The following is a 57,671-nucleotide window of genomic DNA, read 5'->3' as shown; positions in this document are numbered from 1 at the left end:
GCCCTGCCGGAGGTCCCGGTCGGGGCCTACTGCGGCTCAGGGGTGACCGCCGCCCACGAAGTGCTGGCAATGGAACTCGCGGGCGTCCACGCCGCCCTCTACGTAGGCTCCTGGTCCAACTGGATCACCGACCCCACCCGCCCCACAGCCAAATCCTGATCCCGCTTCCCCCACCCAACGCACCGGCCCCACCCAGCGCGCCCCCACCGGATGCGGCGGCCCCCGAAACCCCCGCACGGCGGAATGTGACCTGTACCAGCCGCCGTCACGGGGGTTGGGCGCCGGGGCGGTGGGGTGCGCTGCGGCGGTACAGAATCCTCCGCACGGTGAGGTGTGATCTGTACGGGCCGCTGGTCTTGGGGGTTGGGCGCCGGGGCGGTGGGGTGTGGTGCGGCGGTACAGAATCCTCCGCACGGTGAGGTGTGATCTGTACGGGCCGCTGGTCTTGGGGGTTGGGCGCCGGGGCGGTGGGGTGTGGTGCGGCGGTAGCGGCGCCGTCGTACGGCGGGTGACCCGGTGAACGCTCACGGGTGGTACCGCGCGCGACTGCGGCCCGCTGGACGTTCATGGGCGGTGCGCTCCGCGATCGCGGCTTGCCCGATGTTCATGGGCGGTGTGGTTCGTGATCGTGGAGGGGGATCGGGTGGCCCAGGGAGCCGAAGCAGGCGAATCCCTGGACGCCCGTCTTCTCGGCGGCCGTGGCGAGAGCCTGCGCCGGGGTCTGTCCTGAGACCAGTAGTGCGTGCACGAGCGTCATCAAGGTCAGGGCTTCGTCATCGCGTACCGGGATGAGTCCGGCGATCACACATGCCGTGCCCCGTTCGAGGAAGGCGCCCGCGAGCCCCAGGGTGGTCCCGTCTACAGGGGCATGGGCCATGCCGGCGTCACAGGCCGACAGCACCACGAGCCATGGCGTCCGGCCGAGCCCGAGCAGGTCGTAGGCCATCAGGCGGCCGTCGTCCAGGGTGATGCTCGACAGCAGGGGGCTCTGTGCGGAGAAGAATCCGTGGGCGGCGATGTGCACGATCTCGGCCTGCCCGAGCGCGTCGAGGACCCCGGCGGTCTCGGGGGCGATCCGTGCCGCCACCACGCCCGGCCCATCAGCGGCTCGGTCATCAGGTTCCCTCAGGGGAGCCGATTCCGGGTGAGGGAGACCTTGGGGGATGGCTTCCTGGGTCTGGGGTGTTCGGTGGGCGGACTCTTGGTGAGGGGGTGTCCGGCGGGTGGTCTTCTGGTAGGTGCGGACGACCATCGCAGCCTCGGTGCCGGCGTGTTCCAGACCGGGGCCTGCGACGGCGGCCACCAGAGGTCCCGCACGCCGCCGTGTCCCCGGGCGGAGGGCGGCGGTGGCCAGCCAGGCGCTCGCGCTCGCGGCCACGCAGATGGCGCGTCCCCTGAACGCGGGCAGCGTCCCCCACGGCAGGGTGTGGAGCGCGCCGGTCGGCCCGATCACCACCGGACGGTCACCGATGTCGGCGGCCAGCGGGTCGAGCAACCGTGTGGCGAGCGCCGCCGCTTCTCCCGCGATCCCGGAGGCAGGGGTGCCGGTGTCCCGCAGGCCCGCTCTCCGCAGGCCGTACCGCAACCGGATCGTCGCCTCGGCTGCGGCGGTGTAGGAGCCGAGCACGCGTAGGACGCAGCCGTCGGCCGTGACCACCACGGCGGCGAGCCGGTCACCGTGCCGGACCATCTCGACCAGAGCCGTACCGCCGAGCGCGGCGCGCAGGCCGTCGATCGACAAGGGCTCCCTGGAGTGTCCCCGCGCCACCGCGCGCCAATGCTCGGCCCAGCCCAGGACGGCCTCGGGCCGCCCGTCGCGCAGCGCCAGCGACAGGCCGAAGTCCGCGAGCCGCTCGCCCGCCCGTACGGCGTGAGCCCGTACGCCGGGGTCTTCAAGGCGCTCGTGTCCCGCTGTGGCCTCCTCCAGGCCCGTCCGCAGCGCCGCGAACGCCCCCGGCAGGTCTCCTCGCAGGCTTCGCCGCAGCGCTGTCGCGTGGTGGCGTACGACGCGATGCGCCCGTCCGGTGGCGGCAGGCCCTTCGATGACCAGCTCAAGATCGGCTTCCACCGCGTCACGAGTGGCCGGCACCGGCGATCCACCCCCGGCCCATCCGGACCCCGCCTCGGCTCGTCCGGGTACCGCCTCGGCATGTTCGGCGGGGATCGGCTCGGCTCGTCCGGATGCTGGCTTGGCCTGTCCGGGCACTGGCTCGGTGGTTTGGGCGGGGATGGTGAGAGCGAGTTCGGCGGCGGTCAGTCGGAGGGCGGCGGCTGGGCCGGCCCATCCGTGCGCGGCGAGACGGCCCGCGAGCATCCGTACCTCGTCGAGAAGGTGCCGCGTCGGCTCCTCGACGGCGATCCGGGCCCGGAGGGTCACCTCCTCCGCGAGTGGCACCCACGCGTGGCGTCCCTGCCCGGCCAGTTCCGCCGCCGCCCGCTCGGCGCTGGCCCGAGCCTGGTACGGGTCGCCGACGAGTAGTTCGGCCTGTGCCAGGAGCAGGCGCGACTCGGCCAGGGTGACGAGGGCGCCGGCGGCGGCCAGATCGGGGACGGCCTGCCCGAGCAGCGCCCTGGCCTCTCCGGGCAGGTACGCGGCGAGCAGGGCGCCGGCGAAGTCGGCCCGCATCGCGGCGAGCCGTTCGGGATAGCCGGCCAGGGTCTTCTCGGCGGCCTGGTATCCGGTGAATGCGGCCGGGATGTCGCCGCGTCGCGTGGCGACGAACGGCAGGTTGGCCTCAGCGAGGGTGGCGATGTGATCGAGACCGGCGTCGCGGGCGACGGTGACGCAGGCCGACAGATCGTGGGAGGCCGCGTCATAGTCTTCGAGGTAGGTGTGGGCGAGGCCCCGGTTGAGCAGGGCTCCGGCCAGGAAACGCGGGTCACCCGCGCCGGTGAGTCGTTGAACGGCCAGGTCGCAGCAGGCCACCGCCTCTTCGATCCTGCCGAGCCTGACCAGCGCGACGGACCGCTGGACGCCGAGCCGTGCCGCGTCCAGGCCCGTCAGGTGCCCTTCCGCGAGGTCGGCGACGCATAGCGCGCCCACGGGGTCGCCCAGGTCGGCGCGGACGGCGACCAGCGACAGGCGCGCCTGGGCGGCACGTTCGGGAAGGTGGCGGGCCGCGGTGACGGCCTCGTGCAGGTGGTCCGCCGCGAGTTCGAGCAGCCCGAACTCGCGCGCGGCGAGTGCCAGCGCGCGGTGGGCCACGGAGACGGCTTCCTGGCAGTCGCGTGCCCGCGCCTCGGCCAGCACGGCTCGCGCCCGCTCGCGCGCCCATCCGGGATCGACGCCGGAGGCCACCACGGCCGCCTCCGCCTCCGCCACCAGCTCGGCGATCTCCGCGGTGAGCGGAGGGACGGCCCACCCGGGAGGTGGTGCGGGGAGCGGCGGGGTGGCCTCAACGAGGGGCGGGCCGGTGGTGGTCGTGGGAGGTGGTTTTGGCGTTTCCGCTGGTGCGGTGGGCTGGTCCACGAGAGGTCAGCGCCGGATGCACTGCCAGCGGGTGGCCACCGGGGGATCGCCGACGCGGTGGCAGACGATGCTCAGCCACCCGTGGGGCAGCCCCGTGGTGGCGAACTCCCCGCTCTCGGACGGGAAGCGGATCTTGGCCACGTGCGGCGTCCTGATCTCGACCCGGGCGCCCTTGCCCGGCGCGGGATGCACCTGGCCGGCGAGGTCGAGATGGGAGTCGCACACCGTGATCTCCACGTCGATGGTCAGCCCCTCGGCGGCGAAGCGCAGCAGGCGCGGCTCAGTCCCGGCCGTGCTGCCGTTGGACCGGACGCCCGGCAGCGGCCTGGCGCCGATGGCGGTGTCCGGGGACGGCGCGACCAGGCTCGCGGTCACGGCGCCGGGGAGGCGCAGCCCGTACACGGCGTGCGCTTCGGAGGCGACCCGGGCAGGGACGGGGTCGGCGCCCGCGGCGATCCGCAGGGCCGCCAGGAGATATTCGTCGTCGTTCACCGCTCGTCCTCCATGAGGGACCGCAGGCGCTTGAGGCAGCGGCCGCGGGTGGGTCCGATGCTGCCGATGGGCATGTCGAGCCGCCGTGACAGCTGGGCGTAACTCGCCTCGGGGACCGTGACGATCAGGCGCAGCAGCATGCGGCAGGGGTGGGGAAGCCTGTCGACGGCCGCCCAGAGCCGCCGCCCGTCCTCCTCGGTGAGCATGGCCGCGGTGGGGTCGCCGTCGGGCGCCGGGATCTCGGCGGGCAGGTCGGTCAGCCGGTCGCCGGTCCGCCGCCGGCCGATGCGCGCGGCCTCGTGGCGGGTCGTGGTGACCAGCCAGGCGCCGACGCGTTCGGGGTCGCGGATCGTGTGCATGCTCTCGAGCAGGCGGAGCCACGCGGCCTGCACGGCGTCGGCGGCGTCCGCGGCGTCGAGGCCGAAGGCGCGGGCGACGGCCCACATGCGGTAGCCGTGCCGGGCGACCAGGTCGCGCCAGGCCGTCTCGTCGAGGAGGTCGAGGTCGTATGGCATGTGATGACTTCGCGTGGTGGGGGGAACGCTTTCGGTGAGCACCCTAGCGGGGTGCGGGCACGCGTACGCCGAGATCGGGAAATCGCCTGGCGCCGTCTGGGTGGAGCACGTGATGGGCCGCCTCACCAGGGGACATGTGGCGGGCGGCGGCGGCGATGGCCCCGGCCACGACGGCGGTGGCGAACGACGTGCCGCTCCACACGGCGTAGCCGTCGTACGGGTCAAAGTCCACGAAACTGCTGGTCAACGCTTCGCCACGGGCGCAGGCGTCCACCCAGGGGCCGTAGGCGGAGAACCCGGCGCGTCCGGTTTCTGGTGAATCGAGAGCTCCGACGGCGATCACGCGAGGCATCGCGGCGGGCCAGAACGGCCGTGAGGAGGTCGTGTTGCCCGCGCAGGCGACGATCACGGTGTCGGGGAAGGCGGCGAGCGCGCGTTCCAGCAGAGGGGAGGGCCGGTCGTCGTAGGTGAAGCAGCCGAAGGGCAGCACGAGCACGTCGATGCGCGCGTCGCGCAGGATGCCGAGCGCCCGCAGCACGCCTGCCTCGTCGCCGACCCCATGGCTGTCGAGCACCCGGACCACGCGCAGCCGCGCGCCGGGCGCCTGGCGCAGCAGCAGCCCCGCGATGAAGGTGCCGTGGCCGGCCTGGCCGTCGAGAAGCCCGTCGCCGTCGGCGTCGAGGATCTCCTCCGGCTGGCCGCGGAACCAGTCGGCGTCCCTGAACCACGGGTGCGGGGCCACACCGGTGTCGAGCAGCCCGACCGTCACCCGTGAGGGTTCGCCCGGGTCGTACGCGGGGGCCGACGCGGGCAGCGGGGCTCCGGACGGACCCCCGAAGAACAGCGGCTGCCCCATGACGACATGGTTGGGGCAGACCTCCTGGCCCCGCGCCACGAGCGTGGCGGCGATCTCGCAGGGGTCGGCTCCGGGCGAGAGCCGCAGCAGGAAGAGCCCGTCCATGTACTCGGCCGACTGGGTCCAGCGCGCCGCCACGCCGGGAGACCGTGCGAGCAGGACGCCGGGCCGGATGAAGGCGTGGCGGCCCGGAATGTGCTCAACTGCCTGCACGTTCACGGGCGGCTCCCTATAGGGGCGGTAAACACGGAATGCATCTTTCCCCATACGGAGAGTTGTCAAGCGTGATTAGGTATGACCCGGCTCTGGTGCCCCGCCACGACGGACGGTAGTCTCTCCCTCAGTCACTTGTGATCATCCCAGTATGAGGACGTTGGGGAAGGCGCACCTCGTACGAAACGGGAGGTCCGGTGTCTGCTCGTGGCGTGCTGTACGTCCACTCGGCTCAACCCGCGCTGTGCCCGCACATCGAATGGGCCGTCGCGGGTGTCCTTGGCATACCCGTCGACCTGTCGTGGACTCCTCAGCCGGCCCAGCCTGGCACCGTGCGGACCCAGGCCGAGTATGAGGGCCGTCCCGGCACGGCGGCGGCGATCACGTCGTCCCTCATGGGCTGGCAGCGCATCCGTTTTGAGATCACCGAGGACGCGTCCCCGGGTGTGGACGGCTCCCGGCATGCCTACACGCCGACGCTCGGCGCCTTTACGGCCGTGGTCGGCGTGTCCGGCGACATCATGATCCCCGAGGACCGGCTGCGCAATGTGATGCTGATGGCCGCGCAGGGCCGGGTCGTGCTGGAAGAGGAGTTGGACAAGCTGCTCGGCAAGCAGTGGGACGAAGAGCTCGAACCCTTCCGCTACGCCGGCGACGGCGCACCCGTCCGCTGGCTCCACGCCGCCGTCTGACCGCCGTTACGCCGCAAGAAGCGACCTTTCACGCCACGGCCGCTCCGGACCGCCCGGAGGCGGCGCCAGGGTTCGCGGGTATGGTTCCCGCGTCAGGAGCGGGACGGGCGTTCGTCTCCCGCTCCGCGGCTTCGATGACCTGGGGTATCGCTGGACGGCGCCGGAGTCCCGGCCGGCCGGAGGATGCTGGCGGCCCTCGGTCCGAAGATGCTGGAGCTGTCCCGCGACCGGTCGGCGGGCGCGCTTCCGTACCTGGCCACCGGCCGATTGAACCCGGCAGGGCTCCACGGGCGACGCCGCACCGCCGACAAGACGGCGAGGCCCCGCACCGGCGTCCGGTGCGGGGCCTCACCTGCTGAACGGATGACCTACAGCGGGATGTTGCCGTGGGCGCCGCGGGCGGGGGTGGCCTGGGCGAGGACCTTGGCGATGGCGCCGCGGGTCTCTTCGGGCTTGATGACCTCGTCGACGACGCCGAGCTGGATCGCGCGGTCGAGGCCGCCGGCGACCTTCTCGTGCTCCTCGGCCAGCCGCGACTCCAGGGCGGAACGCTCCTCCTCGGGGGCGGCGGCGATCTCGCGGCGCTTCAGGACGCGGATGGCGGCGAGCGCGCCCATGACGGCGACCTCGGCGGTCGGCCAGGCGAACACCTTGGTGGCGCCCAGGGACCGGGAGTTCATCGCGATGTACGCGCCGCCGTAGGCCTTGCGCGTCACCAGGGTGACGCGGGGCACGGAGGCCTCGGCGAAGGCGTGCAGGAGCTTGGCCCCGCGCCGGACGACGCCGTCGTGCTCCTGGCCGACGCCGGGAAGGTAGCCGGGGACGTCCACCAGGACGACCAGCGGCACCCCGAAGGCATCGCACATGCGCACGAACCGGGCGGCCTTCTCGGCGGACGTTGAGTCGAGGCAGCCGGCGAGCCGCATCGGGTTGTTGGCGATGATGCCGACCGTGCGGCCGCCGAGGCGGCCGAGCGTGGTGACGATGTTGGGCGCCCACTTGGGGTGCAGTTCGACGCCGGGCTCGTCGAGCAGCCCGTTGACCAGCGGGTGCACGGAGTACGCCCGGCGGACCTCCTCGGGGAGCAGGCCGGAGAAGTCGACGTCCTCCACCGATTCGAGGCGGACGCGCCCCTGGTGGCCGAGCAGCACGGCAAGGCGCCGGGCGTTCAGCACCGCCTCGGTGTCGGACTTGGTGACGACGTGGACCACGCCGCTGCGCTTGCTGTGCGGCTCCGGGCCGCCCAGAGCGGCCATGTCGATCTTCTCGCCGGTGACGCTGCGGACGACGTCGGGCCCGGTGACGAAGATGCGGCCCTTGTCGGAAAGGATCACCAGGTCGGTCAGGGCCGGACCGTACGCGGCTCCGCCGGCCGCCGGGCCGAGGACCACGGAGATCTGCGGGACCACGCCGGAGGCCCTGGTCATCGCCGCGAACACGCGGCCGACGGCGTGCAGGGACTCGACGCCCTCGGCCAGGCGGGCGCCGCCGGAGTGCCACAGGCCGACGATCGGGACGCGTTCGCGGACGGCGATGTCGTAGGCGTGCACGATGTGCTCGCAGCCCTCGCTGCCCATCGCGCCGCCCTGGACGCGCGCGTCGCTGGAGAAGGCCACCACCGGCACGCCCTCCACGCGGCCCATGGCGGCGAGCACGCCGCTGCGGTCTTCGGGGGAGAGCAAGTGGATGGTGCCCTCGTCGAACAGGGCGGACAGGCGTGGTCGCGGGTCGCGGGGATCAGGAGCCTCCTCTTCGGAGGCCCCGGTCACCACCCCCTTGTCGAGCACAGTCACAGGCGCTCCAAAATCAAATGCTGGCGAAGGCGACGGAGACGTTGTGGCCGCCGAAGCCGAACGAGTTGTTGATCGCGGCGATCTGGCCGTCGGGGAGCTTGCGCGGCTCGCCGCGCACGATGTCCACCTCGACCGCCGGGTCGAGGTTGTCCACGTTGATGGTGGCCGGCACGACCCGGTCGTACAGGGCCTTGATCGTGAAGACCGACTCGATGCCGCCGGCCCCGCCGAGCAGGTGACCGGTCATCGACTTGGTCGCCGTCACGAGCGGGTGGTCGCCGATGATCTCCTGGATCGCCACCGCCTCCACGACGTCCCCCGCGGGGGTGGAGGTGGCGTGCGCGTTGACGTGCCGGATGTCCTCGCCGGTCAGACCGGCGTCCGCAAGGACCCTGCGGGCGGCGCTGCGCAGGCCCGCGCCCGTCGGCTCGGGCTGGGCGATGTGGTGGGCGTCGCCGGAGTAGCCGACGCCGGCCGCCTCGGCGTAGATGCGGGCCCCGCGGGCGAGGGCGTGCTCCTCGGACTCGAGGACGATGATGCCCGCTCCCTCGCCGAGGACGAACCCGTCACGGTCGACGTCCCAGGGCCGGGAGGCCAGCTGGGGCTCGTCGTTGCGGGTGGACATCGCCCGCATCGCCGCGAAGGACCCGAGGTTCAGCGGGTGGATGGCGGCCTCGGTGCCGCCCGCCACGACGACGTCCGCCCGCCCCGACCTGATCATCTCCATGGCGTAGCCGATGGACTCGGCGCCGGTGGCGCAGGCGCTGACGGTGGCGTGGACGCCGGCCGTCGCGCCGAGTTCGATGCCGATCCATCCGGCCGAGCCGTTCGGCATCAGCATGGGGACGGTGTAGGGCGACAGCCGCTGCCAGCCCTTCTCCTTGAAGACGTCGTAGGCGGCGAGGATCGTGGTGATACCGCCGATGCCGCTGCCGACGACGACCCCCAGCCGGTCGGGGGCGACCTTCGGCGTCCCGGCGTCCTGCCAGGCCTCGCGGGCCGCGATGAGCGCGAACTGCTCGGCACGGTCCAGGCGGCGTGACTCCGGCCTGGGCAGGACCTCGGTCGGCTCGACGGCCGCCTTGGCGGCGAACTTCACCGGCAGGAGGTCGGCCCAGTCTTCGGTGAGGGTGTGGACGCCCGACTGTCCGGCGAGGAGCGCCGACCAGGTCGAGGCGACGTCTCCACCGAGGGGCGTTGTCACGCCGAGCCCGGTGACAACGACACGTACCCGATCTCTGCTCACTTGATGCGCTCCTTGTGAATCGACGCGAAGCATGGGGGGGCTCAGGCGCCCGGCCGCACCGGACGCCTGAGTCGAGCTAGTTCTGGATGAAGTTGACGACGTCCTTGACGGTCTTCAGGTGCTTGAGCTGGTCGTCGGGGATCTCGACGCCGAACTCGTCCTGGGCGGCGACGGCGATCTCGACCATGGAGAGCGAGTCGATGTCGAGGTCGTCCACGAAGTTCTTCTCCGGGGTGACCTCGGCGGCCGGGATGCCGGTGATCTCGTTGATGATCTTGCCGAGGCCCGCGAGGATCTCCTGCTCGGTCACTGCCATGTCGCGATTTCTCCTTGGATCGGGTGCTTCTCTTGGTGTGTACGGCGAGCCGTGCGGGCCGGTCGTACAGGTTCAGGGGATCTCCACCACTTGGCCGGCGTAGGTGAGGCCGGCGCCGAAGCCGAGCAGGAGGGCCAGGTCGCCCGACTGGACCTCGCCGCGCTCGATCATGCGGCTCAGCGCGAGCGGGATCGACGCGGCCGAGGTGTTGCCGGCCAGGACGATGTCCTTGGCGATGACCGCCTTGTCGGCGCCGAGCTTACGGGCGATGGACTCGATGATGCGCAGGTTGGCCTGGTGGGGGACGAAGGCGGCCAGCTCGGAGGGGTCCACCCCCGCACGGTCGCAGGCTTCCTTGGCGACCGGGTGAAGCGCGGTCGTGGCCCAGCGGAACACCGTCTGGCCTTCCTGGTGGAGGAAGGAGTCGCGGTCCTTGATGATGATCGCGTCGTACTTGTCGCCGGCGCTGCCCCACACGACCGGGCCGATGCCGGGCGTCTCGGACGGCCCGACCACGGCGGCTCCGGCGCCATCGGCGAAGATCACGCAGGTGGCCCGGTCGGTCCAGTCGACCCACTGGGAGAGCTTCTCGGTGCCGATCACCAGCACGTTGGTCGCGGACCCGGCCCGGACGGCGTCACCAGCGGCCGCCAGGGCGTAGCAGAAGCCGGCGCAGGCGGCGTTGACGTCGAAGGCGCCCGGAGCCTGGATGCCGAGCCGGTGGGCGACGCGGGCGGCGGCGTTCGGGATCTGCGCCTCGAGCGTGCAGGTGGCGACGACGACCAGGTCGATGTCGGCGGCCGACAACCCGCTCGCGGCCAGGGCCTTGCCCCCGGCCTGCACGGCGATGTCGACGTCGGACTCCTCGGGGCCGGCGATCCGGCGCTCCTTGATGCCGACGCGGCTCTGGATCCAGGCGTCGTTGGTGTCGATGGTCTTCGCCAGGTCGTCGTTGGTGACGACACCGGCGGGCTGGTAACCGCCGAACGCGAGCACCTTGGCGCCCGGGGAGCCTCGCATGATCCTCACTGGGCGGTCTCCTTGCTGATCACGGTGCCGGCGGCCGCGAGGTCGTCGGGGGTCTTGAGCGGGACCGTCTCGATGCCGGGGAGCGCCCGCTTGGCCAGGCCGGTCAGCGTGCCTCCCGGAAGCAGCTCGATCATGGCGGTGACACCGAGGCCGGCCATCGTGGCCATGCACAGATCCCACCTGACCGGGCGGGCCACCTGGGCGATCAGCCGCTCGACGAACTCGGCGCCGCTCGCGACGGCCTGGCCGTCCGCGTTGGACAGCAGGGTCACGCGCGGGTCGCCCGGGGTGACCCCGGCGGCCTCGGAACGCAGGTGCTCGACCGCGGGGGCCATGTGGTGGGTGTGGAACGCTCCCGCCACGGAGAGGGATCTCAGCCGGGCGCGAGCGGGCGGGTCGGCCGCGAAGGCGGCGAGCTGCTCGGCCGTGCCGGCCGCGACGATCTGACCGGCTCCGTTGATGTTGGCCGGGGTGAGGCCGTGACGCTCGATCGCGCCGAGCACCTCTTCCTCGTCGCCGCCGAGCACGGCCGTCATGCCGGTCTGGGTGATGGCGGCGGCCTTGGCCATGGCCTGGCCGCGCTGCCCCACGAGGGCGACGGCCTGTTCGGGGGTGAGGACGCCGGCGAGGGCGGCGGCGGTGAACTCTCCGACGCTGTGCCCGGCGACCACGCCGGGGGTGACGGCACCGCCGTCTCCGGCGGAGCCGGCGCCGGCGGGGGAGAGCAGGACCTCGGCGACGGCGAGGCCGGCGGCTACCAAGAGTGGCTGCGCGACCGCGGTGTCACGGATCTCGTCCGCGCCGGCCGTGGTCCCGTAGGAGATCAGATCGAGGCCGGCGACATCGGACCATGCCGACAGCCGGTCACGAAGACCGGGGATCTCAAGCCACGGGGACAGGAAGCCTGGAGTCTGGGCGCCTTGCCCGGGAGCGACGATGACGAGCACAAAATCCACCATGCCCTGTAGGAGTTCACCACACTGCTAATGATCCGTACGAACTTTGTCGGTGGGTCTTTGTAGGAACCCTCTAGTGGAGGTTTCCGGACCGTTACCGAACCATGGTCAGGTTACGGTTGCTCGCGACAACCTTCCGAGAATCAGGCCGACCTGCAATGTGAAGGCGGACCGGCCCTCGGTGGGCTGGTAGCCCGTCAGTTCTGTGATCTTCTTCAAACGGTAACGCACGGTGTTCGGGTGGACGAACAACAGACGCGCCGTGGCTTCCAAAGATGTGCCCTGCTCCAGGTAGGTCGCCAGTGTGTCGAGCAGCGGAGTGCCCTCCAGGGGCTCGTAGACGTTCTCGATGAGCTGCTCGCGGGCGTCCTCGTCGCCGTCGATGGCCCGCTCGGCGAGCAGGTCCTCCGCCAGCACGGGCCGGGGGGCGTCCGGCCATCCCTGTGCCGCCCGCAGGCCCGCCACGGCGGCGCGGGCCGAGTTGGCCGCCGCGTGCAGGTCGGGGACCTCGGGGCCGATGACGATCGGGCCGGGCCCGAAGCGCGGCACCACGTGCCTGGAGGCGTCCTTGATGCTGTCGGCGCCGCCCACGATGACGATCAGGCGGTCGCCCTGCACACCGGCGAGCAGGTCGTGGCCGAGACGCCGTCCCTTGTCGCGCATCCCGTCGATGACGGTCTGCGGGTCGGCGTCCGGCGCGTACCCGGCGAGCACCACGACCGGTGAGGACGTCCAGCCGAGCGCCGCCGCCCACGAGTGCAGCCCGTCGTCCACCTCGCCGCGGACCAGCGCGTCCACGATCAGGGCCTCCAGGCGCGCGTCCCACGCGCCGCGCACCTCGGCCTCGCGAGCGTAGACGTGGGCGGCGGCGAACGCCACGTCGCGGGTGTAGCGCAGCATCGCCTGCTTGAGCAACTCCTCGCCGCCGGGCGCCGCGAGATCCTGGACCTCCGCCTCCACCACCTCGACGACGACGCGTACCAGGTCGACCGTCTGCTGCAGCGAGACAGAGCGCTTCAGCTCGCGCGGGGCGGTGCCGAATATCTCGATGCTGGGGGTCGGCCTGCCCTCGTCGGCGTGCTGGAACCACTCGACGAAGGCGGCGATGCCGGCCTGGGCCACCAGCCCGACCCACGAGCGGTCCTCGGCCGACAGCGCCCGGTACCACGGCAGCCGTTCGTCCATCCGGGTCATCGCGGCGGTGCCGAGAGTCCCCATCGCCCGTTCGAGCCGTCGTGCGGTGTCCTCGCGTACCCGGTCATTCACATCCCTAGGGTGCCAGGTCAGCACGAGTGCGAAAGCCCTAGGTGCGCTATATCACCGCTACGGCGGTGATCACCCCGATCGCCAGGTGGGTCACGGCGAGCAGGACGGCGGCGGGTTGCAGCCCGGGCTCGCGGACCAGATCGCGGACCGAGATGCCGGCCACCCGGTCGAAGAGCAGCATCCCGAGGGCCTGCACGACGATGCCCGTGACGCCGAAGACCAGGGTGGCGAGCAGCCCTTCCTGGAGCACGCCTCCCGAGGACCAGATGGAGGCGGCGACGATCAGGCCGACGGCCGCGAGCCCGGACGCGGTGAGCAGCGCCGCGTTGGGGTTGCGGTCCTCCTGGATCACCTTGCTGAGCCGGCCGGGGGTGGCCAGGTCGATGACGTAGAAGCCGGCGATCAGCAGCAGGACGCCCAGGACCGCGTAGGCGAGGATCGCCATGGCTCCTCGTCCGAGCGCTTCTCCGAGGGGACCGGCGAGCGCGATGGTCATGTGGTGCTCCTTGGGCGTGCTCGGTGGGGGGTGGGAAGAACGGGACGGATCACGGGTACGCGTGTCGCCGGCATCACGGGATCACGCGGGATCATGGGATCACGTCTCGATGCGGTGGGGGACGAAGGAGGAGGAGTCATCGGTGATCAGGCCCGAGGTCTCCCGGATGCCGAGCCCGGCGGCCTCGTCCCCGACGACCCACGCGCCGAGCACGGGACGCCAGCCGTCGAAGTCGGGCAGCGCCTGGAACTCCTGGTAGACGTAGCCCTCGGCGCCGTAGCCGCCGTCGGTGCTCTGCGTGCCCTCGGGGGTCACGATGCGCATGCTCGCGCCCTCCCGGCCGAGCAGCGGCTTCTCGATGTGGGCGGGCAGGTCCCGGGGGCCGTCCAGGTAGGCGGGCAGCAGGTTGGGGTGGCCGGGGTACAGCTCCCACAGGACGGCCAGCAGCGCCTTGTTGGACAGCAGCATCTTCCACAGCGGCTCGATCCAGGTCATGGAGACCTGCTGCCTGACCGCCTGCGGCCCGAACGGGTCGGCGACGGCCCATTCCCACGGGTAGAGCTTGCACAGCGTGCGGATCACCCGCTGCTCCATGTCGACGAAGCGCTGCGCGCGGGCGTCCCACCCGATGTCCTCCATGGCGACGGCGACGGTCTTCCGGCCCGCCTGCTCGGCCGTCTCCTGCAGGTAGCCGAGCGTCATCACCTCTTCGCCGGTCTCGTCCATGTTGGTCCAGGCGAAGTGGGCGGGGCCGCTCTGCAGCGGCAGCGCCGCCCAGCGCTCGATCAGCCGCTCGTGGAGGGAGTTCCACTGGTCGTCGTCCGGATGGACGTCCTTGAGCCAGAACCACTGGATCAGCGAGCTCTCGACGAGGCTGGTCGGGGTGTCGGCGTTGTACTCCAGCAACTTGGCCGGACCGTTCCCGTCGTAGCGCAGGTCGAAGCGGCCGTAGAGGTGCGGGTCCCGGCGCCGCCAGGACGCCTCGACCTCCGGCGCCGCCCACTCGGGGATCGCGAAGTCGCGGTGGCGGCCGGCGGCGAGCACGTGCTCGACGGCCGCGAGGCACATGCCGTGCAGCTCCTCGACCTGGCTCTCCAGGTCGAGGACCTCCTCCATGGTGAAGACGTACTCCACGCCCTCGTCCCAGTAGGGCCGGGTCAGGTGGACCGGGTGCGCGGAGCGGTGGTAGGCGAGCCCCTGCTCCTCGATGATCTTCTCCCAGCCGTCCCGCCGCGTGGACGCCTGCCTGCGCACGTCAGCTCCCCCCTGAGCCGCGGCCGCCGAAGCCGCCGCGCTGGAGCACGGTGCCCGACCGGCTGTCGACGTGGGCGCTCGCCGGCCTGATGGTGGTGCCGCGCAGCACCCGGCCCGCCTGCCTGACGCCTCCGTAGTACCAGCCGTAGGCTCCGTGCGAGCCGTAGTAGCCGTGGCCGCCGTCATCGTCGTCGTCGCAGTTGTTCTCGTCCACGACCTGGTACGACCCGTCGGACTGGCCGCTGGAGAGGTCCACACAGTCGGCGGTGACCCGTTCGGCGAAGGTGTCCTGGGCGGCGCAGAACCCGATGACCAGGGTGGACAGCAGGCCCATCGCGCCAAGGGTGATCACGCTGGAGGACAGCTTCTTGCCGTCGCCCGGTGGGGCGGCCGCCTTCCCGGGCCCGTTCTGCGCCAGCGGGTGGGGTGGTAGCGCGCGCTCGGGCCGGGGGTTCGCCATCTATCTAATTCCATCTCTCGAAAAGTCAGCACAGCGTACCGTTTGGACCGATCAACGGAGTGATCGGCCACAAAGTTTCTAAGTCGTGGAATAAGTGGAGATTTCGCTGCTTATCGGGCGGTCTGACGTGCGGGGAAGGGACGCTGGGTAGATTCGCACCTGTGGAACCGGTCGAAGCGCTGAAAAGGATCGCCTTCCTCCTCGAACGGGCGGGCGAGCCCACCTACCGGGTGCGCGCCTTCCGCGGCGCCGCCGCGACCATCGCCGAGATCCCCCGCGACGAACTCCTGCGGCTCGCGCGCTCCGGAGGCCTGTCCGGCCTCAAGGGCATCGGCAAGGTCACCGCCCTCGCGATCACCGAGGCGCTGGACGGGGACGTGCCCACCTACCTGCGGCGCCTGGAGGACACCGCCGATCTGGACCTGGACGAGGCGACCGCGGCCCTGCGCGCCGCGCTCAAAGGCGACCTGCACAGCCACTCCGACTGGTCCGACGGCGGGTCGCCCATCGAGGAGATGGCCGTGGCGGCCCGGGGGATCGGCCACGGCTACCTCGCCCTCACCGACCACTCGCCGCGCCTGACCGTCGCCGGCGGGCTGTCCCCGGCCCGGCTCCGCGAACAACTCGACGTCGTCGCCGAGCTCAACGAGAAGCTCGCGCCGTTCCGGATCCTGAGCGGCGTCGAGGTGGACATCCTGGACGACGGGTCGCTCGACCAGGAGCCCGAACTGCTCGACCGGCTCGACGTGGTGGTCGCCAGCGTCCACTCCAAGCTGCGCATGGACGCCGGCGACATGACCCGGAGGATGGTCAGGGCCATCGCCGACCCGCGCGTGGACGTGCTCGGCCACTGCACCGGGCGCATCGTCCAGGCGGGGGGCAGGCGTGGGCGGCTGCGGCCGGAGTCGGCGTTCGACGCCGAGATCGTCTTCGAGGCCTGCCGCCGGTTCGGCGTCGCCGTGGAGATCAACTCCCGTCCCGACCGGCTCGATCCCCCCAAACGCCTGCTGCGGCTCGCGTACGAGATGGGATGCCTGTTCTCGATCGACTCCGACGCCCACGCGCCCGGGCAACTCGAATGGCAGCACCTCGGCTGCGAACGAGCCGCCCGCTGCGGCATCGAGCCCGCCCGCGTCATCAACACCTGGCCCGCGGAGACCCTCCTGACCTGGACCACCGCCCCGGCTGGTTGATCCGGCTCCGGTGGTGTCTCCTCACTTGGACCGCCGCCCCCGGCTGGTTGATCCGGCTCCGGTGGTGTCTCCTCACTTGGACCGCCGCCCCCGGCTGGTTGATCCGGCTCCGGTGGTGTCTCCTCACTTGGACCGCCGCCCCCGGCTGGTTGATCCGGCTCCGGTGGTGCCCTGCTTTTGTGGGGCGCCGCTCCCACTCGCCGCCTCGTGTGGTGCTTGTCCATCAGGCGCCGCGACGGCGCGAGGGGGATACGGCGATGCCGGCGCCACCTACGTGGAACAACCCGGCGAAGGCTTCCTAGATGCCGCGCTCGCGGCATCGGCGCGAATGTCGGTGGTGCGGCGTAGCTTCGGGGTGTGAACCGTACCGATCGGCTCTACGCACTCATCGAGGAGTTGCGCGCGATCTCCCCCGGGTGCCGGTCCGCATGGGAGTTGAGCGAGCGATTACAGGTGGGCGTCCGCACCGTCGAGCGCGACATCGCGGCCCTCCAGCAGGCGGGGGTGCCCGTACGCGCGGCGGACGGCGGGCAGGAGGGCTACACCCTCGACGAGACGGGGTCCCCGTCCAGGCTCGACCTCACCCCGGACGAGGCGGTGGCCGTGGCGGTCGCGCTGAGCCGCGCGGGGAGGCGTCCCCTGGCCGGTGGCGCCCGCAGCGCGCTGCGCAAGCTGGTGGCCACCATGCCCGTCCTGGACCGCCCGCCGGCCGGCGCGCCGTCCGGTCCAGAGAGTGCCCGTGGAGACGGCGGGGCGCCCGGTCCAGAGAGTGCCCGTGGAGAGGGCGGAGCGGCCGGCAAGGCGGTGGATCCGGGGGAGGTGGAGGAGGGCCCCGGCGCGCGGGCCGCCGTCGCGCGGGTCATCGAGGAGGCGCTGCTCCACCGGCGGGTGCTGCGCATCGTGTACGAGGCGCGTTCCGGCGCGATGACCGAGCGCGAGGTCGAGCCCGGTGTCTTCATCGGCGGGCGTGGCGGCTTCTGGTACCTCGTGGGCTGGTGCCGGCTCCGCGAGGACGTCCGGGTGTTCCGGCTCGACCGCATCGTCAGCGCCGCCCTCACGGACGAGCGGGCGGAGGCGCGCCGCAGGCTCGACGAGTACGCCCCGCACATCCCCGACCTGATCGCCCGAGACCAGGCGACCTGATCGCCCGAGACCAGGCGACCTGATCCCGGCGACCTGATCCCAGCGACCGGGTGACCTGATCCCGGCGACCTGATCGCCCGCGACCGGGCCCGCGGCTGACGCCGGTGACGGCGAATGTCGGTGGTGCGGCGTAGCTTCGGGGCGTGAACCGTACCGATCGGCTCTACGCTCTGGTCGAGGAGCTGCGCGCGATCTCCCCCCGGTGCCGATCCGCACGAGAGCTGAGCGCCCGGTTCGAGGTGAGCGTCCGCACCGTCGAGAGGGACATCGCGGCCCTCCAGCAGGCGGGAGTGCCCATCTACGCCGAAGCCGGCAGGCGTGGGGGCTATGCGATCGACAAGGCGATGTCGCTGCCGTCGCTCAACTTCACCCCCGCCGAGGCGGTGGCCGTCGCGGTCGCGCTGAGCCGCGCGGGGGAGCAGCCCTTCGCCGCCCACGCCCGCAGCGCGCTGCGCAAGCTGGTGGCCGCCATGCCCATGCCCGACGGGGAGCGCGCCAGGGAGCTCGCCTCCCGGGTCCACTTGCTCGGCGACACGGGCGATCCCGGGACCGCCTCACACACGCGAGCCGCGATCACCCGCGTGATCGAGGAGGCCCTGCGGCGCCGGCGGGTGCTGCGCATCTCCTACGACGACCGCTCGCACGTGTCCACCGAACGCGATGTCGAGCCGGGCATGTTCCTGGGCGGGCGCGGCGAAGCCTGGTACCTCGCGGGGTGGTGCAGGCTCCGCGAGGACGTCCGGGTGTTCCGGCTCGACCGCATCGTCAGCGCGGCGCTCACAGGGGAGCCCGCGCCCGCGCGGCGGCGGCTGGACGAGTACGTTCCGAACATCCCCGACCTGATCGTCCGCAATCCCGCTCTGGACTGACCCTCGGATCGTTCGTGGCCGCGCCGACGCCCGGAATGCGTCGCTCGAAAATCCGGTCGAAAACACCGACATGACGTTGTCGCACAGGTCGGCGATCGTAGATGTGTTCGCACGGACCGATCCGTGTACTCGCGACCTTCAGCACATCCAGAGGAGACAACCCAGTCATGAGCACGCCGCCGTTCAACACCGTGGCCTGGTTCGAGATCGCCACCGACGACCCCGAGGGCGCGCAGCGCTTCTACGGCGAGTTGTTCGGCTGGTCCTTCGAGACCGACAAGGAGCCCGCCGGAGAGGGCATGGACTACCGCATGATCACCTATCCCGGCGTCGAGGGGGTGAAGGGCGGCCTCTACGGCACCAAGGGGGAGTTCCCCGGTCACGGCATCTTCACCGTCGTGGTCGCCGACGTGGCTGCCACCTGCGAGGAGGTCGAGCGGCTCGGCGGGAAGACGCAGTTCAAGATGATCGGCAACGCCCAGGGGCCCGACTTCGCCTACCTGCGCGACACCTCGGGCAACCTCTTCGGCATCTTCGCGCCGTCCGCCTGAGGACGCCCGCCTGAGGACGCCCACGGAGGACGCCCGCCTGAGGACGCCCACGGAGGACGCCCACGGAGGACGCCCACGGAGGACGCCCACGGAGGACGCCCACGGAGGACGCCCACGGAGGACGCCCACGGAGGACGTCCGCCGCAGAGCATCCGTCTCAGAGTGTCCGCCTGAGACCGACGGGTGAAAGGCCCGCCACGCGGTCGCGTGGCGGGCCTTGGGATGGACTGTGGAGGGGGCCAGGTCACTGGCCAGAGGGCCGGTTCCCGAGCTGGCGGCGCAGCTCGGCGAGCTCGCGCTCCAGATCGGCGATCTGCGGCTGCTGACCCTGCGGCGCGGGCTGTCCCGGGTAGCCGCCGGGGCCCTGCGGTCCGGCGTAGCCCTGCTGACTAGGCCCGTGGCCGGGCTGCGCGCCGTACGGGAGCGCCGGCTGCTGCTGCGCCCACGGCGGCGGCGGCACGGCGCCCCCGTACCCGGGCTGGGCCGGGAAGGGCGACACGTGCTCCGACTGCCTGCGGCGCCGGCCGACCGACATGACCAGCACCACGACGATGATGATGCCGATGACCACGCCGCCGCCGATCAGGATCCACGGCAGGATCGACGAGGGGGTCTCGTCCTTCCCCGAGGAGATCGCCTGCTGGGTGTCGCTGATGTACTTGGCGACGTAGGGGTGGTTGGGGAACAGCGCCTGCACCTCGCGGAACTTCGGCAGCGCCTGCGAGTAGTAGTGCTTGAAGTAGTCGTCCAGCGCCTCGTTGTACCTGGTCGAGGTGATCGCCTGCGAGGGCTTGACGTTCTTCTCGTTCAGCTTCTCCTTGATGATGCTGACCGGAAGGACGAAGGTCTGGCTCTCGGTGTTCTCGCCGCCGTCGGTGACGGAGCCGGCGATCAGCATGCCGATGACCTTGCCGTCCTTGCTGAAGACCGGTCCTCCGGAGTTGCCGTGGTACGCCGGCGCCTGCGTCTGGATGTACGGCACGCCGGTCTGGGTGGTGCGCTTGGCGTTGTACGGGCCCTCGGTGAGGGCGGGGTCCAGCTTGGACTCCAGGCTGAAGAAGGCGGTGTTGGTGACCAGGCCGGGGAACCCGCTGATGTAGAGGGTGTCGCCGGTCTGCACGTCGCTGTCCTCGCCCAGGGGCACGGTCGGCAGGTTCTGCTGCCCGTTGACCTTGAGCAGGGCGAAGTCCTTGCCGGGGTAGCTCTCGCCGACCGACACGAGCTCCGCGGGGACGGGCTTGGCGGTCTTGTCGACGCCGCCGCCGGGCAGGCTCTGCAGGACCGACAGGCTCTTCTGCAGTCCCTGGATCTTCAGGTGGGTGCTGTTGAAGGTGACGAAGAGCTGCGTCGCGAGCTTCACGATCTCTTCGTCGGTCTGGTAGTCACCAAGGCTCTGGACGACCGACTGGGCGTCCTCCTTGTTGAACTTGGTCAGCGCCTGCCGGGCGAAGAGCTGGCCGAGCTCTTCCTCGCCCGTCTCGACACAGTGGGCGCCGGTGACCATGTAGCCGTCGGGCGTGATCCACCAGCCGGTGCACAGCCCGCCGACCTCGGCGTCGACCGACCGGTTCGGGGCGACGCCGCGCAGGTAGGCGTTGGGGTTGGCGGCCATGTGCTGGAAGATGTACTTGGCGATGCTGCGCTCGTCCTGCGCGATCTTGCCGGAGATGGCGGCGGACGCGGCCTGCTGTGCCAGCGCCTGGAGCGCCGACTGCTTGATCTCGGGAGTGGGGACGACGACCTGGCCGCTGTAGGTCAGGCTGGTCAGCTGGACGGCCGGATGCGCTTGGGCGGCCAGACGGGTGCCGACGGGCACGGTGCTCTCACCGTCGGCCATGGCGGGCGCGGCCACCGCCGACATGCTCATGGCGACCGACGCCACTGCGGCGACCATCGTGAGCTTTTTCCTGATGTTTCCGTTCACGCTGGCAATCGTGGGACACGCGGCTTGTCCATGGCTTGTGACTGACTTGGCACGACTGCCGACCGACGGTGAAACGACGGCGGGCCCCCGCGCGGTCGCGCGGAGGCCCGTCGAGAGAACCCGGGAGGATCAGACTCCCATGGACTGCGTCTCGTTGCTCTCAGGGGTCGGCTGGGCGACGACCTCGGTGACGCCGTTCTTCAGGTGGTAGCGCGCGATGGCTTCGCGCAGGACCTCCTGCTTGACCTCGCCGCGCTTGGCCAGCTCGGTGAGCACCGCCAGGGTGATCGACGCGGCGTCCACGTGGAAGTGGCGGCGCAGCGCCGAGCGGGTGTCCGACAGGCCGAAGCCATCGGTGCCGAGCGAGGCCCAGTCACCGGGGACCCAGCGGGCGATCTGGTCGGGAACGGCCCGCATGTAGTCGCTGACGCCCACGAAGGGACCCCTGACCTTCGACAGCACCTTCGTGACGTAGGGGACGCGCTGCTCGGACTCGGGGTTGAGCAGGTTGTGCTCGTCGCAGGCGAGCGCGTCGCGGCGCAGCTCCGACCACGAGGGCGCGGACCACACCTCGGCCGCGACGCCCCACTCCTCGGCGAGCAGGCGCTGCGCCTCGAGGGCCCAGCGGCCGGCCACGCCGGAGGCGAGGATGTTCGCCCGGGGGCCCTCGATGTCGGGGGCCGGGGCGAACCGGTAGAGGCCCTTGAGCACTCCCTCGACGTCGAGGTCCTCCGGCTCGGCCGGCTGCGGGTAGGGCTCGTTGTAGACGGTGAGGTAGTAGAAGATGTCCTCGGGCTTCTCGCCGTACATGCGGCGCAGGCCGTCCTGCACGATGTGGGCGATCTCGAACGCCCACGCCGGGTCGTACGACACGGCGGCGGGGTTCGTCGAGGCGATCAGCGGCGTGTGGCCGTCCTCGTGCTGGAGGCCCTCGCCGTTGAGCGTGGTGCGACCGGCGGTCGCGCCGAGCAGGAAGCCCCGGCCCATCTGGTCGCCGAGCTGCCACATCTGGTCGGCGGTGCGCTGGAACCCGAACATCGAGTAGAAGATGTAGATCGGGATCATGTGCTCGCCGTGGGTGGCGTATGCGGTGCCGGCGGCGATGGTCGAGCCCATGGAGCCCGACTCGCTGATGCCCTCATGCAGGATCTGGCCCTCGACCGACTCCTTGTACGACAGCAGCAGGTTGCGGTCGACCGCGTCGTAGGTCTGCCCGTGCGGGGAGTAGATCTTGGCGGTCGGGAACATCGCGTCGATGCCGAAGGTGCGGGCCTCATCGGGGATGATCGGCACGAACCGCGCGCCGATCTCCTTGTCGCGCATGAGGTCCTTGAGCAGGCGGACGAACGCCATGGTCGTGGCGACGTTCTGCTTGCCCGAGCCCTTCTTCAGGTCGGCGTAGACCTTGTCGCCGGGGAGCTTGAGCGGCTTGGCCCGCGTGACGCGCTTCGGCAGGTACCCGCCGAGCGCCGCGCGGCGCTCCCGCATGTAGGCGATCTCCTCGTCGTTCTCGCCCGGGTGGAAGTACGGGGGCATCTCGCCCTCGAGGTCCTTGTCGGGGATCGGGAGGTAGAGCCGGTCGCGGAACTCCTTCAGCTCGGCCTTGGTCATCTTCTTCATCTGGTGCGTGGCGTTGCGCGCCTCGAAGTCCTTGCCGAGAGTCCATCCCTTGATGGTCTGGGCGAGGATGACCGTGGGCTGGCCGACGTGCTCGCGTGCCGCCTTGAATGCCGCGTAGACCTTGCGGTAGTCGTGGCCGCCGCGCGACAGCTTGCGGATGTCGTCGTCGGAGAGGTGCTCGACCATCTTGCGCAGCCGAGGGTCGTCGCCGAAGAAGTTCTCCCGGATGTACTCACCGGACTCGACGGAGTAGGTCTGGAACTGACCGTCGGGGGTGGTGTTCATCTTGTTGACGAGCACGCCGTCGACGTCGGCGGCGAGGAGCTGGTCCCACTCGCGGCCCCAGACGACCTTGATGACGTTCCAGCCGGCGCCCCGGAAGAACGACTCGAGCTCCTGGATGATCTTGCCGTTGCCGCGTACAGGCCCGTCGAGCCGCTGCAGGTTGCAGTTGATGACGAACGTGAGGTTGTCGAGCTCCTCGCGGGAGGCGAGGCCGATGGCGCCGAGCGACTCGGGCTCGTCCATCTCGCCGTCGCCGAGGAAGCACCACACGTGGCTGCGGCTGGTGTCCTTGATCTTCCGGTTCAGCAGATAGCGGTTGAACCGCGCCTGGTAGATCGCGCCGATCGCGCCGAGGCCCATGGAGACCGTGGGGAACTCCCAGAAGTCGGGCATCAGGCGCGGGTGCGGGTAGGACGGCAGGCCCTTGAAGCCGTGGGAGAGCTCCTGCCGGAAGGCGTCGAGCTGCGACTCGTTCAGGCGGCCTTCCAGGAACGCCCGGGCGTAGATGCCCGGAGCGGCGTGACCCTGGATGAACACCTGGTCACCCGACTCGCCGTGGTCCTTGCCGCGGAAGAAGTGGTTGAAGCCCACTTCGTACAGCGACGCGGCCGAGGCGTAGGTGGCGATGTGGCCGCCGACGTTGGTGCGGGCGTTGGCCCGGGTCACCATGACGGCGGCGTTCCACCGGGTGTAGGCCCTGATGCGGCGCTCGACGTACTCGTCGCCCGGGAACCAGGGCTCCCGCTCTGGCGGGATGGTGTTGATGTAGTCGGTGCTCCGCAGCCCTGGCACCCCCACCTGATGCTCGCGCGCGCGCTCGAGCAGGCGCAGCATCAGATAGCGGGCTCGGCTACGACCCTCCGTCTTGACGACGGTGTCAAGCGACTCGAGCCATTCCTGGGTCTCGCTGGGATCGACATCAGGCAGCTGGCTGGGTAGGCCGTCGCTGATGATCGAGAAACGCTGGCGTCCGGAAGCCACTGGGTCTCGCCTTCCGAGGATGGACTGGTAAGCCTCTTCTTCGATGTCTAGGTCGCCTTCCATCCTGGCCGCTTACTCCGGAAAGTGCATCTCTACCGTCCGGTAACCAAGATGTCCCTGCTGGCAGGGGCGGAATCATGGCCTAGACCACCGATGGTAGGACGATTCTTCCAGCACGCAACATTCCGCACAGAACCGGGGGGTCCGTTGGTGACCTGATCGGGGCCCCTCAGGGGTCCCGCACTCCGCACCCTCCCCCTCGGGAGGGAGTTCCAACCCCGCTCGGGCGCGATGTGCGAACAGGCCGGAGGCGGAAGCCTAAGACGCACGGCTTCCGAGCCGCAAGATCGGCCTCATCCCTCGGCACAGGTAGGGAACCCATGATCCGAAGAACCACGGCACTGCTCGCCCTCGCCGCCGCGCTGGTGGGATGCGGCCCCGCGGCGGGCGCCCCGGCGTCCACCCCGACCCCGAGCGCGACGGCCGGCGGAATCCCGGCCGTCTACCGGGAGCTCGCCCAGTGCATCAGGACCCACGGGGTGCCGAACTTCCCCGACCCGGTGCTCAACTCGCGTACCGGCAAGGTGGACATCCCGCCCGGCACCGCCAAGCCCAGCGAGAGCGTCATGCGGGCGTGCCAGTCCATCGTCGACCGCATCCCGGCCTCCGACAAGGGCAGGCCGGCGACGCCGGCCGAACTGGACCGGCTCCGCCGGCTGGCGCGGTGCATGCGCGACAACGGGCTGCGCGACTGGCCCGACCCCGACGCCCAGGGCGACTTCCCGATGCCGAAGCGGCTGAGGGACCTCGGCAAGAGGGCCATGCGCAGCCAACTGGAGGCCTGCCGGCAGTACTTCCCCGAGAAGGGCATCTCGGTGAAAGACCCGGCGGGTTCCGGTGGCTAGGGCGGTGGGCGCCTCGCTCGCGGGGGTCGCCGTCCTCGCGCTGGCCGGAGGCGGCTGGGCCCTGCTCCGTGCCGAACCCCCGGCCCCCGCCGCAGGACCCGTCACCACCGGCACCGTCCCGGTGACCCTGGGGGACGTGGCCGACCGGCTGCAGGTGAACGGCACCCTGACCTACGACGGCGCCTACAGGGTCAACGGCGCCGGAGGCGTCGTCACGCGGCTGCCGAAGATCGGGACGACGATCACCCGCGGGCACGCCCTCTACGAGGCCGACGGCAGGAAGGTGCCCCTGATGTACGGCTCGCGTCCCGCCTGGCGCGCGTTCGCCCTCGGCATGACCCCCGGCCCGGACGTCGAGCAGCTCGAGCGCAACCTGCGGGCCCTCGGCTACACCGGGTTCACCGTGGACCGGAGCTACAGCCTGTCCACCTACTACGCCGTGCGCAGGTGGCAGCACGACGCGCGCCTTCCCGTCACCGGCGCCGTGCCGCTGGGACAGGTGGTCTTCCTGCCACGGCCGCTCCGCGTGACCGGCCACGACGCCTCGGCCGGCGACCCGGCGAGCGGGCGCGTCCTTCACGGGACGAGCGCGGTGCCCGTCGTGTCGGTCGAGCTTGACCCGAGCATGGCGCCGTCCATCCGCAAGGGCGACAAGGTGATGGTGACCCTCCCCGACGGCCGCACGCGCAAGGGCAAGGTCGCCACGGTCAGCACGGTCGCGGTGACGGCGGCTTCCGGGCAGCAGGACGGCGGCCCGCCGCAGTCCTCGGTCCCGATCACCATCACGCTCTCGGGAAAGCCCGGCCGGACGCTCGACCAGGCCCTCGTCCAGGTCGAGATCACCTCGGAGCAGCACAAGAACGTGCTCACCGTGCCGATCCTCGCCCTGCTCGCCCGGCCCGGCGGCACGTTCGCGGTCGTGACGGTCGCCGGGAACCGCCACACCACCGTCCCGGTCGAGACCGGGCTGTTCGACGAGTCCGCGGGAACGGTCGAGGTGACCGGCGTCCCTGAAGGCGCCCAGGTGGAGGTGCCGGACGAATGACCGGTTCACCCGAGGAAAGACCATCCGGCCGGCCGGGAAGCGCGGTGCTGGAGCTCGAAGAGGTCCGCAAGATGTACCCGGGCGAGCCGCCCGTCGAGTCGGTCCGCGGCGTCACGCTCACCGTCGAGGCTGGGGAGATGGTGGCCATGCTCGGGCCCTCCGGCTCGGGGAAGTCCACTCTGCTCCACCTCATGGCCGCGCTCGACCGTCCCACCTCCGGATCCGTGCGGATCGCGGGCCACGCCGTGGCGGCGTACGGGGACCGGCGGCTCGCCGGGCTGCGCGCCCACCACGTCGGCGTGGTCTTCCAGCAGTTCTTCCTGCTGGAAAGCCTGACGGCGCTGGAGAACGTGGCCACCGGGCTGCTCTACCGCGGCGTGCCCGCCGCCGAGCGCCGCCGCCTCGCGGCCGACGCGCTCGCCAGGGTAGGGCTCGCGCACCGGACCGGGCATCGGTCGGCCAAACTGTCGGGCGGCGAGCGCCAGAGGGTGGCCATCGCCCGCGCCCTCGTCGGACGCCCCTCCATCGTCTTCGCCGACGAGCCCACCGGCAACCTCGACTCGGCGAACGGAACAGAGATCATTTCCCTCCTCCGGGAGCTGAACGGACAGGGGACCACTCTGGTGATCGTCACCCACGACTCCGAGATCGCCGCCGCCTGCCGCCGCAGGGTGGACATCCGCGACGGCCAGGTCGTCGGAGAGCATCGCGTGTCCGGCGCCGTGACGCCCGCTGCCACGGCGGACCGGCGATGAGCGCCGGTACGCTCAGCCGGCTGCGCGCCGCCGACCTGCTCGCCGTGGGGACGCTCGGGCTGCGCGCCCGCCGGACGCGGGCCGTGCTGTCGGCGCTCGGCATCGCCATCGGGATCGCCGCGATCGTCGCCGTCCTCGGGGTCACGCGGTCCAGCCAGGCGGCGCTCCTCCAGCAGATCGACCTGCTCGGCACCAACCTGCTGACCGTGGCCAGCGGCAGGGACCTCGGCGGCGCGGAGGCCCCGCTGCCGGCCGACGCCACACGCATGATCCGCCGCGTAGACGGCGTTGCCGGAGTCGCCCCCACCACTCAGCTGACCTCGAAGAACGTCTACCGCAACGAGCACGTGCCCGTGGGCCAGACCGGGGGCCTGGCCGTACGAGCCTGCGACGCCGCGCTGCTCACGACCCTTGACGGCAAGGTGCGGCAGGGCCGCTTCCTCGACGCCGCCACCGCCCGCAACCCGGTCGTCGTGCTCGGCTACCAGGCGGCCCGGATCCTCGGGATCAGCCGGGTCGACGCCGCGACGCGGGTCTGGATCGGCGACCACTGGTACACCGTGTCCGGGATCCTCGATCCGCTGGTCCTGGCCCCGGAGATCGACCGGTCCGCCCTGGTCGGATTCCCGGTGGCCGAGAAGCTCCTCGGCTACGACGGCCACCCCAGCCGGCTGTACGTCCGCGCGCGGCAGGAGCGGGTGGACGCCGTGGCGGGCCTGCTCGGGGCCACCACCAACCCCGCCCACCCCGACCAGGTCGACGTGGCCCGCCCCTCGGACGCCCTCACCGCGCGCGTCGCCGTCGCCGAGTCGTCCGCGGCGCTCTTTCTCGGTCTCGGAGCCATCGCGCTGCTGGTCGGCGGCATCGGCATCGGCAACATCATGGTCATCTCGGTGCTGGAGCGGCGCGGCGAGATCGGCCTGCGCCGTGCCCTCGGGGCGACCCGGCGGCACGTGGCCGGGCAGTTCCTGACCGAGTCGCTCGTACTGGCGGCCTTCGGCGGCGCCGGGGGAGTGCTGATCGGCTGCGCGGTCACGCTCGCCCTGGCACGCTCCCGGGGCTGGACGGTGCTCATCCCGGTGGAAGGGCTGTGGGGCGGGTTCGCGGTCGCCGTGATCGTCGGAGCCCTGGCAGGCCTGTATCCGGCCCTGCGCGCCGCGCGCCTGCCCCCGACGGAGGCCCTCCGCACGGTCTGACCCCAGGGCCGGCGCGCTGCTCGCACGAGTTCTCCGACCTGATGGGCGGCTCCTCTGCCGGGGAGCCGCCCGTTCGGCGGTACCCGCTCATTCCCCCGGTTCGTCCGGGTCCAGTGCCTCCTCCAACGGGACGAGACCCTGCTGCAGAGCGAAGATGGCGGCCTGGGTGCGGTCGGCGACGCCGAGCTTGGCGAGGATGCTGGACACGTGGGTCTTCACCGTCTCCTTGCCCAGCGAGAGCGACCGGGCGATCTCGCCGTTCGACCGGCCCCGCGCGAGCGCGGTCAGCACTTCGCGTTCCCGGGGGGTCAGCGAGTCCAGCGGGGTGCGCCGCTCTCCCCGCCGCACCTGGCGCAGCAGGAGCGCCGCGATCCCCGGCTCCAGGACGCTGCCACCGTGCGCGGCGGCCCGGACGGCCTCGACCACCCGGTCCACCGCCGTGGTCTTCGGCAGGTAGGAGAGCGCACCCAGGCGTACGGCCGCGACGACCCGCTCGTCTTCCTGGAAGGAGGTCAGGACGATCACGGCGGGCCGGTGCGGGCCGAGTTCACGGAGCACGTCCAGGCCGTCCATGCCGGGCATCACCATGTCCAGCAGCATGACGGCCGGCCGCAGCGCCCGTACCGCGGCGAGGGCCCGCGCCCCGTCGGCGCACTCCCCGACGACCTCGATGCCCTCCTCCTGGTCGAGGACGAAACGCAGACCCTGCCGGACGACCTCGTGGTCGTCCACGATCATCACGCGGATCACGACGCCTCCACCGGCCGCAGGTCCTCGGCGGGGGGAGTCCCGGCGGGCAAGGCCGGGGCCGCCCGCCGCGCCGACGGAGCCGGTTCCAGGGCTGAGGGGGCCGCTTGGGCTGACGGGGCGGCGTGGGCTGATGGGGCGAGGGGGAGCGACGCGGCGTGGGCTGACGGGGCGATGGGGAGCGACGCGGACACCACCGTGCCGGCGCCGGGTTCGCTGGTCACCGAGAACCGGCCGCCGAGCTCCTCCACCCGCTCCCGCATGAGCCCGAGGCCCATCCCATGGCTCAGCGGGGCGCAGGACGGGTCGAACCCGCGGCCGTCATCGGCGATCCGGACGTCGACCTCCTGACCGGTACGGCTCAGCCGCACGTCGATGCTCTGCGGTTCCGCGTGCTTGATGGCGTTGCCGAGGGCTTCCTGGGTCAGCCGCAGCACGGCGTGCTCGGCCGGCGGCGTCAGCGGCACCTCCTCCAAGGACGTGCGCACCGTGATGCCGAGACGGGTCTCGTAGGCGTGGCACAGCTCCTCGACCGCCGGGACCAGCCCCGCGTCCTCCAGCGCCACCGGGCGCAGCTCCAGCAGAAGCGCCTGCATCTCCCGCATCGTCCTGGCGGCCGTCCGCTCCATGGTCTCGGCCTCGCGCCGGAGCTCCTTGGGCGCGGCCCGCCGCATGCCCGCGGCGAGCAGGCTCAGGGAGAACAGGTCCTGCGAGATCGAGTCGTGCAGCTCGCGGGCGATCCTGGACCGTTCGGTATGGCGGGCGTCGGCCCGCGCGGAGAGCCGTATGGCCTCCACCGCGGCCCCGAGCTGCCCGGTCATCCGGTTGAAGCCGTCCTCGAGCAGGCTCACCTCGTCGCGTCCGGACACGGTGACCCTGGGCGCGAAGTCGCCCCCCGCCACGGCCGTCGTCACCTCGGCGAGCCGGGTGATCCGGCCGGTCAGCCGTCGCGTGCTGAGCATGCCGAACACCAGGCCGACCGGGACGACCAGCGCCAGGACCAGGGCGCCCGGCGCGAGCAGGGGGGTGGCGGAGTCGGCGAACGAGGCCATGACCGGGAAGTCGGCGGGTGCCTGCAGGTAGATGTATCCGACCGTCCGCAGCCCCTTGTCGCCCTTGCCGGAACCCTTCGTGGCGCCGGGCTCGGCGGACTCCCGGCCGCCGGCAGTAGGGGCGACCCCGTCGGGAACCTTCTGGGTGGCGGGGAGACCGCCGGCCGCCGGGACGAGGATCGGGCTGATCCACCAGCTCGCCAAGCCCCCCGGTGTCGTGCCCTCCCCTCCGCGTCCCGGGCCGCCCCAGGGCAGGGTGTCCACCAGCCGAGCGCCGGCCGGGTAGGAATCGATGGACGTGCTCGTGAGGATCTGCCCGTCGGTGTCGAGCAGCACCTCGACCGGAACGTCCATGGTCTTTCCCCGCACGAGCGTGACCGGCACCTCCTGCGCTCCGGTCCCCGCGGAACCCCCGAAGCCCGTCTCGCTGGAGGAGGACTTCATCGCCACGGAGAGCAGAGTGCGCTGATCGAGGCTCGGCGAGATCATGGACAGCTTCGTGGCCGTCGCACTCATGATCTTCGCGTCCTTGCCGGCCTGGTTCTGCAGGCGTGCGAAGAGATCCAAGCCGCTCGCCGAGGAGATCACGAAGCCCAGGAGTACCGCTTCCACGATGAGCACGGCCGCCGCGGTGACCAGAACGTAGGACGCCGCCGTCCGTGCGCGGAGCCCGAAGCGCCACATCTTGGCAGAGTAACGTTTCGGTGTTTATTTCCCCTCCCTCCGTCGGGGGAGGGTCTCTCCCTCTTTTCGCCGGGCACGAGCCGTATGAACCTGGAAGGGACCTCGAAGAAGGAGGGATCGGCGTGTACGCGACCATAGGCGATCGGCTGCTCGTGCACGGGACGACGGTGGGTGACAGAGATCGGCCGGGCTTGATCATCGAAGTCCGGGGACCCGACGGCTGCCCTCCGTACGTCGTTCGCTTCGACGACGGACACACCGGATTGGTGTTTCCCGGTCCGGATGCGATTGTCGTCCCAGTTCAGCGGGGATCATAAGATCCGTCAGGTGAGATCTCAGACGTTCGAGGTGAGGACCGGGGACAGAGAACGGGTGCACGACATCACCCGGCAGTGCGAGGAGTTCGCGCGCTCGTGTGGGGGAGACGGGCTGCTGCACGTCTTCGTCCCGCACGCGACGGCGGGGGTGGCGCTGCTGGAGCTCGGCTCCGGCAGCGACGAAGATCTCCTCAGTCTGCTCAGCGACCTGCTGCCGGCCGACGACCGGTGGCGCCACGCCCACGGCTCGCGCGGTCACGGCAGGTCGCATGTGATGCCGGCGCTGATCCCGCCGTACGCGACCGTTCCCGTCCTGGACGGGCGGCTGGCACTGGGAACATGGCAGTCGGTCGCGATCGTCGACCTCAACGTCGACAACCCGGAACGGCGTGTTCGTTTGTCGTTTTTGTCGGACTAACAGATAACGGTGCGGGTCACCGGTCGTGGCGACCGTTGACGACGATGGGTCACAGCGTGTGGACTGTGCCGAAGCGGCCTCGCAGGGGCCGGTAAACCGCATAGGGCGGGGCCATCCAAGCAGGAGGGATAAACGTGAGCGCGACCGCGGGTCAGGCGCAGGGCGAGCGCGGCCTGGCCGAGCGACTCGGTCTGAAGCCGGGTCAGGTGGTGCAGGAGATCGGCTGGGACGAGGACTCCGACGAGGAGCTTCGCCAGTCGATCGAGGAGCTGACCGGCAACGAACTGGTCGACGAGGACTCCGAAGAGGTCATCGACGTCGTGCTGCTGTGGTGGCGTGACGGGGACGGAGACCTGTTCGACGCCTTGAGTGATGCGATGGCCGGGCTGGCCGACGGTGGCCAGATCTGGCTGCTGACTCCCAAGGTGGGACGGGATGGCCACGTCGAGCCGAGCGACATCGGGGAGGACGCCACCACGGCCGGCCTCTCTCAGACCAGCAGCGTCAGCGCGGCCCGCGACTGGTCGGGCACGCGACTCGTCGCTCCCAAGGGCCGCCGCTAGTCGTCACCCGAGGGCGTCGCCGAAGCTCCACGATCGCTTCCCTGCCGTACGGCTGACACAGGCCGTACGGCAGGATTGATGCGCGCCGATTGTCCATCGTTCATCTTTTGGGCACCGTCCAGGCGTTCTCTGTGGGGAAAGGACCGACATGGCTGTCGAGGTGGGGGACAAGGCCCCGGACTTCGAGTTGAAGGACCAGCACGGCACGCCCGTGAGGCTGAGCGAGCTGCGCGGCAACCGGGTCGTGCTCGTGTTCTACCCGCTGGCCTTCAGCGGCATCTGCCAGGGCGAGCTCTGCGCCATCCGCGACGAGTTCGTCACCTCGGTCCCCGAAGACGTGCGGGTCCTCACCGTGTCCGTCGACTCGGTGTTCAGCCAGCGGGCGTGGGCCGACAAGGAAGGCTTCACCTTCTCGATGCTGTCGGACTTCTGGCCGCACGGCGAGGTGGCCCGGGCGTACGGTGTCTTCGATGAGCAGAGGGGTCTCGCGCTGCGCGGCACCTTCGTCATCGACGGTGAGGGCGTGGTTCGCTGGAAGGCAGTGAACCCGATCCCCTCGGCGCGCGACATCTCCGAGTACCACAAGGTGCTCGAGCAAGTCTCCTAGTGATGTGCGCCGGGCGCGGGCCCGGCGAAGATGAAGGCGGTGGCGACGATGCCCTGCTATCGGTGCGGGGTCCGGCAGACGGACCCGGTGCGCGGCGCGAGCCCGTGGCGGCGCGGCGTGCGCCGCGAGACCCAGGTGCTCATCTGCCCGGCCTGCCAGCGCGAGCACGACCTCGACCACTGCCGATCCTGCGGCTCCACCATGCTGATCTGCAGGCTCGGCGAGGTCGAGTGCCGCACGTGCGGCGCGGTACGGCTCGCCAACTCCGGCGAGGCCGAGGACGGGCCGTCACTGGTGCGGGCAGGCGCCCCGGGCCTGTCGGAAGAGGTCGAAGCCGCCCTCAGCCGCGTCCTCGGCCGACACCCCACCTCCTGACCGGCCGGCCGCCCTCGGCAGGTGCCCGCACCTCCCGTGGGTCGGCCACCACCCTCGCCGTCCTCCGGTTTTGACTCATGCATACATATGGGCAAAACTGCGCGGGAATGCGCAACCCGCCGGGCCTTGAAGAACGTGGAAGAGGGGAAGAACCCGGTGCACGAGTCCAACCACGCGAGTTCGTCCACCGGAGCGACGGCATGAGCACGAAGACCTACGTCGTCGCCCTCGACGTCGGCGGCACCTCTATGAAAGGCGGCCTGGTCGGCTCCAACGGCGAGGTCCTCCTCACCGACCGCCGTCCGACCCCGCGCGACGAAGGCCCCCTGCGCGTCATCGAGACGATCCGCGCCTTCATCGACGACCTCGCCGAAGCCGGCCGCAACCTCCTCTCCGGCAAGGGCACGCCATCCGCCTTCGGCTCACAGGCCTCCCGTAGCGGCAGCGGTATGCCGTCCGCCTTCGGTTCGCAGGACCCCCGTAGCGGCATGCCCTCGGGCGACGGCGTGCCGTCCGGCGTCGGGCTCGCCGTGCCGGGACTGGTCACCTCCGACACCGCCGTCTACTCCGCGAACATCGGCTGGAGGGACGTCCCCGCCGCCGACTTCACCTCGTTGGACGTGCCCGTCCGGCTCGGTCACGACGTGCGAACCGGAGGCCTGGCCGAGCGGATCCTGGGCGCCGGCCGAGCCGAGCCCGACTTCCTGTTCCTCCCGATCGGCACCGGGATCGCCGGAGCAATGATCATCTACGGCGAGCCGTACGGCGGATCGTCAGGATGGGGCGGCGAGATCGGCCACATCCCGGTCTTCCCCGGCGGCGAACGCTGCGCCTGCGGCCAGATCGGCTGCCTGGAGACCTACGCCTCCGCCGCCTCGGTCGCCCGCCGTTACACGGAAAGACTCAGCCGCGCCGCCTCCGTGGGAGCCCCCGCGGCCCCCGCGAGAGCCCCCATGGGAGCCCCCGCCACTTACGGAGGAGCAGCCTCCGCGGCCTCCACGGGGGCGCCCGCCACCTCCATGGGAACCCCTGCCAACTCCATGGGGGCGTCCGCCGCCCCGGCGGCAGCCCCCGCCGGTCGGACGTCCGGGACGAGCCCGACCGGCCTCCCCGGCGCCTCTTCCACAATCACCCACGTCTCCGCCGAGGACGTCGTGGCCCTGGCCATGCGGGGCGACCCGCACGCCTCCGCCGTCTGGGACGAGGCGCTGGAGGCCCTCTCGCTGGCCCTGGCCTCCTACACCCTCCTCCTCGACCCATCCTCCATCGTCATCGGCGGCGGCCTGGCAGAGGCCGGCGAGGCGCTCTTCGAGCCCCTTGCCGAACGTCTGCAAAGCCGGCTCACCTTCCGCGCGGCCCCTCCACTGCGGCACGCGGCCCTCGGCGTGAACGCGGGCATGCTCGGCGCCGCACTGCTCGGCTGGCAGGCGGCCGGCATCCCCGACGCGGGGTCCACCTGGGCGATCGATGTGCTGAGGTCGCCCTCTGTACCGTAGGGTGTACCCCACCCGCGCTCTGCGGAGAGCGTCCGGGGCGCTTAGCTCAGCGGTAGAGCACTCGCCTTACAAGCGAGGGGTCACTGGTTCGAACCCAGTAGCGCCCACCAGCCAAAACACCCCGTCCCTGATCTTCGGAACGGGGTGTGAGTGACTAAATGAGTGACTAACCCTCAGAGGCCCGACGGGGAAAGATCAGGTCCATGGCCGTCGCCCCTTCCTGCATCACCGGGCGGAGCTGCTTCCGATAGACCGTCTCGGTCACCACAGTGTTGCTGTGGCCGACCAGGCGCGAGATGTTCTCCAACGGGATCCCCGAGTCGGAGAGCAGAGACACGAAACTGTGCCGTGTCTCGCGCGGCGTCCACTCCTTCGGGTTGAGCCCCGCTTTCTCGACCACCTTCCGGAAGACACGTCGTACGTTGTGCGCGTCCAGTTCCGTGCCGACCTGCGAGGCGAACACGAGATCGTTCTCCCGCCATTTGCCGTCGGCCGCCTGTCGAGCGATCTCCTGACGCTCTTTATGCGCGCGGAGCGCGTCCACGCAGCGAGCGGGCATCGCCAGTGTGCGACGGGACTTCCTGGTCTTGGTGTCCCCGTTGAGGCGCACCGAGCGCCAGACCATGATGTGCGGCGGTATGGCAGGAGTGACGTCGGGCTTGCCCTCCAGGTCCACATGCGACCAGGTGAGCGCCCGTAGCTCTTCGGTACGAGCGCCGATGAGCAGGGACAGCACGAGGTAGGCGTGAATCGATGTTCCCGCAGCCGCCGTCAGCACGGCTTCCGCTTGGTCGAGAGAGAGTGCCTTGGACGGTCGACCGGCCCGCCCTTCCGGGATCTCACAGAGCGCGACCACGTTACGGCGCACCTTGTCGCGCTTCTGAGCATTGCTCACGGCACGGTTCATGATCCCATGGAGAATCTTGAGCGAGCGGGTGCTCAGCGTTGACGACTTCGCAGCGAGCCACTTGTCCACGTCTTCGGCCGTCAGTTCACGCAGCTTCCGCGCACCCAACTCCGGCACGATGTGGGTTTCCGCATACGTCGTGTACATCGTGATCGTTGTGTCGGCGCGACCGCTAAGGCCATAGGTGAGCCAGTACTTCACTGCCTCTGCCACCGTGTAGCTGGCCGGGACCGCCGCGAGCCCGTCCTCGTAATCGCGAAGCATCTCCTTCAGCTTCTCCTTGGCCTCGGTCTTGGTCTTGCCGCTGGCCTTCTTCGTGATCCGCTTGCCGCGTGCGTCGAAGCCGAGGCTTGCGGTCGCGATCCAGCGTTGACGTGCTTCGTCCCAGTGCAGGCCGCCATCTCCGCGGCTGCGTCGTGCGGTCATGAGGCTGCCCTCGCTTCCTGTTCGAGGAGTGCGATGTAGTCCGAGATAGCCGAGGCCGGGATCAGCCGGGTACGGCCTTGAGTAACGGAGCGGAGCCGTCCGGTCCTGATCTGCTCGTAGATCACGGTGCGGCTCATGCTGAGCAGGTGCATGGCGTCGCTGACGCGATAGAGCCGCTTGCCGTCGCTTCGGTCGGCTCGCATCATTCGGCCGCCCGCTGGGCCGGGATCGTGCGGGTGCTGGATGCTGTGCCGGATCTCCTCGGCCAAGATGGCTTCACCGGGGGAGTGGCCGCTTCCGGCGAATCGCCAGTGGCCGAGCACGAGCGTTGAGCCGTCCCCGAGTACGGGAAGCCCGTTGCGGTCGCGCGCCTCGGCGGCACGGTGATCGTCGCGTGCCTGCCGGAGAGCGCCCATGGTGGTGGAGTAACGGCGCGACTTGGTGGCGAAGTGACCGCGAAACCCCAGCATGTGCGCCCAAGGACGCAACCTCAGATGCGCGAGCTCCGACCGTGCGCCCAGCTCCCAGCACGTGCGGATCATGCACCGGGCATGCTCGGTCACCGGAAGCAGATCTAGCAAAAAGCCCGGCTTGAGTCCTGTGCCCTGACAGCCCGCGCACGAGGCAGCCGGACCGAGCCGTCCCTTCCCTCGGCAGGCCGAGCAGGACAGACGGTTATCGACGGTGCCCGACGCCTCAGCACCCTTGGTGGCGTACTTGGCGATGTAACCGGCCACCGCTTGCTCGCTGACCCCGTCCAGCGAGGCGCTGAGCAGGATGGGCCGGATGTCGAGCTGATCGCCCCAGACCAGCCGCCGCCGGCCAAGCTCGCTCTTGGCAGAGGTGACCTCCACGCGCCGGACCGCCGCCGGGATGGCCCCCACCAACAGTCCGTGATCGGCCCAGTCCGGGGGAAGGTCGGTGCCGCCCTCGGGACCATCCAGCCGGACGACGGCATGAAAGTGGACGAGGCCGCGCCGTTGATACTCGGCGACCTTGGCGAAGGAGACCCGGACCAGCTTGCCGAACGCGCGGCGGCTCATCCCCGCCTGCTTGGCAAGCTCGCGCCGCACTTCGAGAGTGAACCGGTGCCACAACACGCCCGCGTGCGCCTGCCACAGCACCGCGCCCACATAGTCGTAACACCCCATGCAGATCGGTTGCCCGAGCTCGGCATCCTGGGGCTCATGCCGTATGTGGCAGCCGACTGGCTGCCCGTGCTCACACACCCTGCAGCGAGCACGCGGCCGGCAGGGCCGCACCGTTCCGTTGTGCTCGCGCCGGCTGTGGACCGGCCCGAAGGAGGGGGCGGTCAAGGTCAGGAACACCCGAGGATGCATGCTGACCTGCTCAGGGATGCCCTTACCGCCGGACAGGCCCGCGCGGATCAGCTGGAAGGTGTCGGCCCGATAGAGCTCCGAGCAGGCCGCACAGACCGAGGCGCGCCGGTTGCCGCAGGGAACCAGCAGATGCCCTGAGGGTTCGTCAGCGGTCCGGTAGGAGTGCAGGACCTCACCGGTAGCCGTAGCGACGATGTGCGACTCGCCGGCCAGATGTACCGGGTTGGCGCACCCGCCGGTTGCGGCGACCATCGCGCGCCATCGCTCGTAGCCGGACGCGTTGATCACGTCTGTGAGATCGACCAGCCATTCCGGGTGCTGGCTGGCGGTGGGTCGGTCTTCCTCCTTCTCATCCATGGGGACCTCCTTCGCCTCGGTTCCGACATGCCCGGAGACGTGCTACGTCTGGGCCTACATCGACATGGTAGCCAACACGTGCTACGTCTTGTAAAGAGTGAATGAATGACGGGAGAGCGAATGATCGAGGAGAAGGGCACCGCCCGATGGCGGGAGATCACCGGCTTCCTGCGAACCGACATCTTGCAAGGCCACTACCAGCCCGGACAGGCACTCCCCGGCGAAGCTTTCATGGCGGACGAGTACGCCACCTCACGACCCACCATCCGCAAAGCCATCGCGCAACTCGTCAGCGAAGGCCTGCTCACCGTCGCCCATGGACGAGGAACCTTCGTCCGAGCCCGACCTGACCGTCGATTGATCACCTTCGGTAGCTCACCAGCAGAAGACCTACTCAGCCCTGCCTACGACCCCGGCGCACAAGGGTGGGAACACGTCACCGTGCCCAGTGACATCGAACGCGGCAACAAGCTGCCCCACAACCAACCAGCTCCCATGACCGCCGAAGGCGAAGACGCCGAAGTCTTGGGCATTCGCCGCGGCCGGGTTGTGGTCTACCGCTACGCCTACTGGCAGCACGCCAAGACTCGCCACCGCATACACCTGGACTCTTACGTCATCGCAGACCACATCGGCACAGTGAAAGGCGAAGGCGCCGACCGAGACATAGACCTGCACGTCGAGCCGGACAACTACTACGCCCACCTGGAGGCCACCCACGGTCCCCTCCGCTGGGCCACCTCGGTCTACACCCGCATGCCCTACGGCGACACGTACGCTGACCTGTCCATGGAGCCGGTAGGAACACCCCTCCTGATCATTAGACGCGTCACCCTCAGCTACGACGGCCGGCCACTCGAATTCACCGAGATCGAAGCACCCGGCGATCGCTTCGAGGCCTCAGCCATCACCAGCGACACCGGTCAGTCAGACGGCCACGTCGCTCTGCGCGTGTAGTGGGCTCAGATTTTCTTTACTGGTTTAAAGGCGGCCCGCTGCGCGGCCCGCCGGGCGCGTCGGCCGGTCTGCGTGCCCGGCTGCGGCTCTCCGGCCGGTCCGGGCACGCACCGCCCGCGCGCCCGAGAGGCTGGCAGAAGCCACCACTTAAGCACCTAAGGCTTCGACTGGCTGCCTGAACCGCTGGCCCGCTTCGCAGATGACGCGATCGCGCTTGCCACGTGGTGGATGGTAACGAGTTGGCAACAGTATGGGGCGTGCGTTTGGTTGGCGCACGAGTTGGAGGGCTTGTGGGCGAGCATCCGCCCAGCTCGTAGCCATCTCAAGGAGATTGAAGAGCGCTGGAATGTGACCGGTAGCGCAGCCTTCTCCATGGCGGCAGCATTCTCGGTATGACGAGAAAGCGATCCAAGGCCGGCTACAGCTCTCCGCGGAATCCGGTATGGGAGAAGCGGGGCCTGTACATGAATTCAGCCCTGAAGGAGACGGATCTGAAGGAGTACTCTGAGGTTTCGCCTTCCACCGCGCGTGATGCGGGTACGACTTACGATCAGTTCTGCGGTGCGTCCAGCCTGATCCCCACGCCACTTGGGTGGGGGCTACTTCATTGCACAGTAAGAGATAAGCGCGGACGTCGGGCAAGGGTGACCCTAGCGACCGATGATCTGACTTATCACCGTACTTTCGTTGAGGCTGCTACTAGCCCAAACCGCGGTGTAGGCCTCGAACTTGCGGTGGCTCGCTACTCATACATGCGGGCAGGTTGGCCTGGGCCTCTCAGGCAGGGTGGGAGTTGGCCCGGCGGAGGTCCTATTCCATGGAATGCGACCTACCGTGATGCATGTCCTGAACTAATCGCCGCGCACCATCTGTACGGCCTGCAGGTTGCTCCGTCAGGGGTAGTCAGAGCAATCCGTGTCGAACTTGCCAAAGGCTCCAATGGAGCCAAGTGGATCATGCTGGATGATGAACCGATCCAAGCACCCTCAATGATCCAGATTCCAGACTCCAGCACCTCGTTCTACGTCCCGTCGGGGATCGCTGTAATGCCAGGGTGGCCTTTCCGCGCAGACCCCACCCCATGCTCCCTACCTGCCTGCGCATGATCGAATCCAATCGGGAGATTCGAGCCGAACCACGAAGGAGTGGAGAGTGACGTTTGCAGATGAACTAATCCATCAGTACGGACTTCATGCCGTACTCGCCCTACCGATGCTCGCTTGGTATATACGCCAGGGGAAACGGCTCATGCAAGTCATCGAAAGTCGGCTCCGGCGATTTGGTTCCTGCCTGCGGCAGGTGGGGCGAAGGCTTCTGCTATGGCTGCTGGCAGATGAGGCCGGGGAGGCGTCGACGGTCGACAGGGTGACGGTCGGCAGCGGTGCGGGAGGAGAGGACTTCCTGAGGCGAACCCAGCGGACAAAGCTATGAGGCACTCACGGTGGGGCTGTCAGGCGTCGGCGCGGCGGTGCATCCGGCCTTGACCGCGACTCGTTTGGGGGTTGATCGTTAGATCGGTCGTGGATGCGTTCCTTCGAAGCTGACCCCGCTGCTCGGACGTCGCAAGGCATGTGCAGCCGCCGGGGTGCCACAGGCCAACTGGTACCGCACGAACCGCAGGAGCCCCGCTCCGGCACGCCCGCTCACCCCGCGCAAGCCGCACCCCGCGGCGCTGTCGCGGGGCGAGCGCGACCGCGTCCGCACCGTGCTCAACGAGCGGTTCGCTGACGCGGCACCGGCCACGGCGTACTTCACATTGCTGGACGAGGGCACCTACCTGGCGTCGACCTCCACGATGTACCGGATCTTGCGCGAGCACGGCGAGATCGGCCGTGATCGCCGCCGTCATGCCACCCATCCGCCCAAGACGATTCCCGAACTGCTCGCCGATGCCCCCAACCGGGTGTGGGCCTGGGACATCACCAAGCTGCGCGGCCCGGGCAAAGGCGTCTGGTACCACCTGTACACGATCATCGACATCTACAGCCGCTGCGTCGCCGGCTGGAAGGTCGCCTCCTGCGAGTCCGCCGAGCCAGTCAAGCGGCTCATCAAGGCCACCGCGGACAAGCAGGCCATCGACACCGGCACGCTGACCCTGCACGCCGATCGCGGCTCGTCGATGAAGTCCAAGACCGTCACCGAGCTGCTCATCGACCTGGGCGTGGCCAAGTCGCACAGCCGTCCCAAGACAAGCAACGACAACCGCAGCACCAACACCCGAATGGAACGGACGGTTCGCGGGCGTCCACGCCCACGAGGTGCACGGGCCCCAAGGTTAGGGCGCCGAAGCAGATTGCGGTGCCAGTGCAAGATGGTGTCCGGACCACCAGAGGTGTCGGAGCTTGGCCAGCGGCAGACGGTACAGCAGGCGGGCGAGGAGGAACCGGTCCTCCGGCGTGAACGCCGGTCTGGCCACCTGCCTCTGCAAGATCTCCAGTTGATGCCGCAGCACCAAAATCTTGACCTCTTTGTCAAGATCAGTCGGGGGCAGCAGTCGCAGGAATGAGAAGGTGCTCGTCATCGTCAGGTAGGCCATGCGCAGCAACACGACCGATCAGCGCAGTCATCGCGATTCCCAGGACGGGAGCACGCGATCACCCATCATCCCTGCGACCTGCACGGATGAATCTCCGGCACTCGCAACATCGGACCCTCGCCGTAACTTGCCCTGCGGATCTGCTCCACCTCGGCGCCCGGCAGGCAATTTCGGCCGTTCTTTCTGGATCTTATGGGAACGGAAATATTCATGTATCTATGTAGATTTTTGCGTTATCCGATTGTGTCATAGCGTTTTCCTTCATTCGGGCCATCGCAAGAACCGACTGCGCTTAACATCTCGACCTGAGCAAGTTCTGTGTGGACCGACCCATGAGTACCGAAGGTTGGCTTTCAGCCGATCTTTCCAACGAGCCGAGGAGTGATCATGACTTCTGTCGTGCTCGCGGATTCGGCTTATCGGTTGCTGCGGATCGCGATGAGTTCGGCGGGACATCGACCGGTCGACACTCTGGACGTACTGATGGCCGTCTCGCGTGATGATCCCGAGAGCTGGCTGCGTGCGCTGATCCGGCTGGAGTTGACCAATGAGGCCCTGAACCGGCGAAGCCCGACTGCGGCTGAAGGGTACCCGTCTGCGGTCGACGTGAGCGGCATACAGGTTTCCCGGCAACTCGAGGAGGCGATACGGCTAGCGATCCACCTGGCCGGTCGGTACGGCTTCCCCTCCTGCCCCTCCGCCTTAGTGGTGCTCGCCAGCGTGATCGTTCCCGGAAGTTTCGCGGGGGAGGCAGTTAGGGGCTGCGACGAGTCTCCGGTAGAGATCCTCTCTGACGCATTTCTTGGTGGACGATTGGAGGGCCACAACGAGATCGTGTCGGAGTTTTACTCTCCACGCGAGAGTCCCTCTAGTCGGGAGGACGTACGAGCTGCCGCCGGAACCCGGACAAGTAATTCAGCTGCGGAGAATCAGCTACCGTCTCAGTACGACTATGCCGCGCGGGTGCTGGAAAAGATCCGACTTCGCGAGCGCCGGATCCTGATGTGGACAGCTGAAGCGACCATGCTGATGGTCGCGCACACTCCGCTGCTCAGATCGCTTCTGTTTTTCTTCCTTCTCGTCGGGTTCTTCGGCCAGCGGCTGGCCGTGGTGACCATCGCGGTAGGGGTATTAGCGCTCGTCTTCGACGCCGGATGGATTGCGCTTCCTGCTTTTGCTGTCGCAGCGGTGGTCGCCTATGTGGGACGACGAGTTTTCTCGGTCTCCTACGGACGCCGCCGTCCTTTCCGGGTCCGCTTCCATCTGTGGCTCCTGCGGCCGGACAGGGCCCTGAATCTGCTTCGCGCCCGTCGGCTCATACGCCTGGACTATCCGCAGGACGCACTGAGCCTGCTCAGAGAGCTGGCCTCACAGGCGCCTGCCGGGGCGCGCCACGATCTCCGGATAAGTACGGCGGACGCAGCTCTGCGGGCAGGCGATTTCCAGGAGTCGTTGCATTGGCTTCGGCTCGTCCGAAGTGATCCGGGCGACAACGTCTGGGGTCGGCCGCTCGACGACCAGGTGAAGTTTGCCATGCTCGAAGGACAGGCGCTCCTGCGATCGGGGAACGCCGACGGGGCCCTGGCTGCGCTCCATTATGCGGCTCAATTGTCGTTTAAGCGCGAGGACGGTCTGATTCGGGCGGACGCGCAGGCGGCTTTGGGCGAGGCGTTGCTGGCGGTGGGACGGGCCGCGGATGCGGAGAAGTGTTTCCTTGCGGCGTCCGAGCAGTATGTGTTGCACTCCCGATTCGTCGATCTCGCACGGTGTGTGCGGGGACGTGCCAGCGCACATCAGCAGAGCGGCTCCCTGGACACCGCGAGAGTTCTGCGGTCGGACGCCGAGCGGATCGCACTCAACTTTGTCCTGCTCTGGCGTAGGGAGATGTTCGACACGGATATCCCCGCGCGTGCCCGAGCGGGGATCCGGGAGTACGCCCTCATCAGCCTGGACAGGGCTCGGGTCACTATCGACACCGACGAGGACACCCAAGAACTCCTGGACTGGCTGGGACCCGATACGGGCATCACTGCGATGTTCGAGGTCCTCGACCAGACCTTCGAGCAGGCAGAATGCCTCGGGCTGACCGCCCGTCGGTTGGAGCGGGAAGGCAAGGCGGCGGAGGCACTCGTCCATCGGATGGCCGCGGTCGGGGCACTTGACGAGCAGCGATATCGTCTCCGTTCCCAGACCGCCAGGATCTCCTGGGCCCGGCGCTACAACGAAGCCGTCGAAGGCGCGCTGGCATGCGCCGTAGCAGTGGGCGATTCGCGGGCGGCTGCTCAGGTGATGGAAGCCGCCCGGCTTCAGGGAGTGCCTCAGGACTCGGTGGACTCCCTGCTGCAGGGCGACCTTCCGCTGCAACCGCCGCCGGTTATCAGGGTGCGGGGCGAGGCACGTCTCCTCGGGCCCCATGCCGGTGAGCGTCCGGCGGCCCTCGACATCGAACGCACGGCCGCCCTCGCGGCGGGACCGGGCGCGTGGTGGTGGGGGCAGTGGTCAAGCATCGACGGAGAAGGCATTTACTGGTGTGTCGTTCCGCCCCAGGGCGACGTAACTTGCGGCTGGATCGATTGCGCGCCGGGATCGGAGTTCGCCGACCTCCTCCTAAGCCTCACCGCGGCGCTTCCGATCCAGCAGGGAGCCGAGACCGGAGCCGAAAGGGCAGCCAGAGTACGGAATGGGGCCTTGGGTGACTGGGCCACCGAAAGCGCACTTATGCACGCGTTGGGCAGGTGCCTGGTACCCCAGGCCCTGCGCCGAGCATTGCGCAGCCGCTCAGAGCGGGAACGGCTGCCCCTCGCTATCGCGCCGGCAGAGGCTTTGGCGCAACTTCCCTGGGCGACCCTGTGCGTGTTCGAGGAACCCGGCCGGGACATCAGGCTGGTCGAAGTCGCCGACATCACCCTCGCACCCAGCGCCGCACTCATCCAGGCTCTCTCGGACCGTCCGCTCACCCCGTCAGGCCCGATCCGTCTGGCAGTGCTGATCCCCGCCTCAGAACAACAGGCGTCGCACGATCTCAGATACTTCATCCCCCAGTCGGCCCGGCTGCTTGACACCGGAGCTTCCGGGACCCCGGCCACGCGCACAAACCTAGCCCAGGCGCTCCGCGGGCTCGGTCGCGACTCCACGGTGGTTTTCGCCTGCCACGCGGTCCGGGCCGTCCAAGGACGGCCTTCCAGCAGCGCCCTTCGCCTCATCGACGACGACCAAGAACAGGGCTACCTCACCGCGGCGGAACTGCTCGCGGAGGACCGGTCACACCGTGTCTTTCCCCTCCCCAGGACGGTCATCGCGCTCGGCTGTGAGTCCGCAGACGTCTCTGGTGCCTCCGGCGGCGAATGGCTCACCCTCGGCCCCGCCCTCCTCTGGGCTGGAGCTGACGAAGCCCTGGTCACCCTTCACCCCATCTTCGACGAAGTGTCCGTGGAGGCAGAACTTCTGGAACATCTCGAGAGCGGGGCCGACCTTCGAACCGCGCTGTCGCAGTGGCAACGCGCGTGCCTGGTGGGATGGAGAACCTATGGTGTGGAGTACAGTCCCGTTTACTGGGCGGGGCATTCCCTGCTGGGGCGGTGGGTCAGCGGCGATGGCACGAACCGGGAACTGGAACTGGCGGCCTCGGAGACCCCTCCGCCTCCGCCGTCGGACTTGTTGATAGGCGAACTGAAGGGCGCCGCTCGTATGGCCAAAGAACTTCGCCAGAACGTGGTGACGACCGGGCACTTCGCTTTCACGTATCTCGAATCCTCCTACGATGGTTTTGAGACGCATCTCCTCAAAGAGGGTCTGTTCACCATCGGCGGCGCCGCGATGCTGAAGATTCTGCGTAGGGAACGGGGATCCGAAGGAAGCACGGAGGACCGGATTCCCAGCCACGCCCTCCGGCGGCTCGTGCGGGACGCACAAGGGACAGCGCAGCGGATGGGCAGCACCATCACGTTGCCCGAGCACCTAATGCTCGAACTCCTCTCAGCTCCTTGTCCTGACGGACGCCTTCTTCTGAACGTGCTAAGACTGCGCTCGCGACCGTCGTTCCGCAGAACTCTGCTCAGAGATACCCGACGGCCCTTGTTCTCCCCGACACCATGGTCCGCCTCGGACCAGGAGGATCCATTCATCCGGCGAGTGATGAGCCGTGCGCCTCAGGATTGAGCACGCCGCTCCCCCTTCAGAAGAATGATGATCGACCCTGTCTCCACGAGGAGGCTCACCACACCAAAGGAGGCCGCGACCGCGCGTAGCCACAGGGTGGGCGCCGCGACTAGGAAGAACAGCGCGCTTACGCCGGCTCCGACGACCACGACGACCACATGAACCACGCGGACTCCTCGGATCATCACGGGTTCCGCCCAGCGATCAGTCGCGCGAAATGTCCAGCAGACGTGACCCGCCGCCACACCAGAGAAGACGCCAAGGGCGAACCATCTCCCCCCCTGCGTGCCGGCGACGACCGCCACACCAGAAAGAAGCCCAAGCGCCGCGTGTGAAAGAGCAGAGCGTCGGCGGAGCACGTCCATGAACTCGCTGGCGAGGACCCACCCCAATTCCCAGGCCAGCCCGACGAGCGCGGTGACGATGAGAAACCAGCGGGAGATCTGGATCGGTCCTGGTGGCACCACCGTGACCACCATCCCTGTCAGCATAAGCACTATCCCGGCATGGTACGTGTGACGTGTCCTGCCAGCCCAGACCTTGCTCCGCTCCAGATGACTCCGCTGCACTTCCCTCAGAAAACGATTAGGCTTCCCGTTGCGTACCTGGTCAGGCCACCATTCGGTCAGCTCACTCGGAGTGACATCGTACCGGCGAGCCCACATGGCTCCCTGAATGGTCGCAATCATGGCGAGTCCGGCGGCCACGAAGAGTGTGAGAGCGGCGTCGGGCCAACGAGCGAAGGTCTGTGCCCCCTTGGACAGCGAAGGCAGCAGAAGAGCGGTCATGGTGAAACTCGTGGCCGCTAACAAGGGAGCGGAGAATCCTCCGAGTGCCTGGATGCTGGCTGGGTATCCGAGAGGAATAGGCGGATTCCAGTCGCTCGTACCCGGCGACGGCTTCCTACGGTTCATCGACCACGGCTCCCGCTAGGTCCGGCGATTCGGACATGATTCCCTGTGGTGTCCATCTAAGCCCTGACAGAGGCGGCAGAGCGAACCCGGGCGGCTGAATGCACGGGTATCGGAAGACTTCTCGATGGCGTCGACCTCGTCCTCGGCAACCGGATTGATCGAGGTAGCACGGGATTCGAGCCCGAGTGCTTCAAGAATCAGGTCGGGCATCTCCTGCGGGGAGATCGAACATCCATCCGTGAGCTCGAACGCGATGGAGAAGACCCTGGACTGGTCGCTCGACCATGCTCTGAGTATTCCACCACAACTGACGAGGAGTTCTCGCGTCTTGATCCGGGCGCGTGCCGTCAGCACGCGAGGCATCTCATGATCACTCACCGAGAATCTCAGCAACCAAAATGAAACCAATCGATGCTCCCAACCAATAGGACAATCCAGCACTCAGCAGCCTAACCGGCGGAGGCGCGGTGCATGGCTGGTTCTAGCCATGGCTTGCGACTACGCGGCAGCATAGTCGAGGGTTTGGGTGTTCTTGAGCGCGTGTCGGCGTTCGTATTCGGCAGGGCTGAGCTGGCCGTTGGCGGAACGGCGCCGACGTGGGTTGTAGAACCCTTCGATATAGCTGAACAGGGCTCGCTCGGCTTCTGACCTGGTGCGGAAGGTGCGCCGGTCGATCAATTCGCACTCCAGAGAGGCGAAGAAGCTTTCGGTGATCGCGTTATCCCGATCCGTCAACTCCTCAGCCTGGATCCACCGAGCCAAATCTGAACCGAATGGCCTGAAATGAGAGGAGGTGCCCTCCGACCTGGGATGATGGGAGTTCTTCAGGCTTCCGTCAACCAAATCGAGAGGACACCTCTCAAGTGCTAGTTTCTCATGCCCCGGCCAAGACTCATGCGATCTTCAATGAGGAGCACCTGGTCGCGTACGCGGGGCTGGTGCCGGCGATGCGTCTGGCCGAGCGGTGCGACCTGGGGCTGGTGGACGAGCACGTGGCGATCGCCGACCTTCTCGGGGTGAACGCGCCGCTGAAAATCGGGTCGATCGTGGCCGGGATGCTCGCCGGAGCCGACTCCATCGACGATCTGGACGCGCTGCGGCATGGCGGCATGAGCAAGCTGTTTTCCGGAATCCGCGCCCCGTCCACGCTCGGCTCGTTCCTGCGCTGCCTGAACTGGGGCAACGTCCGCCAGCTCGGCAAGGTCCACCGAGTACTGCTGGCCCGGCTCGCCGCGAACACGCCGCTACTGCCCGGCGCGGACGTACTCGCCTTCCTCGACCTGGACTCGATGCAGAAACGGATCTACGGGCCCGACAAGCAGGGCGCGGGGTTCGGCCACACCAAGATCCAGGGTAAGAGCGTGCTGGTCCGCGGGTTGAACGTGCTCGCCTCGGCGATCTCCACCCCGCTCGCCGCTCCGGTCGTGGCCACCACCCGGCTGCGCGGCGGCAAGGCGGGGTCGGCCCGCGGCGCCGCCTCCCTCATCCGCGAGTCCATCGGGACCGCACGCGGGGCGGGCTGCACCGGGATCCTCATCGCCCGCGGCGACTCGGCGGTCTACAACGCGGCCGTCATCAACGCCTGCTGCGACCACGACGTGCGCTTCTCGGTCACGGTGAAGATGGACCCGAAGGTCAAAAGGGCGATCGCGGCGATCCCACAGACCGCGTGGATCGCGATCAAGTACCCGAACGCCGTCTTCGACGAGGAGTCCCGCACCTGGATCTCCGACGCCGAGATCGCGGAGATCACCTACACCGCTTTCGCGTCCAAGAAGGGCCAGGCCGTCACCGCCCGCCTGATCGTCCGCCGGGTCAAACGCCTCAACGAGCAGGCAAAGATCGGCCAGAACGAACTGTTCACCACCTACCGCTACCACGCGGTGTTCACCGACAGCCCCTTCGGCCTGGTCCAAGCCGAAGGCCAGCACCGTGCCCACGCCATCATCGAGCAGGTCTTCGCCGACCTGACCTGCGGCCCGCTCGCACACATGCCCTCAGGCGACTTCAACGCCAACGCCGCGTGGCTGACCTGCGCAGCGATCGCCCACAATCTGCTGCGTACGACCGGTTGCCTGGCTGGAGCCTTCCACGCCCGTGCCCGCGTGTCCACCCTGCGCCGCCACCTGATCTGCGTCCCGGCCCGGATCGCCCGCCACGGCCGCGGCCACATCACCCTGCACCTGCCCGAGCACTGGCGCTGGCAACCCGCCTGGATGAACACCTTCGATGCCGTCTACTGGCCACCACCTGCCAAAGCAGCCTGAGTCCGGGCCGATCCAGCCCACCCCGGTACCACCTGACGGCCCACGAGCCACCGGCGAGACCGCCATCACCCCGCCCCCGACCCGCAACACCTGGACGGACCGCAGACCCCGCGAGCGGCGGCCCTCCCACGCCCGAAACAGCGTTCTACCAGGCGAAACGGTCCTCGAGGAGGAATTGGACCCGAAATCGTCATCGGAAATCACGCGGTGGATCCAGGCTCAGGGTTCGCGCGGCGCTGATCTTCGGGCAGGGAGGCGGGATCGTAGGGGGATAGAGCATCAGGGGTTTCGTTGTTCGCCATGCGGACCATAGCAGCGACGATGTCGGCCCCTTCGGCGGGCGCGGCGACCGGGCATAGCGGCTGAGGTGCCTCGCCCAGGGGACGCATCGAGTAGGCCGCTTCTTTCCGACCGTCATCGACGGTGATGATGGCGACGGGCGTGCCATCCGTGGTCCACACGTCCAGCTCGGGGGAGTCGTAGGTCACTGACGATCTCGGTCCGTAAGCGGCAGTGTGGACCTTGAGCCTGATTCGCTTGCTTAGCAGGTTCGGCACGCCGCGCTCTCGGAGAAGACGAGCCAGCTCACCGAGGTGGGCGCTGTGCTGATCGGCGCGAGCAGAGCTGCGAGTAGTAGGCATCACCGTCGTTCCCCTCTGTTGACGCTAACGGTCACGCTGATCACTCAGCGTGTAGAGGGAAAGCTAGATGCCGCCCATTAAGAGAAGTCGTACGTCTGTGAAGGTAAATAACCCGCACGAAAGTGCGCGTTAAATCACGCCCGCTCGGTGGGCCAGGCCCCGAAGTTCTGGAGTGCTCGGACGGTGCTCGCGCTTGACGAGCTGGGCCAGAAGTTCGGCAGTTCGCGTGTCGTAGCGGACGAGTTCGGGTGATGTCCGTTCCGCTGCAAGCAGTGTGTTCACCGAAGCGGCGTCCTTACGTTGGACGGCGTACGCCCGTGCCAGGTCGAGATGGACCTGAGTGCGCCGGCCGAGAAGGCCGGAAGCCAGATGCGAGACGTCCATGCGTTCTCCGATGCTGATCGCCTGCTTGGCATCCGCGAAGGTAACCGCCGCCGACAGCTCATGAATCGTCACGTTCGTCGGCCCGAAAGCCGTCCAGAGGTCGTTGCGATCTCCACCGAGGAGATCCGCTACGCGCCGGGCCTGTCGAAGGAGGGCGTCCACGGCCGCACGATCGAATCGCGTTGCCGCAGCGGTCACGGCGACCAGGTACAGGCCGCCGAGCACCGACAGGTGTTCGGGGTCGGAGCGCTTGAACGAGCGTTCGAGCGCCTCGGCCGCGCGTACGGCTATCTGCAGCGCTTTCTCTGGCTCGTTCAGCCGCACGAAGATGTACCCGAGACGGTAGGCGCTCACCGCGGCGAGGACAGGCTTTTCCGCATCCTCGGCAGCCCACAGCGACCGATCGCCGGCTGTCCAGGCAAGCTCGGCTTCCCCCACTCTGCTCAACGTGGTGGCCGTGGAGTGGTAGGTCAGTGCCCGCAAGGTGTTGCAAGCTCGGCGTTGGCTGACAGGGGCATTTCGGCTGGCGATCTCGGTGGTGATGATCAGTCCGGGTAGCCGGTTTCCTGCTTCGTCGTACCGGGTTGCCTGGTAGAGCCGGTTGACGGTCCGCAACTCGTCGCTCAACCACGTGAGGCTTTCGTGAGTCGCTTCAATGTGCCGAGGGTCGATCAGGGAGGCCAAGCCGTCGTAGCCCATCATGGCCTGCCGGATCTTGGCTGCAGCTGAGTACTCCGCCATGGTGTTCCCCGCCTCGCTTGCGGTGAGGTTCGCGACCGGCACGCCTAGGATGCTGGCCAGGTTGCCGAGTACGGCATGACTGTCCACGCCGCGCTGCCCGCGTTCGACCTGGCTGAGCCAGCTCTCGGATCTACCGATCAGCTCGGCGAGAACACGCTGAGACAGGCCACGGCGTTTGCGTGCACGCGCGATTCGCTGACCGATCTCCTTACGGGCTTCCATGCCGGTACCCCCGCGGCTGTTCGTTTCCGCAGACTCGGTGAAGTTCATCTAGCACGTGTTCCCAGGGTGGCATGCGAGCGTGCGCGGGCGCATCGGGATCGAACAGCACGTGCACGCCCATCTCGCGAAGCGCGTCGAGGCTACGACCGAACGCCAGGTGCCGAGCCAGAGCATCCTTCAGCAGGGGGACTGCCACGATCGGGACGCCGAAGCCCATCAACTCGCACAGCAGCCCGACCGCGAACGTGTCAGCGATGCCGCCGGCCCATTTGTTGATCGTGTTGAACGTGGCAGGAGCGACCAACACCGCGTCAGCCGAAGGAAGCTCGTTCGCCTCGCCGGGCATCCGGTAGCCGCTGCGAACGCGATCTCCGGTCAGGCTCTCCAGCTCGGCCGCGTGGACAAACTGCATCCCCATCGGCGTGGTGATCACGCGCACGGTCCAGTCGGCCTCTTGGGCCAGGAGCACGAGGCGCTGAACGGAAGCCGCCGCCGGAGCAGCGCAGGCAACGACGTACAGCACGCCCCGCGACACCGCTTCCACCTGCATGTTGTGATCCTATTCAGGCGAAGCCAAACCGATCCATGAGTGATCGACTGAGCGCCAACGACCTCGTACTGCCATGGATCAGCGCGCACATGAGAGGGCCGCAGCCGCAGGTCATCGGTAGTCCCAGGGCAGGTGAACGCTCTGCTGGGGCCTTACAGGCGAGGCGCTTGTTCGAATTTAGTAGTGCCCACCACGGGGTCGGTGCCGATGCCCGGCATTGGTCAAGGTCCTAGTTTTCGGCTCGGGAGGTGTCTCTCCCAGGGGAGCCTCTGGCCCCCTTCGACCTCAGGGTTGTGGGACGAGCCCCTCGAAATCCCGCGTTGCCGGGGAAGCTGCGCGGGCGTGCCCTACATCGAGCCGAACCGCGACGATGTGAATGAGCAGGACTCAGTTGAGCGGCACCTCCCGTCCTCGCTTCTCTCGATGCTGACGCCGACCTTGCCGCGCGAGATAAGGAGATCCTCAGGTAGTAGCAGGAGTGATGCTACGCAAAGCCACAACACCATCCCCTGGATGTCACCGCAATCCGGAGAGCGCCGTCGCATCTGATGTGACGCCAGTGAACGAAGCGACCAACGATATTGAAGGTAGTCAACTTTTTGGATGACGCGATAAGCGTATAAGATCATGGACCTCAATACCGGTGGGCGGATGACTGAAGAGATACAGAGCTGTATGCCATATTGACCAGTTCGGTTACAGCCTTCACGATACAGAATCGTGGCATCGTCCAGGAAATCGCCTAAAGTTAGATGTCGAGCGCCGACCGCTGATGGCACTCCCTGCAAGACTCTAGTGTCTGGGCCAAATCAGCGCTGCCACCGCCATAAAGGTTTATCGGCACTGGCGATAGGTGAACGAGGTAGGAAGCCGCCGAAGAAGCCTTCGCCTCGCAACAGCTATGCGAGTTCTCGTGTGCCGACCGCCCCGAAGCGGCGTGATGATCGGGCGCAGAGATCCCTGGAACGCGAAAGACGCATTGTCGAGGAGGCCATCGGCTACTGCGAGGATGCGATCAAGGATGGCGCGCTAGTCGCGGCTACTGATCGTGTGGCCGATCATGTCAGTGAGAAGACGTGGAAGCGACTCACCAAGAGCTGGAGTGGTAGCCGGTGTGAGACACTGGCACAGATCGCTCGAGATATCTTGGAGGGCAAGGATCAGATCCATGCCGGGGTGGGAAAGATCGCCAGTTATGTCGTGGGGATCTTCAACGGCTCATCGTTAGAGCGTACGTTGGCCGATGAGATCGCTAAGCGGGTCCCCTTGCCTATTTTCGATGAAAAGATGGCTGCGACGGCTCGCGGATTGCAAATCATCGGAATGGGTGTTTGCTTTATTCAAGGATATGATCTCGGGCACTGTGCTTGCTTTGTTGATGTAGTAAAGGCCGAAGGAAAGGTTCAGCTCAAGAAGATCATTCTTGCGAGCGTGGACAACTGGGCATCACTGCACGACATCGATCTAGCCAGGTAGGCGGCGCATCCACTCGAAGCACATCTGCCGCTTCAGTGCTATCCGTCCGACTAGCAGAAGCGGGATTAGGAAGGACGGTCTGAACGGACACGTCGCGGCCCTCGGTTCTGGATGGGCGTGCTCCACTTCTCATCGGGATGTCGTGGGACGCTCAGCCCCGGCGGGCCGATTAGGTTAGCCCTCGAACGAGGAGGGGATCGTGTCGTTCCAGGCGACGACGTTGTGGGCGTCCCACGGGGCCGGAGGAGTTGGAGTTGGTGCGGCGATCTGGCTGGCGGTCGTGGCCGCCGCGACTGCCGGAGGAGCCGATCTTCTATCCCGTGCTCAACGAGGAGTACGCCGTCAAGATCGCCAGGGGCCGCGATTTTCTGGCGCGGTCTCCGGTCCAGCAGGCGGGTGGGCAGGCCTCATCCTGGAGCTGTGGATGCCCGCTGACGAACTGGCCGAGTTTAACGCCAACATCGTTGGCCTGATCGAGGTCGTCCAGGAGTTCCGGACTGAGCGACTATCTGAGTGACAACGCCCCCGTACAAGCCCGGACGGCGGTGAACGCTGGCGAGCTGTTGGCGCAGGTCGTGGCTGGTTTCGTGGCAGGTCAGGGGCCTATCGTTGTGGCCTTACAAGCGAGGGGTCACTGGTTCGAACCCAGTAGCGCCCACCAGCCAAAACACCCCCGCCAGAGATCTTCTGACGGGGGTCTCGTGCCATTAGCGTGCCATTAGGGTACGAATCTTGAGTCTCTCGGCCATGAGACGCCGCGACTTCGTCGGACTGACAGGCGCCGCCCTATTCAGCGCCGTACTTCAGCCCGCCCCCACCAGCCAGCCCACAGACGGCATCGAAGACATCGCCGCCGCCCTGGTCCACTACCCGGCCCCGGCAGACCCTCCGATCGACCTCACCGCACTGGCCCGTGCCGTCGGCGACGCCAAGAGCACCTATCAGGCATGCCGCTATGCCGAGGTGACCGCGATGCTTCCTGGCCTGCTGCGATCCGTACGCATCGCATGCGCGACGGCGACCGGGGACGCCCACCACCGCGCCCACGTCCTGTCCGCCGAAGCGCACCACGTCGCCGCCTCCATCTTGCTCAAGCAAGACGACAAGGGTCTCGCCTGGCTGGCAGCCGACCGCAGCACCCAAGCGGCCCACGACTCCGAGAACCCTCTGATGATCGGCTCCAGCGCCCGGATCATCACCCGCGCCCTCATGGACGGCAAACACCACCGCGCCGCCATCAACACCGCCAGTGGCGCCGCCCAGCGCATGGACGCCGACCTCGCTCGCCCGAACGACAATGACCTTTCCGTCTATGGGTCTCTGCTGCTGTCCGGAGCCGTCGCTGCCGCCCAGACCAGCGATAGGCACACCGCGGTCGAGCTGCTCGATAAAGCCGACCAGGCAGGCCGTCGCCTCGGCCACGATGGCAACCACATGTGGACCGCCTTCGGCCCGAACAACGTCCTGTGCCACCGGGTCAACATCGCCCTCACCATGGGCGACGCCGGCACCGCCATCGACTACGCCCGACGAGTCGACATCGATGCCCTACCAATCAACGAACGGAAAGCCACGCTCTTGCTCGATACCGCCCGTGCGTTCCTCACCTGGAACAAGCACGACCAGGCCCTCTACGTGCTGCGCGCCGCCGGCGAAATCGCGCCAGAAGAGATCACCGCCCGCCCCGCCACTCTCCGCCTTGTCCGCGACCTGCTCGTGACCGCGCCCATCACCGTGAGGCGCGACGCCCGCGAATACGCCGAATCCCTCGGAGTCTCCGCGTGAGCAAGGTCCTCTACATCATCGTGTGCGCAGCCGGCCCCGCCGGAGATGTCGGGAAACTCGTCGCCCTAGCCCAAGACGACGGATGGACCGTCCAGATCATCGCCACCCCACCCGCACTTGACTTCATCGACGTGCGAGCCCTGGAGAAGCAGACCGGCCGGCCCGTACGCAGCGAGTACCGCAAGCCGGGGGAGCCGAAGTCGCCCAGGGCAGACGCCATCATCGTGGCCCCCGCCACTTACAACACCATCAACAAATTCGCACAAGGCATCGCCGACACCTACGCCCTCGGCCTTCTCTCTGAGGCCCCCGGCCTCGGCATCCCCGTGGTCATACTCCCGTTCGTGAACGCCGCCCTAGCCGACCGGGCACCATTCCGCCGCAGCGTCGACCACCTACGCGACGAAGGCGTCCGCGTCCTTATCGGCCCCGGACAATTCGAACCCCACACCCCAAGCTCCGGAGCGGATCACACCGACACCTACCCCTGGCATCTTGCCCTGTCCGCACTCCCAACGACGGCCAGCTAACCGCGGTGTCTAGTACCACGACATGATTGACAGTTCTGTCCCACCACATGCTTGACGGATGCCCTAGGAAACATGACTGGCCTTGCGGGGCCGGGCGTGCGGCGTGGACGCCGGTCCCGGCCGGCGGCGGGAACGCGGGCCGCCCGCCGCACCCAGCGCCCGCCGTACCAAGCCTCACCCGCCGCCCCAGGACGCGCCGCCGCACAGATGCAGCACGACGATCGCCATGCTTTAGCCGGCCATCACACGGGGTTGGGGGCGATCGAAGGTTGAGCAGAGCCTTGAGCGCGCTGCGTTGCATGGTGCCGGTTAGGGTCTGAGCACGATTTTGCCGTGGGTGTGTCGGCGTTCGAGTTCGGTGTAGGCCTGGCGGACCTGCGTCAGCGGGTAGACGTTGGCGATCGGGACTTCGAGGTGTCCGTCGGCGATCAGGGCGGCCAGTTCGGCAAGTACCTCGGCGCCCGGTCTGGCGTTGGTTCCGGGTTCGGTCTTGACTCCGTACTTCGCGGCTGCCGCGAAATCGGCGATCGTGTCGATCCGTTCGACCGCGACGCCGAGGGCAAGGGCCAGTTCGACGTACCCGCCGCCGTGGGTGTCGATGAAGGCATCGATGCCGCTCGGTGCGGCGGCCTTGATCCGGTCGGTGACGCCGTCACCGTATGCGACCGGGATCACACCGTGTGTTTGCAGCCACTCGTGGTTGTGCTGGCTCGCCAGGCCGATGACCGTGGCTCCGGCACGGCGAGCGAGCTGAACGGCGAGCGAGCCGACTCCTCCGGCTGCTGCGGAGACGATAACGGTCTCCCCTTTGTCGAGCTGCATGGAATCTACTGCCCCCCACGCAGTCACCCCGGCGACGTACAGGCCGCCAGCCACCTCCCAGGGGACGCCGTTCGGTTTGGGTGTGAGGTTGTTGACGTCGACCAGGACCAACTCGGCCTGGGCGGCCCGCTCCTCGGAGAACCCGATCACCTCGTCACCGACCGAGAATCGGTCGACTCCGACGCCGACCTCGGCGACGACCCCGGCGAGATCGCTGCCTTGCCCGGACGGAAACGTCGAGGGAAAGATGTCGGCCATCGCGCCGGTTCGAATGGCCGCCTCACCGGGGTTGATGCCTGCCGCCTTGACCCGAATCAGGACCTGCCCATCGTCAGGCACGGGGCGGTCGACATCGTCGACCCGCAAGACCTCGATTCCGCCGAACTCGTCGTATCTGACTGCCTTTGTCAATGTCTGCTTCTCCTTCGATGCACGACGCGCGGCCGACCTCGAGAACGGGAATGGTGGGCACCGGTGTGCTGATCACCAGGGCACAGTTCCGGCGTCGTTGAAGAATCCGCCGGTCGGGCCGTCGTCGGGCAGGGTCGCGAGGTGAATCGCGATGGCCGCGCCCTGTTGTGGTGTGCGGACGCCTTGGAAGCCGTTGAGGTCGGTGGCGGTGAAGCCGGGGCAGCCGGAGTTGATCAGGATGTTGGTGTCGCTCAGTTCCTTGACGTATTGGATAGTGAGGGCGTTGAGGAAGGTCTTCGAGGCCAAGTAGGCGGCCGGAACCTGGCCCATGTCGATGCCGGGTGTGGTTTGCAGGGCGAGCGAGCCGACGCTGCTGGACATGTTGACGATCCGTGGTGATGCCGAGTCGCGCAGCATCGGCAGCATCGCGTTGGTGACCCGGATGACCCCGATCACGTTGGTTTCCACGACAGCTCGCACGGTCGCGGGATCGACCGTGGTAGGTGTCTGCGGCACGCCGCCGGTGATCGCGGCATTGTTGACCAGAACATCGAGCCCTCCGGCATGGCCGGCGATCAGCTCGGCCGCCGCGGCCACACTTGCGTCGTCGGTCACGTCGAGCGGCACACCGAACGCATCGGTCCCGGCCGCGCGCAGCTTCTCCACCGCGGTGTCGCGGCGTTGTTGATCCCTCGCGCCCACACCGATTCGCCAGCCAAGCGCGCCCAGGCCAGCGGCGATCTCGTATCCGATTCCCTTGTTCGCGCCGGTCACCAGCGCAATCGTCCGTTCACTCATACCGTCGATCATGTTGCGGACTCGGGTGGGGCGTCCAAGACCGGTCGGGTGGGCGGCGATACCGCACGGGTATTGGTCGTGGTCAGCGCCGGATACGATGAGCGGGTGGAGACGCGGGAGTTGCGATACTTCGTCGCCGTCGCCGAGGAGTTGCACTTCGGGCGGGCGGCACAACGGCTCGCGATGGCGCAACCACCACTGTCGCGGGCGATCCAGCAGCTGGAACGGCGGCTCGGAGTCGTTCTGCTGCACCGCACTGCTCGCGCCATCGCCTTAACCGAGGCCGGGTCGGTGCTGCTGCGGGAGGCCCGGACCGCGCTCGACGCGGTCGAAGCCGCCGAGCGGCGAACCCGCCGTGCCGCGGGCGACCAGCCGGGTGTGGTGCTGGCCGCCAAGGCCGGAGCGTCCAGGGAACTGTTGTCGAAGCTTCTGGACGCCTACGCCGCTGAACCGGGCTCAGTGGCAGTCGAGGTGATGTTGTGCGGGCCGGGCGAGCCGGAAATTCTGCTGCGCACCGGGCGTGCCGACGTTGCTCTGCTCCACCGGCCTTACGACACGACAGCCGGATTCGACACCGAGGATCTGCACACCGAACAGCAGGTCGTGGTCCTGCCCAAGGGTCATCCCCTCGCCAACCGGGCGCATCTGTCGTTAGTCGAGGTCAACGCCCAGACGGACCTGCCCCTGCCGCGCTGGCCTGGACGAGATGGCGGCCATCCGGACGGCCCCGGCCCGCAGGTGCGCGACCATACCCAACTGTTCCAACTGATCGCGCTCGGACTGGCCTGCGCCGTCGTACCCGAGTCGCTCCGAGACCAGCTACGCGACGACCACGCCATCGTGCCGGTGCCGGATGCACCGGCCGTCACGACCGTCATCGCCTGGCCACCACACAGCAGATCCAAAGCCGTCGCCGACCTCGTCCGCACCGCGACACGCCTCTAGGTGGCTGGTGTTTTTCGCGGGGCCTCGTGGTGGTCTGTCCTTGTGTGCCAGGGTGATCGTTGTTGGTCACCGGGCGTGGGGAGAGATCGAGCGATGGCAGTGGGCCAGACTCCGATGCAGCCGGGGTTGCTGTCCTCCACGGTGAGTTTCGTCGAGGGCCGGCTGGCGCCGAACTCGATCTATGCGGTGCTGCACCGCAAGACCCAGTCGGCCGGCGCGTCGGGCGGGCGGTTCTCCAAGGACGTCTTCACCATCGATCTGGAGGCGGGCAGGTGAGCTGCCCGAACCAGGTCACGACCGAGATCCGCCGGCATGGTGACGGCGGCGGAGTCGCCGCGTTCGGCGCTGCCTGCGCCTCCTGCCCGCTGCGTGAGCAGTGCACCACCGCCAGGAACGGCCGCGAGATCAAGATCGGGCCGCATGAGGAGCACCTGGCCCGGGGACGGGCAAACAGCACCGATCCAGGCTGGCCGGCCCGCTACCGGGCCACCCGGCCCAAGGTCGAACGCAAGATCTCTCACCTGATGCGGCGCCGGCACGGAGGCCGCCGCGCCCGGGTCCGAGGCGTCACCAAGATTGATGCCGGCTTCTCGCTGCTGGCCGCCGCGGTCAACCTCGCGCGCCTGGCCATACTCGGCATCGTCTCGACTCCCAGTGGAGCGTGGGCCACGGCAGCACCGTGACCAGGAAAACCCTCCTGAGGAGGGGCCTGGGCGAGGCTGTGA

The 57,671-nt window shown here is 68.6% G+C and carries 52 protein-coding genes, 1 tRNA gene and 2 pseudogenes (1 of these 55 running past the window's edge); 28 read left to right on the top strand and 27 right to left on the bottom strand.

Annotation, left to right across the window (positions count from 1 at the left end; translation table 11 throughout):
• Window positions 1-159, top strand: the end of a protein-coding gene (locus MYF83_RS03930; RefSeq protein ID WP_248958765.1) for a sulfurtransferase. It extends 642 nt beyond the left edge of the window; only the last 159 of its 801 coding nucleotides appear in the window; its start codon lies off the left edge, out of view; its stop codon occupies window positions 157-159.
• Between the two features lie 445 nt (window positions 160-604).
• Here the strand turns inward: MYF83_RS03930 and MYF83_RS43590 are convergent, their stop codons facing one another.
• The 4 genes from MYF83_RS43590 to MYF83_RS03910 are packed head-to-tail and all read right to left on the bottom strand — an operon-like array spanning window position 605 to window position 5,551.
• Window positions 605-3,469 carry a CHAT domain-containing protein gene (locus tag MYF83_RS43590; RefSeq protein ID WP_248958764.1) on the bottom strand — a complete coding sequence of 955 codons (2,865 nt, stop codon included), beginning with the start codon at window positions 3,467-3,469 and terminating at the stop codon, window positions 605-607.
• A gap of 6 nt (window positions 3,470-3,475) precedes the next feature.
• A complete protein-coding gene (locus tag MYF83_RS03920) occupies window positions 3,476-3,961 on the bottom strand; it encodes a hypothetical protein (RefSeq protein WP_248958763.1) in 486 nt (161 codons plus the stop codon).
• Window positions 3,958-4,476, bottom strand: coding sequence for an RNA polymerase sigma factor (locus MYF83_RS03915; protein ID WP_248958762.1), 519 nt, complete (start codon window positions 4,474-4,476; stop codon window positions 3,958-3,960). Before MYF83_RS03915 ends, MYF83_RS03920 begins: the two co-directional genes overlap by 4 nt.
• Window positions 4,477-4,519: 43 nt before the next feature.
• Window positions 4,520-5,551, bottom strand: coding sequence for a S8 family peptidase (locus MYF83_RS03910; protein WP_248958761.1), 1,032 nt, complete (start codon window positions 5,549-5,551; stop codon window positions 4,520-4,522).
• Between the two features lie 191 nt (window positions 5,552-5,742).
• Between MYF83_RS03910 and MYF83_RS03905 the strand changes: the two genes are divergently transcribed.
• Window positions 5,743-6,237, top strand: coding sequence for a DUF3145 domain-containing protein (locus MYF83_RS03905; RefSeq protein ID WP_248958760.1), 495 nt, complete (start codon window positions 5,743-5,745; stop codon window positions 6,235-6,237).
• Between the two features lie 368 nt (window positions 6,238-6,605).
• Here MYF83_RS03905 and MYF83_RS03895 read toward each other — a convergent pair whose 3' ends face one another.
• From MYF83_RS03895 to MYF83_RS03855, 9 genes are all read right to left on the bottom strand, one after another.
• The gene (locus MYF83_RS03895) at window positions 6,606-8,030 is read right to left on the bottom strand and encodes an acyl-CoA carboxylase subunit beta (RefSeq protein ID WP_248958759.1); all 1,425 of its coding nucleotides are present in this window, start codon (window positions 8,028-8,030) and stop codon (window positions 6,606-6,608) included.
• 13 nt (window positions 8,031-8,043) lie between these two features.
• The gene (gene fabF / locus MYF83_RS03890; RefSeq protein ID WP_248958758.1) at window positions 8,044-9,309 is read right to left on the bottom strand and encodes a beta-ketoacyl-ACP synthase II; all 1,266 of its coding nucleotides are present in this window, start codon (window positions 9,307-9,309) and stop codon (window positions 8,044-8,046) included.
• 43 nt (window positions 9,310-9,352) lie between these two features.
• The gene (locus tag MYF83_RS03885; RefSeq protein WP_248958757.1) at window positions 9,353-9,592 is read right to left on the bottom strand and encodes an acyl carrier protein; all 240 of its coding nucleotides are present in this window, start codon (window positions 9,590-9,592) and stop codon (window positions 9,353-9,355) included.
• 72 nt (window positions 9,593-9,664) lie between these two features.
• Window positions 9,665-10,612, bottom strand: a complete 948-nt coding sequence (locus MYF83_RS03880) for a beta-ketoacyl-ACP synthase III (protein WP_248958929.1) — start codon at window positions 10,610-10,612, stop codon at window positions 9,665-9,667.
• A gap of 5 nt (window positions 10,613-10,617) precedes the next feature.
• Window positions 10,618-11,568 (bottom strand): ACP S-malonyltransferase, encoded by a 951-nt coding sequence (locus MYF83_RS03875; RefSeq protein ID WP_248958756.1) that lies wholly within the window; start codon window positions 11,566-11,568, stop codon window positions 10,618-10,620.
• A 117-nt stretch (window positions 11,569-11,685) separates the two neighbouring features.
• Window positions 11,686-12,795: a PucR family transcriptional regulator gene (locus MYF83_RS03870; RefSeq protein ID WP_248958928.1), complete on the bottom strand. Its 1,110-nt coding sequence runs from the start codon at window positions 12,793-12,795 to the stop codon at window positions 11,686-11,688.
• A gap of 94 nt (window positions 12,796-12,889) precedes the next feature.
• Window positions 12,890-13,339, bottom strand: coding sequence for a DUF350 domain-containing protein (locus tag MYF83_RS03865; protein WP_248958755.1), 450 nt, complete (start codon window positions 13,337-13,339; stop codon window positions 12,890-12,892).
• Between the two features lie 99 nt (window positions 13,340-13,438).
• Window positions 13,439-14,593, bottom strand: coding sequence for a glutathionylspermidine synthase family protein (locus MYF83_RS03860; protein WP_248958754.1), 1,155 nt, complete (start codon window positions 14,591-14,593; stop codon window positions 13,439-13,441).
• Window position 14,594: 1 nt separating this feature from the next.
• Window positions 14,595-15,053 carry a hypothetical protein gene (locus tag MYF83_RS03855; protein ID WP_248958753.1) on the bottom strand — a complete coding sequence of 153 codons (459 nt, stop codon included), beginning with the start codon at window positions 15,051-15,053 and terminating at the stop codon, window positions 14,595-14,597.
• Window positions 15,054-15,214: 161 nt separating this feature from the next.
• Between MYF83_RS03855 and MYF83_RS03850 the strand changes: the two genes are divergently transcribed.
• The 4 genes from MYF83_RS03850 (at window position 15,215) to MYF83_RS03835 (ending at window position 18,809) form a co-directional block, all read left to right on the top strand.
• Entirely contained in the window at window positions 15,215-16,246 is a 1,032-nt protein-coding gene (locus MYF83_RS03850; RefSeq protein ID WP_248958752.1) for a PHP domain-containing protein, read from the top strand.
• Between the two features lie 357 nt (window positions 16,247-16,603).
• Window positions 16,604-17,389, top strand: a complete 786-nt coding sequence (locus MYF83_RS43585) for a helix-turn-helix transcriptional regulator (protein ID WP_248958751.1) — start codon at window positions 16,604-16,606, stop codon at window positions 17,387-17,389.
• A 143-nt stretch (window positions 17,390-17,532) separates the two neighbouring features.
• Window positions 17,533-18,258: a helix-turn-helix transcriptional regulator gene (locus tag MYF83_RS03840; protein WP_248958750.1), complete on the top strand. Its 726-nt coding sequence runs from the start codon at window positions 17,533-17,535 to the stop codon at window positions 18,256-18,258.
• Window positions 18,259-18,425: 167 nt separating this feature from the next.
• Window positions 18,426-18,809: a VOC family protein gene (locus tag MYF83_RS03835; RefSeq protein WP_248958749.1), complete on the top strand. Its 384-nt coding sequence runs from the start codon at window positions 18,426-18,428 to the stop codon at window positions 18,807-18,809.
• A 244-nt stretch (window positions 18,810-19,053) separates the two neighbouring features.
• Here the strand turns inward: MYF83_RS03835 and MYF83_RS03830 are convergent, their stop codons facing one another.
• Both MYF83_RS03830 and aceE read right to left on the bottom strand, forming a co-directional pair.
• Entirely contained in the window at window positions 19,054-20,733 is a 1,680-nt protein-coding gene (locus tag MYF83_RS03830; protein ID WP_248958748.1) for a S1 family peptidase, read from the bottom strand.
• A 129-nt stretch (window positions 20,734-20,862) separates the two neighbouring features.
• Window positions 20,863-23,619 (bottom strand): pyruvate dehydrogenase (acetyl-transferring), homodimeric type, encoded by a 2,757-nt coding sequence (gene aceE / locus MYF83_RS03825; protein ID WP_372500083.1) that lies wholly within the window; start codon window positions 23,617-23,619, stop codon window positions 20,863-20,865.
• A 380-nt stretch (window positions 23,620-23,999) separates the two neighbouring features.
• Here aceE and MYF83_RS03820 point away from each other — a divergent pair, with 380 nt between their 5' ends.
• From MYF83_RS03820 to MYF83_RS03805, 4 genes are read left to right on the top strand one after another with little or no spacing between them, the layout of a single operon-like run.
• Window positions 24,000-24,524: a hypothetical protein gene (locus MYF83_RS03820; RefSeq protein WP_248958747.1), complete on the top strand. Its 525-nt coding sequence runs from the start codon at window positions 24,000-24,002 to the stop codon at window positions 24,522-24,524.
• A 4-nt stretch (window positions 24,525-24,528) separates the two neighbouring features.
• Window positions 24,529-25,569, top strand: coding sequence for a peptidoglycan-binding protein (locus MYF83_RS03815; protein ID WP_248958746.1), 1,041 nt, complete (start codon window positions 24,529-24,531; stop codon window positions 25,567-25,569).
• The gene (locus MYF83_RS03810; protein ID WP_248958745.1) at window positions 25,566-26,324 is read left to right on the top strand and encodes an ABC transporter ATP-binding protein; all 759 of its coding nucleotides are present in this window, start codon (window positions 25,566-25,568) and stop codon (window positions 26,322-26,324) included. Before MYF83_RS03815 ends, MYF83_RS03810 begins: the two co-directional genes overlap by 4 nt.
• The gene (locus tag MYF83_RS03805) at window positions 26,321-27,520 is read left to right on the top strand and encodes an ABC transporter permease (protein WP_248958744.1); all 1,200 of its coding nucleotides are present in this window, start codon (window positions 26,321-26,323) and stop codon (window positions 27,518-27,520) included. The genes MYF83_RS03810 and MYF83_RS03805 overlap by 4 nt, the downstream gene beginning before the upstream one ends.
• Window positions 27,521-27,607: 87 nt before the next feature.
• Here the strand turns inward: MYF83_RS03805 and MYF83_RS03800 are convergent, their stop codons facing one another.
• Window positions 27,608-28,270 carry a response regulator gene (locus tag MYF83_RS03800; protein ID WP_248958743.1) on the bottom strand — a complete coding sequence of 221 codons (663 nt, stop codon included), beginning with the start codon at window positions 28,268-28,270 and terminating at the stop codon, window positions 27,608-27,610.
• Window positions 28,267-30,003: a HAMP domain-containing sensor histidine kinase gene (locus MYF83_RS03795; RefSeq protein WP_248958742.1), complete on the bottom strand. Its 1,737-nt coding sequence runs from the start codon at window positions 30,001-30,003 to the stop codon at window positions 28,267-28,269. The genes MYF83_RS03800 and MYF83_RS03795 overlap by 4 nt, the downstream gene beginning before the upstream one ends.
• On the opposite strand from MYF83_RS03795, the gene MYF83_RS43580 reads away from it, so the two are divergent.
• The 7 genes from MYF83_RS43580 (at window position 29,979) to MYF83_RS03755 (ending at window position 33,889) form a co-directional block, all read left to right on the top strand.
• Window positions 29,979-30,320: a DUF1918 domain-containing protein gene (locus MYF83_RS43580; RefSeq protein WP_308201398.1), complete on the top strand. Its 342-nt coding sequence runs from the start codon at window positions 29,979-29,981 to the stop codon at window positions 30,318-30,320. The two genes, MYF83_RS03795 and MYF83_RS43580, sit on opposite strands and share 25 nt — an antisense overlap.
• A gap of 10 nt (window positions 30,321-30,330) precedes the next feature.
• Window positions 30,331-30,738, top strand: a complete 408-nt coding sequence (locus MYF83_RS03785) for a secondary thiamine-phosphate synthase enzyme YjbQ (protein WP_248958740.1) — start codon at window positions 30,331-30,333, stop codon at window positions 30,736-30,738.
• Between the two features lie 134 nt (window positions 30,739-30,872).
• Window positions 30,873-31,301 carry a DUF3052 domain-containing protein gene (locus MYF83_RS03780; RefSeq protein ID WP_248958739.1) on the top strand — a complete coding sequence of 143 codons (429 nt, stop codon included), beginning with the start codon at window positions 30,873-30,875 and terminating at the stop codon, window positions 31,299-31,301.
• 148 nt (window positions 31,302-31,449) lie between these two features.
• On the top strand, window positions 31,450-31,908 hold the full coding sequence (locus MYF83_RS03775; RefSeq protein ID WP_248958738.1) for a peroxiredoxin: 459 nt from the start codon (window positions 31,450-31,452) through the stop codon (window positions 31,906-31,908).
• A gap of 48 nt (window positions 31,909-31,956) precedes the next feature.
• The gene (locus MYF83_RS03770) at window positions 31,957-32,283 is read left to right on the top strand and encodes a hypothetical protein (protein WP_248958926.1); all 327 of its coding nucleotides are present in this window, start codon (window positions 31,957-31,959) and stop codon (window positions 32,281-32,283) included.
• A gap of 200 nt (window positions 32,284-32,483) precedes the next feature.
• The gene (locus MYF83_RS42375; RefSeq protein WP_279339067.1) at window positions 32,484-33,779 is read left to right on the top strand and encodes an ROK family protein; all 1,296 of its coding nucleotides are present in this window, start codon (window positions 32,484-32,486) and stop codon (window positions 33,777-33,779) included.
• 35 nt (window positions 33,780-33,814) lie between these two features.
• Window positions 33,815-33,889 (top strand) — tRNA-Val (locus MYF83_RS03755).
• 56 nt (window positions 33,890-33,945) lie between these two features.
• On the opposite strand, the gene MYF83_RS03750 is transcribed toward MYF83_RS03755, so the two are convergent.
• Both MYF83_RS03750 and MYF83_RS03745 read right to left on the bottom strand, forming a co-directional pair.
• On the bottom strand, window positions 33,946-35,112 hold the full coding sequence (locus MYF83_RS03750) for a tyrosine-type recombinase/integrase (RefSeq protein ID WP_248958737.1): 1,167 nt from the start codon (window positions 35,110-35,112) through the stop codon (window positions 33,946-33,948).
• Complete coding sequence (locus tag MYF83_RS03745; RefSeq protein ID WP_248958736.1) at window positions 35,109-36,809, bottom strand: helix-turn-helix domain-containing protein; 1,701 nt, start codon at window positions 36,807-36,809, stop codon at window positions 35,109-35,111. Before MYF83_RS03745 ends, MYF83_RS03750 begins: the two co-directional genes overlap by 4 nt.
• Before the next feature lie 120 nt (window positions 36,810-36,929).
• Between MYF83_RS03745 and MYF83_RS03740 the strand changes: the two genes are divergently transcribed.
• The 3 genes from MYF83_RS03740 (at window position 36,930) to MYF83_RS03730 (ending at window position 44,460) form a co-directional block, all read left to right on the top strand.
• Window positions 36,930-37,766: a GntR family transcriptional regulator gene (locus MYF83_RS03740; RefSeq protein WP_248958735.1), complete on the top strand. Its 837-nt coding sequence runs from the start codon at window positions 36,930-36,932 to the stop codon at window positions 37,764-37,766.
• Window positions 37,767-39,351: 1,585 nt separating this feature from the next.
• Window positions 39,352-40,272, top strand: a complete 921-nt coding sequence (locus MYF83_RS03735) for a DDE-type integrase/transposase/recombinase (protein WP_248958734.1) — start codon at window positions 39,352-39,354, stop codon at window positions 40,270-40,272.
• Window positions 40,273-40,689: 417 nt separating this feature from the next.
• Window positions 40,690-44,460, top strand: coding sequence for a CHAT domain-containing protein (locus tag MYF83_RS03730; RefSeq protein WP_248958733.1), 3,771 nt, complete (start codon window positions 40,690-40,692; stop codon window positions 44,458-44,460).
• Here the strand turns inward: MYF83_RS03730 and MYF83_RS03725 are convergent.
• The 3 genes and pseudogenes from MYF83_RS03725 to MYF83_RS03715 form a co-directional block, all read right to left on the bottom strand.
• Complete coding sequence (locus tag MYF83_RS03725; RefSeq protein ID WP_248958732.1) at window positions 44,451-45,248, bottom strand: hypothetical protein; 798 nt, start codon at window positions 45,246-45,248, stop codon at window positions 44,451-44,453. The genes MYF83_RS03730 and MYF83_RS03725 overlap by 10 nt on opposite strands.
• Before the next feature lie 141 nt (window positions 45,249-45,389).
• Window positions 45,390-45,728 carry a hypothetical protein gene (locus MYF83_RS03720; RefSeq protein ID WP_248958731.1) on the bottom strand — a complete coding sequence of 113 codons (339 nt, stop codon included), beginning with the start codon at window positions 45,726-45,728 and terminating at the stop codon, window positions 45,390-45,392.
• Between the two features lie 144 nt (window positions 45,729-45,872).
• Window positions 45,873-46,097 (bottom strand): annotated as a pseudogene (locus tag MYF83_RS03715) (IS3 family transposase); the annotation flags it as partial.
• A 140-nt stretch (window positions 46,098-46,237) separates the two neighbouring features.
• Between MYF83_RS03715 and MYF83_RS03710 the strand changes: the two are divergent.
• A complete protein-coding gene (locus MYF83_RS03710; RefSeq protein WP_248958730.1) occupies window positions 46,238-47,641 on the top strand; it encodes an IS1380 family transposase in 1,404 nt (467 codons plus the stop codon).
• Window positions 47,642-47,841: 200 nt separating this feature from the next.
• On the opposite strand, the gene MYF83_RS03705 is transcribed toward MYF83_RS03710, so the two are convergent.
• The 3 genes from MYF83_RS03705 to MYF83_RS03695 form a co-directional block, all read right to left on the bottom strand.
• Window positions 47,842-48,129, bottom strand: coding sequence for a hypothetical protein (locus MYF83_RS03705; protein WP_248958729.1), 288 nt, complete (start codon window positions 48,127-48,129; stop codon window positions 47,842-47,844).
• Between the two features lie 282 nt (window positions 48,130-48,411).
• Window positions 48,412-49,677 (bottom strand): helix-turn-helix domain-containing protein, encoded by a 1,266-nt coding sequence (locus MYF83_RS03700; RefSeq protein WP_248958728.1) that lies wholly within the window; start codon window positions 49,675-49,677, stop codon window positions 48,412-48,414.
• Window positions 49,616-50,179, bottom strand: a complete 564-nt coding sequence (locus MYF83_RS03695) for a flavoprotein (RefSeq protein ID WP_248958727.1) — start codon at window positions 50,177-50,179, stop codon at window positions 49,616-49,618. The genes MYF83_RS03700 and MYF83_RS03695 overlap by 62 nt, the downstream gene beginning before the upstream one ends.
• 915 nt (window positions 50,180-51,094) lie before the next feature.
• Here MYF83_RS03695 and MYF83_RS03690 point away from each other — a divergent pair.
• The 4 genes and pseudogenes from MYF83_RS03690 (at window position 51,095) to MYF83_RS03675 (ending at window position 53,970) form a co-directional block, all read left to right on the top strand.
• Window positions 51,095-51,655: a hypothetical protein gene (locus MYF83_RS03690; RefSeq protein WP_248958726.1), complete on the top strand. Its 561-nt coding sequence runs from the start codon at window positions 51,095-51,097 to the stop codon at window positions 51,653-51,655.
• 196 nt (window positions 51,656-51,851) lie between these two features.
• Window positions 51,852-52,172, top strand: a pseudogene (locus tag MYF83_RS03685) (ADP-ribosylation/crystallin J1).
• A gap of 215 nt (window positions 52,173-52,387) precedes the next feature.
• A complete protein-coding gene (locus MYF83_RS03680; RefSeq protein ID WP_248958725.1) occupies window positions 52,388-53,440 on the top strand; it encodes an XRE family transcriptional regulator in 1,053 nt (350 codons plus the stop codon).
• Window positions 53,437-53,970: a flavoprotein gene (locus tag MYF83_RS03675; protein WP_248958724.1), complete on the top strand. Its 534-nt coding sequence runs from the start codon at window positions 53,437-53,439 to the stop codon at window positions 53,968-53,970. The genes MYF83_RS03680 and MYF83_RS03675 overlap by 4 nt, the downstream gene beginning before the upstream one ends.
• 309 nt (window positions 53,971-54,279) lie before the next feature.
• Here MYF83_RS03675 and MYF83_RS03670 read toward each other — a convergent pair whose 3' ends face one another.
• Window positions 54,280-55,203: an NADP-dependent oxidoreductase gene (locus tag MYF83_RS03670; protein WP_248958723.1), complete on the bottom strand. Its 924-nt coding sequence runs from the start codon at window positions 55,201-55,203 to the stop codon at window positions 54,280-54,282.
• A gap of 72 nt (window positions 55,204-55,275) precedes the next feature.
• The gene (locus MYF83_RS03665; RefSeq protein WP_248958722.1) at window positions 55,276-56,001 is read right to left on the bottom strand and encodes an SDR family NAD(P)-dependent oxidoreductase; all 726 of its coding nucleotides are present in this window, start codon (window positions 55,999-56,001) and stop codon (window positions 55,276-55,278) included.
• 48 nt (window positions 56,002-56,049) lie between these two features.
• Here MYF83_RS03665 and MYF83_RS03660 point away from each other — a divergent pair, with 48 nt between their 5' ends.
• The 3 genes from MYF83_RS03660 (at window position 56,050) to MYF83_RS03650 (ending at window position 57,629) form a co-directional block, all read left to right on the top strand.
• Window positions 56,050-56,946 (top strand): LysR family transcriptional regulator, encoded by an 897-nt coding sequence (locus MYF83_RS03660; protein ID WP_308201397.1) that lies wholly within the window; start codon window positions 56,050-56,052, stop codon window positions 56,944-56,946.
• Between the two features lie 93 nt (window positions 56,947-57,039).
• Window positions 57,040-57,222 (top strand): hypothetical protein, encoded by a 183-nt coding sequence (locus MYF83_RS03655; protein ID WP_248958721.1) that lies wholly within the window; start codon window positions 57,040-57,042, stop codon window positions 57,220-57,222.
• Window positions 57,219-57,629 carry a transposase gene (locus MYF83_RS03650; protein ID WP_248958720.1) on the top strand — a complete coding sequence of 137 codons (411 nt, stop codon included), beginning with the start codon at window positions 57,219-57,221 and terminating at the stop codon, window positions 57,627-57,629. Before MYF83_RS03655 ends, MYF83_RS03650 begins: the two co-directional genes overlap by 4 nt.
• Window positions 57,630-57,671: the final 42 nt, after the last annotated feature.

The organism is Sphaerisporangium perillae (genome assembly GCF_023276435.1).
Lineage (GTDB): Bacteria > Actinomycetota > Actinomycetes > Streptosporangiales > Streptosporangiaceae > Sphaerisporangium > Sphaerisporangium perillae.
Note: the sequence above shows the minus strand (reverse complement) of the source record. Positions and strands in the feature narration are given on the sequence as shown.

Bases quoted from the DNA above. Each gene is read 5' to 3' on its own strand.
- MYF83_RS03915 (WP_248958762.1), bottom strand. From the start codon at position 4,476: ATGCCATACGACCTCGACCTCCTCGACGAGACGGCCTGGCGCGACCTG.
- fabF (WP_248958758.1), bottom strand. From the start codon at position 9,309: ATGCTTCGCGTCGATTCACAAGGAGCGCATCAAGTGAGCAGAGATCGG.
- MYF83_RS03885 (WP_248958757.1), bottom strand. From the start codon at position 9,592: ATGGCAGTGACCGAGCAGGAGATCCTCGCGGGCCTCGGCAAGATCATC.
- MYF83_RS03880 (WP_248958929.1), bottom strand. From the start codon at position 10,612: ATGCGAGGCTCCCCGGGCGCCAAGGTGCTCGCGTTCGGCGGTTACCAG.
- MYF83_RS03870 (WP_248958928.1), bottom strand. From the start codon at position 12,795: ATGGGGACTCTCGGCACCGCCGCGATGACCCGGATGGACGAACGGCTG.
- MYF83_RS03865 (WP_248958755.1), bottom strand. From the start codon at position 13,339: ATGACCATCGCGCTCGCCGGTCCCCTCGGAGAAGCGCTCGGACGAGGA.
- MYF83_RS03855 (WP_248958753.1), bottom strand. From the start codon at position 15,053: ATGGCGAACCCCCGGCCCGAGCGCGCGCTACCACCCCACCCGCTGGCG.
- MYF83_RS03835 (WP_248958749.1), top strand. From the start codon at position 18,426: ATGAGCACGCCGCCGTTCAACACCGTGGCCTGGTTCGAGATCGCCACC.
- MYF83_RS03820 (WP_248958747.1), top strand. From the start codon at position 24,000: ATGATCCGAAGAACCACGGCACTGCTCGCCCTCGCCGCCGCGCTGGTG.
- MYF83_RS03810 (WP_248958745.1), top strand. From the start codon at position 25,566: ATGACCGGTTCACCCGAGGAAAGACCATCCGGCCGGCCGGGAAGCGCG.
- MYF83_RS03805 (WP_248958744.1), top strand. From the start codon at position 26,321: ATGAGCGCCGGTACGCTCAGCCGGCTGCGCGCCGCCGACCTGCTCGCC.
- MYF83_RS03795 (WP_248958742.1), bottom strand. From the start codon at position 30,003: ATGTGGCGCTTCGGGCTCCGCGCACGGACGGCGGCGTCCTACGTTCTG.
- MYF83_RS03775 (WP_248958738.1), top strand. From the start codon at position 31,450: ATGGCTGTCGAGGTGGGGGACAAGGCCCCGGACTTCGAGTTGAAGGAC.
- MYF83_RS03770 (WP_248958926.1), top strand. From the start codon at position 31,957: ATGCCCTGCTATCGGTGCGGGGTCCGGCAGACGGACCCGGTGCGCGGC.
- MYF83_RS42375 (WP_279339067.1), top strand. From the start codon at position 32,484: ATGAGCACGAAGACCTACGTCGTCGCCCTCGACGTCGGCGGCACCTCT.
- MYF83_RS03750 (WP_248958737.1), bottom strand. From the start codon at position 35,112: ATGACCGCACGACGCAGCCGCGGAGATGGCGGCCTGCACTGGGACGAA.
- MYF83_RS03745 (WP_248958736.1), bottom strand. From the start codon at position 36,809: ATGGATGAGAAGGAGGAAGACCGACCCACCGCCAGCCAGCACCCGGAA.
- MYF83_RS03740 (WP_248958735.1), top strand. From the start codon at position 36,930: ATGATCGAGGAGAAGGGCACCGCCCGATGGCGGGAGATCACCGGCTTC.
- MYF83_RS03730 (WP_248958733.1), top strand. From the start codon at position 40,690: ATGACTTCTGTCGTGCTCGCGGATTCGGCTTATCGGTTGCTGCGGATC.
- MYF83_RS03725 (WP_248958732.1), bottom strand. From the start codon at position 45,248: ATGACCGCTCTTCTGCTGCCTTCGCTGTCCAAGGGGGCACAGACCTTC.
- MYF83_RS03700 (WP_248958728.1), bottom strand. From the start codon at position 49,677: ATGAACTTCACCGAGTCTGCGGAAACGAACAGCCGCGGGGGTACCGGC.
- MYF83_RS03695 (WP_248958727.1), bottom strand. From the start codon at position 50,179: ATGCAGGTGGAAGCGGTGTCGCGGGGCGTGCTGTACGTCGTTGCCTGC.
- MYF83_RS03665 (WP_248958722.1), bottom strand. From the start codon at position 56,001: ATGAGTGAACGGACGATTGCGCTGGTGACCGGCGCGAACAAGGGAATC.
- MYF83_RS03655 (WP_248958721.1), top strand. From the start codon at position 57,040: ATGGCAGTGGGCCAGACTCCGATGCAGCCGGGGTTGCTGTCCTCCACG.